This window comes from Virgibacillus sp. (assembly GCF_013393565.1).
Lineage (GTDB): Bacteria > Bacillota > Bacilli > Bacillales > Amphibacillaceae > Virgibacillus > Virgibacillus dokdonensis.
The window spans coordinates 57,672-99,787 of record NZ_JABXHF010000005.1; the positions used below are offsets into that span (position 1 = coordinate 57,672).

The following is a 42,116-nucleotide window of genomic DNA, read 5'->3' on the forward strand; positions in this document are numbered from 1 at the left end:
GTTAGAAATGGGAAAGTCTATGTCAAAGATGGCATTATTACCGATAATTTGATTTCAGGAAATGCAAAAATTGACGGTGCTAAAATAGCTGATGCTTCCATAACAAATGCAAAAATAGGCAATATGTCAGTAGCAAAACTATCAGCAGGGACACTAGATACGAATAGAATAAAAATTCAGGGGGGGGATTCGACAGAATATTCTAAAATAGAAGGAAGTAAAATATTACTCCGTGGTACCTATAAGCGAACTTGGAAAGGGCAAACGTCTATTAGCAATGTAAATACACGTTTTATGAATGGTCATCTACGATTTCGAGATGAGAAAAAAAGTCAATCTATTTATATGTCAAGTTTTGGATTATCAACTTTTGTAGATGGAGAAGGGGAATACAGAGAAGAAAATGGCTCCTCGGGAACAATTGAGTGGTGGGACGGAACATATTCACCAAGTAATGCTAATGGGATTACTATGAGTAGTTATGGTGGGGTTGTAGCATTGAGATCTGATTTTAGTCATGTAGTAATTGATTCACATCGATCTGCAGATATAAAGAGTCAGGACTCTGTCGTCTTCATAACTCCTCGTGCATCTCTCCCAGGTAATAGTGATTTTTGGTTTAATAGAATATATGATACAAACGATGGGTTTTTGATGTTTGGTTCAAGAGAGACTATTCCTAATTCTGGATTGCGGTTTTCAAAGTCTGGAAATACTATATCTGTTGTCGATGAAAATTATAGTCGAGGTGGAAACACAACTTTTGATGTTGGAACTGTTAGGACGAACGCCATTTATAAACGTAATTCTGACAAAACTATTTACTGGAATGGTACAAGTGGAGGGAATACGAGTATTAATGTATCTAATAGTACGCTAAGAGCTTCAGGAATCAGGGCAAATACTGGATCATCAGATATTTTTCTAGCAACTAACGATGGTGCAGTCCGCGTAACGGATGGTAAGGGTTATAACCAGGGAAAAGGAATAAATTATAGACCTATTGCAGCTGAGAGGTTTGCACAGATTTCGAGTATTAAATATAAAAAGAATATTAATCCTTTAGGAGACCTTGGCCTAGAAGTAATAAATAAATTAAAAGTAGTAGAATACGATTTAATTAATAATCCAGATGCCGGGACTCAAACTGGATTACTTGCAGAGCACAGTAAGTTAGTTTCTACGGAGAGCCATACAGCTATTGACTTATATAAATTAGCTGTATACAATACCAAGGCTATACAAGAATTATCATCAAAATTAGAAAAAATAGTAGCTAAAATTGGGTCAGTTAAACTATAGTAAACAGAGGTGAAAAAGTTATGAAAATTAAAATCAATAAGATCAAACTAATTGACAGTATAAATATATTGGATGAGTTACCTTTAAAAGGTTTAAAATCTATCCATCGTAGTAGATTAAGAGAGAAGTTAACTTCTGAGTTAGAAAGAGTAATAAAGGAAGAAAAACAGTTAAAAAAGGACTATAGTAATGTCGATGAAAAAGGTGAGCCTATTATTAATGATGGTTATTACGATATTAGAGATATGGATAATTTTCAAAAAGTGTTGAGTGAATTTTATCAAGAAACAATAATAATTGATGATAATAATGATGAAGTATATCTTGAGTCAGTTAAGGGTGCTTTGGAAGATGCAGACGTACAGTGGTCAGGAAAAAAAGCAATTGATTATGCTTATCTTTATGATGCATTTCAAACAAACAAAGGATAAAATTACTATTAAAACCCATGTTATAGATTGGTTGTTGCACCATCTAAAGTAAGGTGTTTTAGAATGAAAGGAGGTAATTATGTCTCAATGGTACACAAATAAAGAATTATTTGAGCAAATTGCGGCTATTCAAGGTGAGTTTAAAGATTTGCGACATGAGATGCAAGAGACACGAAATATGATTAAGAAATATAATGGTTTACGCGAAGAGCTAGGGGTTGTGAAAGAAAAGGTAGAGAGAATGGAAGCAAAAACAGAAGGAAAATTTACGGTGTTGGAAGCTATCCGCCTTTGGGGTGGGTGGCTTTTTGCTTTTATTACACTGTTAATTTTGATTGGACAATATATTTAAACGAAAGGGAGGTAAACGTATGGATAAAGGTACGGTGGTTAGAACAATAGCGTTAGCGATAGTTTGGGTCAATGCCGTTTTAGTAAATTACAACTTACAGCCTATACCGCTGTTGGAAGAGGAAGTTATTGCATATGGAGTTACATTTATAGTCTCTGTGTGGACATGGTTTAAAAATAATTATATTACGCTTAGGGGAAGGCAACAAAAAGAAGTGCTACAAAGGTCAAACCTTACCAAATAGACAGACGGCTAGTCCAATCGGGCAAGCTGTCTTTTTAATACATTATATTAAAAGGAGGAATTTACAATGACAAAAATCGCTATTGGTGCTGGGCATGGAATGCATACGCCGGGTAAACGAAGCCCTGCTGGAGAAAGGGAGTGGACATTTAATAATAAAGTTGTGTCTGCGGCTATCAAGTATTTAAATAGGTATGCGAATACCACTGTTATACGGATGGACGATCCTACAGGAGATACAGATGTGCCGTTAACGACAAGAACGAATGTAGCAAATAATGCTGATGCAGATATTTTAATATCCTATCATCACAATGCGAATACCGGGCAATGGGGTTCTTGGACAGGAACAGAGACGTATTACTATCCGGGGTCATCTAGTGGATTAGCTTTAGCAAGAGCTATTCATCCAAGTATTGTCGGGGCGATGGGATTACGTGATCGAGGTATAAAATCGGCAAATTTTCATATGCTTCGGGAGTCCATAATGCCCGCTATTCTCATTGAAGGTGGATTTATGGATTCTACCATTGATATTGTCAAAATGCGCAATAATACGACGATGGACCTTACTGGAAAAGCTTTAGCAGATGCTATTGCTGCATATTTGGGATTACAGCCAGAGGGAGGCGGGACTACGTATACGGTTAAAGCAGGAGACTCATTATGGGGGATTGCACAGGCACATAGTATGACTGTTAGCAAGTTACAGGCGTTAAATAACCTTACCGATGACATCATTTATCCTGGACAAGTACTAGTCGTTAGTGGAGTCCCTTCAGGAAGTGCAAGTTTTGTAGAAGTAATTACTGCTAGTTTATGGGTATATAATGCTCCTGACTGGGACGCAAAATACGAAATAGTGCACCAAGGAGAGGTGTTTACGGTAAATGATGAATTATATGTAAATGGAACTAAAATGTATAAGTTAAAGTCTGGGTTATATATTACCGGAAATTCAAACTATGTACGTTATTTTTCTAAGTAGATGGAAGTAGATGGAATAGAGTGGATAGGATATGAAAAGAAGCGGGGAAGAAAACTCCGCTCTTTTCATATTTTTGATTTCCTATTAGCCACCAATAATATGATATCCAGAATCCACATGGAGGACTTCTCCAGTTACGCCGCGTGATAGCTCGCTCATAAAAAATAATGTTGCGTCTCCCACTTGATCTTGGTCTACATTTCTTCGTAGAGGTGCTTTTTCTTCAATAAGCCCTTGTTTTTCATTAAATCCGGAAACCCCTTTGGCGGATAATGTGCGGATAGGACCAGCAGAAACTGCGTTGACACGAATATCATATTTGCCCATGTCTTCAGCAAGATAACGGACGCTTGCTTCAAGGGAAGCTTTGGCGACGCCCATGATATTGTAATTTTGAATGACTTTTTCTGCACCGAGATAGGTTTGTGTGACGATGCTGCCACCTTCTGTCATGAGCTCTTTAGCAGCTTTTGTAACAGCAACTAATGAAAAAGCGCTAATTTCATGTGCTAATAGAAATCCTTCTCTGGACGTATTTGCGTATTCTCCCTTTAACTCATCACGATTGGCAAAAGCTACAGAGTGCACAACACCGTGAATGACTCCTACCTTGTCTTTAATAGTAGCAAATGCATTTGTAATACTTTCATCACTTGCAACATCACATTCGACGATCCATTTAGCTTCAATGTTATGCTTTTCGAGCAATTTTGTTAGCTTACCGTAAGATCTATCTTGACGGTATGTGAAAATTAAATTTGCACCGGCTTTATGTAATGAAGTCGTTACACCCCAAGCGATGCTTCGTTCGCTGGCAACGCCCATGATGACAATATTTTTACCTTCTACTAAGTTACTCATTAACGTACCTCCAATATCCTTTTTAATCGAGCATGAAAGTGCCTCAAGTTTATCATAAGGAATTATTTTCACAAAGAAAATAGTACATGGCACTTAAATGCTTCATTACATGTATTTTAATGCTTTTATTATAACCTAATCCTCGTTTTGAAAGAAACCGTTAGCTATGCGCATTATTTTGACAAGATAAAAGCTGATTTGAAAAGGTTTAAAAAAGAAATTAAAAAAAATTACATTTTCCCTTTACAAATGATATAGAACTAGGTATAATAAAATTCGTCAGTTTCGAAAAGGGAACTGGAAGATGAAAACATCCTGGCCCGTTGGTCAAGCGGTTAAGACACCGCCCTTTCACGGCGGTAACACGGGTTCGAATCCCGTACGGGTCACCATGGAGGATTAGCTCAGCTGGGAGAGCACTTGCCTTACAAGCAAGGGGTCGCAGGTTCGAGCCCTGCATCCTCCACCATTGCCGGCCTAGCTCAATTGGTAGAGCAACTGACTTGTAATCAGTAGGTTGGGGGTTCAAGTCCTCTGGCCGGCACCACTTTAAAAAAATGAATAAAGATTATTGTATGTGTTCATACTATTGGAGGGGTAGCGAAGTGGCTAAACGCGGCGGACTGTAAATCCGCTCCCTCAGGGTTCGGGAGTTCGAATCTCTCCCCCTCCACCATTTAAAATTGTTGGGCCATAGCCAAGCGGTAAGGCATCGGGTTTTGATCCCGTGTACCCCAGGTTCGAATCCTGGTGGCCCAGCCATTTTTTTATTTTAAGGGACTTTTCTAACCTATATGTAATAGAGCAATTGGCTAGAATGGACATTATAACTGGAATGCAATGAATAGGAGCCATTAGCTCAGTTGGTAGAGCATCTGACTTTTAATCAGAGGGTCGGAGGTTCGAATCCTCCATGGCTCACCAATATTTTAAATCTACATATTTCTACATAATTACAAACAAGGTTGCGACATGTTAGTGACCTTGTTTTTTTTAATATAAAAAACCCTTCTATTATTATCTGCTACATATGGTTATGTCAACGATTTAAATCAGGAATGGGAAAAACAAGAACAAATATTGTATATGTGTGGTGATAGGGTGGGTACATACCTTCATAGGATGCGGGATTTTTTGGATATTGATACGTATCGTTTCTCAGATGGTCAATTAGATTCTTTACTAGAAGAAATGCTTGAAAACATCGGACATACTGATCCTGAAATACGAGACGATCTTATTTACAATAGTTTCGTTAAACTGATATTGAAAGATTACGTAACGAAAGAGCAAACAATATATATTTTACAAAAGTGCATGAGTGAACAGTACCTGTTTTTTAATATAGAAGATAAAACGATAGGAGATAGCGTGTTTACTCGCTCATTTTCAGCGCTTGTAATAGCTACAATTTTATATAAGGATGCAACAACTAGAAACTTATCTAGTGAGCTCGTATTGCAGGCCATTCATGTAGGTATAGAATACTTGTTATTAGAACAGGACTATCGTGGTTATGTTAAAGAAAAAGGCTGGGCACATAGCATTGGACATGGTAGTGATCTGCTAGCTACTTGTGTATTACATCCTGAATTTGACGTCAACCAAACAAAAGCATGTCTTCCTGCAATAAGGACATGTGTTTTGGTTGAATATCCTTATATTGATGAAGAAGACGAACGTCTCATTCAAGTTATGGAAGCTTTAATTAAAAAAGGTATGAAAGATATAGAATTACGCAATTGGATTGAAGATTTAGAAGTAGAACTCCATCTCTCTCATAAAAGATACCGTATTGAATGGAATGTGAAACTTTTTTGTTATTCCTTATACATAGCTCTGTTAAAACACAGAGAATTTTCAGCATCTAGGCAAGCCATTTTAGATAAATACCAGCAAAATAATTAAAAATACATAGAATGGATGGGTAAAACCACAGCTACATAGCTAGTAATAAGGCGCTGTTATATTTTTTATATGCTGTTGTTCATAGTTGCTATTATACAACGGTTAGTTTTACTTTAAATTCATAACAATACTGTGGTATTATGTGTTTGTTTAGACTACAACCAATCAAATTTATAATATAATGTACAAAATCATGATATACTTTTTATAGAAATGTATATCTATAAAAACGTGTTCATATGTTTTAGGCTCTACGTACGTTATTCTTTTTACAAAGAACCGTTAAAACTTATATAAATGTTGATCGTGCTAGAAAATAGAGAAGCTAGAGATACTGGTATATACATGCTTCATTGCCCATCCTTTTTTAGCGGATAATTGCATATGGATTTTATATAATAGAGATACTATTTATTATGCGTAGAGCATGATTGGCGAGAGGGCATAAAGATGGTAAAATATTTGAGGGCATGCTAATAGCTTACTTAGCGTCTGACGTAATAACGTAATAACCAATTCTAATTAAAAGCATTGGAGAAATGAAAATTGTAATTTCTTCAAACGTTTGTTTGAATTTATGTACAAGATGGTTGTTAAAAACCTAAGACATATTTCCTTTTTTCTTTTGTTACATTATTAGGAGAATAAAGTATTTACGTTAATCATTGTTTAGTGATAAGCAAGTTTTCCTAACCTGCCCACATTAAAATTAAGATATGATGTTGTGTATATTAATATAAAAGGATGATCGGCGATGCAGACTTCCAGAATTCCTGGTTTTTATAAGCAAACAGTTACAAAGCGAAGAGAATTGCTAAAAAACGTGGAGGCGTTTACGGAAGAAGCTTTTCATGTCCTTTCTTCACCAGAACCTCTTCCGCTTGATACAGCTGATAACATGATCGAAAATGTTATTGGAACTTTTCCCCTTCCTTTAGGAACAGGATTGAACTTTCTTATAAATGGGAAAGAATATATAGTGCCGATGGTTATTGAGGAACCATCTGTTGTAGCATCTGCTAGTCATATTGCTAAAATTGTACGTGAAGCAGGAGGCTTTACTACGGAAGCTACGGAAAGAGTAATGATTGGACAAATTCAAGTAGTTGGATGTACAGATTTTCACAAAGCAAAAGCTGCTCTACTTTACGCGGAAGACGCATTAATTGAACAGGCTAATGCTTCTTATCCAAGCATTGTGAAACGTGGTGGTGGCGCAAAAGAAATCGATGTAAGGATACTTAATGAAGACGCTACGTCGAGCTACCAGCAAATGCTCGTTCTTCACTTATACATTAATACATGTGATGCTATGGGAGCAAATATTATTAATACAATGGTTGAATCGCTTGCTCCAACAGTAGAAGCGTTGACTGGTGGGAAGGTGTATTTGCGCATATTGTCGAATTTAGCCGATCGGTGCTTAGCTCGTGCTACTTGTACAGTCCCGCCTCATTTGTTGAAAACAGGTGACTTCTCTGGCGAAGAAGTAAGAGACGGCGTCATTCACGCATACGAATTTGCTGCGTCTGATCCGTATCGAGCAGTTACGCATAACAAAGGAATTATGAACGGGATTGATCCGGTTGTTATTGCAACAGGAAATGACTGGCGTGCGGTTGAAGCAGGTGCGCATGCATATGCAGCTCGTGATGGACAGTATACCTCAATGACAACGTGGTCTGTTGATGCAGAGGGAAATCTTGTAGGTGAATTGGAGTTGCCGATGTCTGTTGGGATCGTTGGGGGTTCTATCAATGTTCACCCAATGGCAAAGGCTGCGTTAGATATATTACATGTATCGTCTGCCCAAGAGCTATCACAGGTAATTGTTGCAGTCGGTCTCGCACAGAATTTAGGCGCATTAAAAGCGTTAGCTACCGATGGTATACAAAAAGGCCACATGGCTTTACATTCTCGTTCTGTTGCCATAGCAGCAGGAGCTACTGGGGAGTTGATTGATATCGTGTCGAAAAAATTAGTAGAAATAAACGAAATCCGTGTTGGCAAAGCTAAAGAACTGGTGGAAGAGTATATAAAATGAGTGCAGAAAAAGTAACAACCACAGAAAAAACAGCTATCGGTGTAGCTTATAGTAAACTAATTTTAATTGGAGAGCATGCAGTTGTACACGGACAACCGGCTATTGCTATTCCATTTCCATTGGTAGGTGTAGAGACTGCCGTTGAACATTTCCCAGGACCGGTCAAAATTGATACAACTTTCTATCATGGCTCTATTGCTGATGCACCAGAATCATTAGAGGGTATTGTAAAATGCATTGAAGGTACGATGGATTATTTAAATATAGCCTGTGAGGATATGATTATACGCATTACATCAACGATTCCACCTGGTAAAGGGTTAGGTTCCAGTGCTTCTGTGGCGATATCCGTTGTCCGATCCTTATTTGCTTATTTTGATGAGGATTATACAGATGAAGAATTACTGCAACTGGCGAATATAGCGGAGACGTTTGCACACGGGGCTCCGTCAGGGATTGATACATTGACAATCACATCACAGTCCCCTGTCTGGTATGAAAAGGAACACCCGATTGATTTTATTCACTTAAGTGAGGACTTTCATTTTGTTGTAGCGGATTCTGGTCGTGTAGGAGATACGCGTCTAGCAGTGGAGTCCGTAGCAAATTTATTAAAAACCGCGCCAAGACGAATTCAGCGTAAACTAGAACGAATTGGAAAACTGACGCATGATGCAAAACAGGCTTTGGAGAAAAAAGGAAAGCATATCTTGGGGCATATGCTAAATGAAGCGCAAAAAGAATTGGAAGCTTTAGGTGTGAGCGACACTGGGTTAAATCGTTTAATCGATTTTGCCAGACAAGAAGGCGCGCTCGGAGCTAAGTTAACAGGCGGAGGTAATGGTGGCTGTATCATTGCCCTTGCCCAAAATGAAGTTCATTCCAGACAATTAGCGGAGAAACTGAGAACATTTGGCGCACATGCAGTATGGCCATTTGTGTTGAAAGAGAGCCAAGATCATTAATTTCCACTATAGGAAAATAATATCGTATCGGCGTTTTATCAGCATAAAAACTATGGCAGTAGTCAAGTTTTTCTAAGAAGAGCGTAAACAGAAGGGGAATGACCATGAAAGCAACTGCAAAGGCGCATACAAATATTGCCCTTATTAAATATTGGGGAAAGCGAAATGAAGCGATTATTTTACCTACGAATAATAGTTTGTCACTTACTTTAGATGGCTATTATACTACAACGACAGTGGAATTTGATGAGTCGCTTTCCCAAGATCAATTCATATTAGATGAGCAAATCGCATCCGGAGAGCAGTACAATCGGGTAACGGCATTTCTTGATATTATAAGACAAATGGCAGGTAAACAGCTATTTGCTAATGTAACATCGGTGAATGAAGTGCCAACTGCCGCCGGTTTTGCTTCCTCTGCTTCTGGGTTTGCCGCGTTAGCAGCGGCTGGATCGAAAGCCATAGGTTTACATTTATCAGAGAAAGAGCTCTCTAGATTAACTCGTCGAGGCTCCGGGTCAGCTTGTAGATCTATTTATGGTGGTTTTGCAGAGTGGGAAATGGGGATGCGTGAAGACGGAGAAGATTCTTACGCTATACCTATTGCTCCAGCAAATTATTGGGATATTCGTGTGGCGGCTGTGGTGTTATCTGCGACGAAAAAAAGTGTTTCTAGTCGTGCGGGAATGCGTAGAACAGTTGAAACATCGCCATTTTTTCAAGGCTGGCTGGATAGTATTTCCTATGATTTAGCGGAAATAAAACAAGGAATTAAGGCTCGTGATTTTCAACAAGTCGGTGAAATTGCTGAGGCAAACTGTATGAAGATGCATGCGACGACGTTAGGTGCAAAACCCCCATTTACATATTGGCATGACACGACGCTAGTAGTGATGCAAAAAGTTTGGGAAATGCGCTCACAAGGTATACCTGTTTATTTTACGATTGATGCTGGCCCTAATGTAAAGGTGCTTTATTTACCTGAGCATGAAGCATATATTGAGCAAACATTGGGCGAATTACAAGGTGTTACAGATATTCGTTTGAGTAAACCAGGTCAAGGGATTACGTATATATAGGGGCTGAATCTATTGCCACAATCATCTATGATAATTAAAACCCCCGGAAAGTTAATGGTTGCGGGGGAGTTTGCTGTACTACAGCCGTATCAACAATTAGTTGTAATGGCTGTAGATCGTTTTGTTTATGCAACGATAAAAGATAGTGCAACAAACGATTTACATTTAATTGATTTCCAATTACAAAATATAGGTTGGGAATATAATGGGGATAAAGTTGAACTTTATTCTAAAGATAAAAGAACGACATTTGTTCAAACATCTATGACAACGGCATGTAACTATTTAAATGAACAGCATATTGCGATACCCCCTTTTGAATTAACGATCAAAAGCGAACTTGATGATGAATCAGGGGTGAAATATGGCTTAGGTTCAAGCGCTGCTGTCTCTACATCTGTTATTTCCGCCATTTTAAATAAGTTTATGCCTAAGAAACCAGAAGCAAAGCTCATTTATCAATTAGCAGCGATCGCTCATGTTGTAACGCAAGGTAACGGTTCGGGAGCCGATGTCGCTGCTTCTTCTTATGGTGGTTTCCTAAACTATTCCTCATTTCAGGCGGAATGGCTTCGGCAAGCGTACGAGGAATCACAAACATTAACGGAACTCATTCATCGAGATTGGAAGTATGCTTCTTTGGAGCCTATTTCATTGCCGGATTCTGTTCATGTTTGTATCGGTTGGACAGGAAAACCAGCTTCTACCAAAAAACTGGTGGAGCAAATTTTAAAGTTAAAGACAACCAATTCTAAAAGATTTACTAGCTTTATTAGGCATAGTGAGCAGGCAGTTGCGAATGTGTTGGCAGGAATGAAGCAGAACAACCCGCAGTTATTGCTTCAAGGGATAAAAGAAAATCGCCACGCGCTAGCAGCTGTTGGACGGGATGCAAATGTTGCTATTGAAACACCGTTATTAACGACACTCTGTGATATAGCGGAACAATTTGGAGGTTCAGGGAAGCCTTCTGGAGCTGGTGGAGGCGATTGTGGCATTGCTTTTATGCCTTCTAACCAAGCTGCGGAGGCTGTATTAGCAGCCTGGGAAAAAGCAGGGATAAAACCACTCGCGTTACATCCCTATCCGCATGGAGCAGTGGTTAGTGACATCAAATATATAAATGAAATGAAATGATAAAAGCGCATGGATGTTGTACGTGGACAACATCCATGCGCTTTTTGTGTTAGGGTTTTATTCCTATCTGGAATAAAACTTCTTTAGAATCAGTGAGGTTCGCATGAGTTACATGTGTTTTCTTCATGAATCGTCTCTCTTTACTTTCCTACAATAGGGCATACTTTGTCATGTTTACAACCTCATTTTAATATTTACATTCCATTTACATTCAAAGCACAAAAAAGATAGTAATATTAATTTCGAGTAAAAAATTTACATTCATTTAATAGTAAAAATCGCCAATTTAGAATAAAGGCAAAAAATCCAGCAGGCAAGCGCTGCGAAGATCATTCCATTATTTAGGTTAAATAATGGAATGTTAACTTTTATTTACAAAAATGTAGCTGTTATTTAATTTTACCTTTAATCTACCTTCATAATTGTTAACTATACTTAAAGTAGGCATTAAACGAGGGAGGGAATTAGATGAAGACAGAGCTACATATACATTCCACCTTTTCAGATGGTGCTTTAACTCCAAAAGAAATCGTTAAGGAGGCGAGTGCAAAAGGGGTGCGAATTTTGTCGATAACGGATCATGACGCCATCGGAGCGTATCATACTGCTTTGCCTGAAGCCGAGCATGTAGGAATATCATTGGTGCCAGGAATAGAGCTTAATACGGATGGTATCGACGGTGAATTGCATATTTTAGGTTATTGCTTCGATCCGCAACATCCTAAAATGACAGAGCACATCTATTGGAGGACAAAACAGCGTAATAACTGGGCTGCCAAAATCGTTTCTCAATTAAACGATCTAGGATATGCGATCTCCTTAGCAGATGTTAGGCGACATGTACCTGGCGATGTGATTGTACGAACGCATATTGCAGCAGAGCTCGTAAGACAAGGTTATTTTCCTACTGCAGATGATGCTTATCAAGCACTGTTAAAAAAAGGGAAACCCGCATTTGTGGAACGTGTTGCTTTTTCTGCAGAGAAAGCCATTCAATTAGTGCATGAATGTGGAGGGAAAGCATTTTTAGCACATCCAGCTATTTATCGTTCGTCCGTTCCTTTGCAACGATTACTGTCGTATGGATTAGATGGAATTGAGGTTTATCACTCCGAGCACTCTGATGAGGATAGTGTCTATTGGCTAGAAGTTACGAAGCAATATGGGTTACTCGTTTCAGGCGGATCGGACTATCACGGAACAAGCGCTAGAAAGAAGAAGGAGATTGCCATTGGAAGTGTGCAATTAGACACGGATTCAAAAAACTACTGGATAAAGCGAGCTGAAGAATCTTGAGTACATTTTATATTTCTTCATCCTTATGCTGGAGTTTTCATCCACAGGAAGTGATACACATTGCTAAACAATATGGGTGTATTGGAGTAGAAATGTGGGCAGAGCATATGTATTATCATCAAGCTAGTCCGGAGGATATAAGAGAAACTGCTAAAGCGGAGCAAGTGGATATCACATTACATGCTGCTAGTTGGGATTTAAATATTTGTTCGCTTAATCAGGGTATTCAGCAGCAGTCCATCGTAGAGTTGAAAAAATCGATTGATCTGGCTGCGAAATTAGGTGCTTTGCACATGACATTTCACCCTGGAAAATATACCGTTAAAAATTATTTGACCGCATGTCATCAGGAGAATTTAGTAACCAACACGCAATTGCTTTTAGATTACGCAAAAGAGAAGCAGGTTACTTTATCTCAAGAATTAATGGAAGTTATTCCAAAAGAAATGTTGACATATCCAGAACAAATGACACAGTTTCAAGCGAAGTTAAATGGAGAGCTTTGCGTTACCTTAGATATCGCCCATGTCCCTTTACAGGATGATCCCATTAACTATTTTGAACATCTTCAACATGTGAATAGCATTCATTTAAGCGATTCTACGAAAACGCAATATCATGTTCCGCTTGGAAAAGGGAGCGTGGAGCTACATCGGGTTCTAACTTATTTTAGTAAGATAGATAAACCGATTGTGTTAGAAGGAATGGATACAACAAAGGAATTAGCATTTTTAAAACAACATATAGCGTATTTGAATCATCATCACTGGCTTGAAAGGAAGATAGATGCTTGAACATATTAATTACAAATGATGATGGCATTTTTGCACCTGGTGTGAAGGCGTTAGCTGAGTTGCTTTCCCATTTTGGTAAGGTAACCGTAATTTGTCCAGACACGGAAAAGAGTGCCTATAGTCATAAAATCACATTACGTCAACCATTAAATTTAAAAAAAGTAGACTTCTCTTCTACGGCAGAAGCCTATGCAGTCAATGGATCCCCTGCAGATTGTGTAAAGCTTGGGATGGATGTGTTAGAAGGCGAGCCAGATATCGTATTTTCTGGAATTAATATTGGCCCTAACGTTGGAAGAGATTTATATTACTCAGGAACGATTGCTGCTGCACAAGAAGCGATGTTATACCAAGTTCCTTCGATATCTGTATCGTTGGAGACATTTGATAGTAGAAAAATAAAATTCGACGTTGTTAAACAATTATTCTATCAAGTTGTAGAGGTTATTATTCAAAATAAGATCCCGAAAAATTTGATGTTAAATGTAAATCTTCCTTATACATCGAAAGAGTTGTGTAAAGGAGTGCGCGTTGTGCCAATGGATTTAACCGTCTCTCGATATAACTTTACGGGGTTAAATGATCCACATGGTCAAATATACTACTGGTTAAAAGATAATTACCATGAATTAGAGCTTAATGAAGGGACCGATTATGATCTGCTGCGGCAAGGGTTTATTACCATTTCCCCTATTGAGTTAGTACACACAAAGAAAAGGAGAATTGATCAACTTACTCGTTGGTTTCAATATTTTAAGGAGGTAAAGTAAATGAAAAAAGTAATGGTTATTGTTTTTGCATTGGTCTTGCTATTTTTAGCAGCTTGTGGCGATAAAAAAGAAGAAACATCAGACGCAGAGAATACCATTCGTGGAGAAGTGGAATTTTACACTTCTCAACCAGATGTAGACGCAGAAAAATTAGTAGGTGCGTTTAATGAAAAACACCCAGATGTAAAAGTTAACATCTTCCGTTCGGGCACAGAAGAAGTAGTAAGTAAAATCAAAGCGGAAAAAGAAGCAGGAGAAGTACAAGCAGATGTGTTATTAGTTGCAGATGCAGTAACATTTGAAGGTTTGAAGCAAGAAGAGCTGCTTATGTCTTATCAATCAAAAGAAGCAGAAGATATTGCAGATGAATTTGTTGATGCAGATGGTATGTATACAGGAACAAAAATTATGGCTACAGGTTTAGTCGTCCATACAGGTAATGTGAGTGAAATGCCGACTTCATGGGACGCAATGACTTCTGAAGCAGCGAAAGAGCAAGTAGTGATGCCAAGCCCGTTATATTCTGGCGCTGCTGCATATAATTTAAGTGTTTTAACTCGTAATGATGCGTTTGGTTGGGAATTTTATGAGAAAATACAAGCAAATACCCCAATGATTACAGAAGGAAATGGAGCAGTAATGGAAAACGTTTCTTCTGGGCAAAAAACATATGGAATGGTTGTAGATTATTTAGCAGCGCGAGCAGCTAGTGAAGGTTCACCTGTAGAGCTAGTATATCCAGATGAAGGAGTGCCGGTAATTACGGAACCTGTAGGCATTATGGCAGATACGGATCAAGAAGAAGCGGCAAAAGCATTTGTTGATTTTATTTTATCTGAAGATGGACAAAAAATGCAGGCGGAAATTGGTTACACGCCTATTCGTGAAGGCATTGAACCACCAGAAGGCTTAAAATCAATTGAAGAGATTAAAGCTATATCTGCTCCTGTGCAAGAATTGTATGAAAATCGTACAGCCGATAAGGAACAATTCGATCAATTGTTTTCTAACTAAGGTTATCCAATTGTAGGTGATTGTATTGAGAAGATTGCTAGGAAAGTCGCAAACAAATAATAGGGGAACGCAGCACCAAGCGTCCCCTACAAACCTATTTCAACTATCAACGAAAACGATCGGACTAATCGTAGTAGTTATCTTTTTCATCGTTCCTATCGTTCGATTAATATGGAAGAGCTTTTCATCCGATCAAGGAATAACGCTTCAATTTTACAAGGATATATTACGAGAGCCAAGGACATGGGAAGTTTTACAAAATACGATGATTATTGTAGTGCTGTCGACGGCAATTGCTTTTATCTTAGGAACAGCTTTTGCTTGGATTGTGGCGTATACAAATATTCGTTGGAAAAAGCTTGTGCAGCTTTTTGTGTTTTTGCCTTTCATTATACCTTCCTATATTACATCTTTAGCATGGGTGCAATTCTTTGGACCTGGTGGATTAATGGAACGAATGTTAACCTATGTATCTCTTCCCGCAATATCGTGGGATTTATATAGTATGTCAGGCATCATTTTTGTTATGGCGATTAGTCATTTTCCATTAGTGTATTTGTTTTCTGTCCATGTGTTTCGGAAAATACCACGAGAAATGGAATTAGCCGCACAAATTTCAGGCTCATCCCGGTGGAAAGCTTTTAGAAAAATTATTCTTCCCATGGCGTTGCCAGGAATTGTTGGCGGCTCATTTATTGCTTTTTTAGGAAGTTTAGATAATTTTGGTATACCTGCATTTCTTGGAACACCAGCAGATATTCCAGTCTTATCTACATATATTTATCAGCAAGTAATCGGCTTTGGTACTTCCGCATTTCAACGTGCGGCCGTTCTTTCCATGATTTTAGGCGTTGTTGCCGTCGTAGGATTATTTTTTCAATGGCTTGTTTTGCGAAAGTCCAAGCAAGTGGAGACAAGCAGCGTCGATCATTCTCCTAGATATGATTTGGGGAAAAAGCGACCAATCGTAGAGATCGTGATTTGGCTGTTTTTTGCGGTAACGAGTATTTTTCCTCTTATTTCAATGGGGCTGCTATCGTTTTTGCGTGCCTATGGATTGGATTTTGCATGGGAGAATTTTTCTTGGAAAAATTATGCCTATATTTTAACCAGTAATTCCACGTTGGAGGCTATTATAAATAGTATTCAACTAGCAGGTGTTACAGCCGTAGTAGGGATTATCGTTGGCACTGCATTTGCTTACAAGCGCGTCCGTAATTCAGGTGCAACGACAAAAATAATGGAAACAGCTATTACTATTCCATACGCATTACCAGGAATGGTACTAGCCTTAGCGATGATTTTCGCATGGATGGAGCCTTTACCTGGTTGGAACCCAGGGATTTATGGTTCTGCGCTCATCCTTTATATTGCATACATGACGCGGTTTCTTATTTTACAGATTAGAAGTAGTGTTACCGCCTTTCAACAAGTAAATATAGAGGTGGAAGAAGCTGCGCGAATAAGTGGAACGAATGGATTTGGTAAATGGAAAAAGGTGCTTATTCCGTTAATTACTCCAGGTGTTTTAGGGGGAGCGCTGCTTGTATTTCTGAATGCATTAGCAGAATTAACTGTTTCTTCTATATTATACTCGTCTACATCTGAGACGATAGGGGTGTCGATTTTGAGTTTTCAGCAATCTGGATATTCTTTATATGCAACAGCCTTCTCCACAATTATTGTTGGGCTAATTATTATGGGATATTTGTTACTATTTGCTGTTCAGTATAGCTGGAACAGAAAGGTGGATAAGCGAAAATGAGTACCGTAGTCAAAAATCTAAAGAAAAGCTTTGATGGTTTTCAAGCACTTCATCATATTAACTTATCAATAAAAGATGGGGAATTCCTTGCCATTTTAGGACCTTCGGGTTGTGGAAAAACGACGTTGTTGCGATTATTGGCAGGTTTTGACTCACCAACAGATGGCACAATTTCATTAGCGGGTACAGAAGTAGCTAATGCAAAAAAGGTGGTTGCCCCAGAAAAGCGGAATGTGAGTATGGTTTTTCAGTCTTTTGCTTTATGGCCGCACATGAATGTGAAGGAGCATATTGCGTTTCCGCTTGATCATCACAGGTTTGCTGATCAAGCAGTTACATCTGCTAAGGAAAAACGTATTTTAGAGGTGTTAGAAACTGTGAATTTAAAAGAATTTGCCGATCGCATGCCTGGAGAATTATCAGGTGGGCAAAAACAACGTGTCTCACTGGCACGGGCAATTGCCCCCAAACCTAAGTTATTACTAATGGATGAACCGCTGAGCAATTTAGATGCCGAGCTACGTATGGATATGCGTCGTGAAATTCAACGACTTCATGCTTTAACAAAAGCTTCTATTGTTTACGTTACACACGATCAAGGCGAAGCGTTAGCGATGGCGGACCGAATTGTTGTGATGAATAAAGGGAAAATAGAACAAATAGGGACACCAGAAGAAATCTACTATCATCCTGAAACGCCTTTTGTAGCAAAATTTGTTGGAAAAGCAAATATATTTACAGGTGAATGGAAAAAAGATGTATTTCAGCTACAGCAAGGAAAGGTAACTTGGAAAGATTGGGGAATAGCAGAAGCGTTAAAAAGGGAGCAAATGTATATTTTAAGGCCAGAGCAATTGAAGTTATCGCCAAAAATTGCTAACGAATTAACGGGTACGATTAAAACAAAGCAATTTCAAGGCAAAGAATATCATTACTCCATTGAAGTAAATGGACAGGTAATTATTGCTCATGCTCCAATACTAGAACAATATCATGTAGGTGAGGAAGTTGCACTTATACCGATGATTTCAGATGAAAGTTGATATAAAAATAATGTAAGTGGAAAAGAAGTTTCATACACTATAAAATAGCAACGAGCAGCCATGTATAATGTGGTTGCTCGTTGTTTGGTTATAAGATAAGAAAGCATAAAATTGGTGGCTTGTGTATTATAACATAACCGAATAAAGCCTCATCCGGCTCCATCGCCCAGCAATTAGGCGACTTCACGAAATGCTCTACGATAAGTCATCGTTGGTTCGTGCATCACCATGATTACTAAACCTTTAGTTGATTCGTTCCAGTCGCTACGTTGTTAAACGGTCGCTTTCTCCTTTGTTACACTATAGGAAGGTATAAAAGTTTAAGGTTTATAGTATAAGAATTTTGCATATATATGCAATTTTGTGTTGAGTTGAGTCACAACCTTTCGTTTGTCTACAATAAAGGAGAAGGGAGGCATTATTCATGAAATCAACGATATCAATTATTGGGGTTCCGATGGATTTGGGGCAGAGTAGACGTGGGGTAGATATGGGGCCGAGTGCAATGCGTTATGCTGGAGCGGTGGAAAGGTTAGAAGCATTGGGGTATACGTTACATGATTATGGTGACATTGGTATTACTCGACCTGACAAACAAGAAACGGGACGAAGTTACCAACTAAAGAATTTACCTCAAGTAGTTGAAGCAAATGAAAAATTAGCAACGATGGTTGATCAAACAATAAAAAAAGGCCATTTTCCGTTAGTTTTTGGTGGTGACCATAGCATTGCTATCGGAAGTTTAGCAGGGATTGCTAAACATTATGAACAGCTTGGAGTTATTTGGTATGATGCGCATGGGGATTTGAATACGAAGGAGACTTCTCCATCTGGTAACATCCATGGAATGCCACTTGCTGTAAGCTTAGGCTTCGGTCATGAACTGTTAACATCGATTGCAGGGTACTCACCTAAGGTAAAGCCAGAAAACATTGTTATTATTGGAGCTCGTTCCCTCGATCCTGGAGAGAGGGAGTTAATACGTGAGAAGGGAATACAAGTTTATACCATGCATGAAGTAGATCGGTTAGGGATGTCGAACGTCATCGAGAAAGCGGTTGCTTATTTAAGTCCTCGTACTGATGGAGTGCATGTAAGCGTAGACTTAGATGGTCTTGATCCGTCTGAGGCGCCAGGAGTAGGTACACCAGTTATTGGTGGAATGACTTATCGTGAAAGTCATTTAGCTATGGAAATGTTAGCAGAGGCAGGAATCATTACGTCCGCCGAATTTGTGGAAGTCAACCCAATTCTAGATGAGAAAAATAAAACGGCAACGCTTGCTGTCGGTTTAATGGGCTCATTATTTGGCGAAAAATTAAAGTGAAGTTTGTAAAAATATGTTAAAATAAAAAGACATGATTTTTTCATGTCTTTTTTACCCTATAGTCTCTCTTTTTAAATTTAATAATCGTACGAAGAAGTGTCATTTTTTTGTAGTCGTTTTTTAAAATTTTTCCTATTATAGTTCGTTGTTGTTACATATTCCAAGATTAATGCATCTAATTCAACACTTGAGTTAATTACTGCTTCAGAGGTCAATGCATGCGAGTTACTGAGAGAGAGCATTTTTTCTCTTTTCATTTCAATTCTTTCCAATAAATTAGAATTACTCACAAATCTATCCTCCTATCTAGTATAATGGTAGGATAGTAGTGGGAAATTTGCAATCATAAATATTTACATTTTATTAATTTTTTTTGAAACCTATTGATCGGTTAATTCGTAACAATATTACCGCATAGTAAAGCGGAGGTACCAATATGGATGAAATGATTAAAGATAGAATTAAACAAGTGAAAAAAGGAGATCAATCCGCTTTTGAAGATGTGGTCTCATTCTTTCAAAATAGGATCTACCAGCACTGTTTTCGCATGCTTGGTAATGCACACGAGGCGGAAGATATAGCGCAAGAGGCTTTTATTCGTGCATATGTCAATATCCATTCTTTTGATGATCAAAGGAAATTTTCGACGTGGTTATATCGAATTGCAACGAATTTAACGATAGACCGTATTCGTAAACGAAAACCAGATCATTATCTAGATGCAGAGGTAAAAGGAACGGAAGGGTTGAATATGTATTCCCAGATAGCCGATAAGGGAAGACTACCAGAAGAAGAAGTCGAAGGGATTGAGCTTAAGCGCTATATTCATTACGAAATTTCACAGCTTCCTCCGAAGTATCGCAGTATCATAATGTTGCGGTATATTGAAGAATTTTCCCTCCAGGAAATTAGTGAAATCCTGGATATTCCACTTGGGACTGTAAAAACCCGTATTCATCGTGGAAGGGAAACCTTAAGGAAAAAGCTTCGTCACGTGTAAAGGAGTGTGACTCACTTGAATTGTAATAAAGAAGCAGTAGAATTGATGCATTGTTATTTAGATGGAGATATTACAAAAGAGCAGGAGCAGGCGCTCAGCGCGCATTTGGAGAATTGCGAGGCGTGTCAAAAACATTTTCATGACTTAAAACGTACGATTACACTTTTGCAAAGCACAGAACAAATAAAAGCCCCTGCTAATTTCACTGCAAATGTGATGAATAATCTTCCGACTGAGCGGAAGCGATTTAAATATAGAAGATGGTTTAAAGCCCATCCAATTTTAACTGCGGCAGCGATATTTTTTATTTTTATGATTAGCGGTATGTTTTCAGTATGGAATCAAGATAATCAGTTAAGTGTCTCTAAACAGGATAATTTAGTTATTCAAGGGGATACGGTAATTGTACCTGCTGATGTGACGGTTGAAGGGGACTTAGTCGTAAAAAATGGCGACCTCATTATTAACGGGACGATTGATGGAAATGTTACGTTAATTAATGGTGAGCTCATTGAAGAACCGATAGAAGGTGATGGTTTGATGGCTTCTGTTGGTGAAATCAATGGAGAGATAGAACATGTAGATCAAATGTTTGAGTGGGTGTGGTATTCCATTAAGGAATTGTTCGAAAATATCTTCTCATTTTAATAGGATGATGAACCTGAAAACGGAAATTCCGAATTCAGGTTTTTTATCGTACGATAAGTGTAGTAAACGACAGCTATTTTCCGCCATATAGACTTGGCTGGAGATAAGCCATGTTTTTCTTACGATATCCACTCCTTTGAAAAAGGAGTTATCGTTTATAGAAGTGTTCATATCGATAAAATCATACATCATATTGGGTCTTTTATGTTACAATAGGAATGTTATAAGGTCTTATTTTTTACTATAAGAAAGTGTAAAATGTAACGCTCTATAGCAGAAGGAATTTACACCTTTTTTTATCAAAACTTCGGTAATAAAACCAAGTCTTACACTATAAGAAAGTATAAAGGTTTCTAGGGTTTATAGTGGCTTCCATCATAAGACTTGGCGACAAGTCAAGTTTTTCTAACAAAAATAGATTGAATGAAGCATTATATATATGCTTGCATATAACATGCAATAAGAAAATACTGTAGAGGATGTGTACATCATGCTTGATGGGGGATTTGACCTAATACAGCTCCTTAGGATAGGCGTAGATATCGCTCTCGTCTGGTATGTTTTATATAAATTAATCATGCTGATAAGAGGTACGAAGGCTATTCAACTTCTTAAAGGGATTGCAGTGGTACTAGCAGTGTGGTTGTTAAGCATTGTTTTGGATTTACAAACAGTGCGGTGGATTACAAGCCAGGCGATTGACTGGGGGCTTATCGTTATTATTATTCTATTCCAACCAGAGTTGCGTAGGGCATTGGAACAATTAGGGCGTGGCAATATATTTGGACGAAGTGCTCGCTCGGAAGAAGAAATTATTGAAAAGAATATTGATGCCATTATCCAATCCTGTAATTATATGGCTAAACGACGAATTGGTGCGCTGATCACCATTGAACGTGAAACAGGAATAGGAGACTATGCAGAAACAGGTATTCCCATTAATGGAAAACTAACACATCAACTGTTAACAAATATATTTACACCAAACACGCCATTGCATGATGGTGCTGTTATTTTAAAAGGTGACGAAATCATTGCTGCAGCATGCTACTTGCCTTTGTCCGAAAGTCCTTTTATTTCCAAAGAGTTAGGAACAAGGCACCGTGCTGCAATGGGCATTAGTGAGGTTACAGATGCATTAACCATTGTAGTATCCGAAGAAACGGGTGATATATCTTGCACGAAAAATGGCGAGCTACATAGAGAGCTAAGTCAGGAAAGCTTAAGAGATTTATTACACAAGAACCTATCATTAAGTTTGAAAGCCCCTGAAAAAAAGTCAAAAAAAGGGAGGGCAAACAAAAATGGATAGTTGGTTTCGAAGTAAGTGGTTTGTCCGTGTCGTTTCATTAGCTTTTGCCGTTTTCTTTTATATCTTTGTAACGGTTGATCAAAATAGTGTACCAAATAATGGCGATTCCACATTTCCTTCTGGAGATGAGACGCAAAATTTAGAAACACTGGATGAAGTTCCCGTGAATATAGATATTGATAGTGAAAAGTATGTAGTTAGTGGTGTTCCAGAGTATGTTTCTGTCACGTTAGAAGGGTCAGCAGCTGTTTTACAACCAACCCTACGTAATCGGAATTTTGATGTATGGGTAGATTTACAAGAGTTGGAGGCTGGTGAACATACCGTAGAGCTTCAACATGATATTTCTGATAAACTAGATGTATTTATTGAGCCGAAACGAGTAGATGTAATGATTGAAGAGAAATCCACCCAAGAATTTCCAGTAAAAGTTGACTTTATAAATACAGATGACATGGCAGATGGGTATGAGCTTGGTGATTATGAAGTAAGTCCGCAGAAGGTAACAATTACGAGTGCCAAAAGTGTAATTGAAAAAATTGGTATTGTCAAAGCTTATGTCGATGTAAGTGGCTTAGACGAATCGATTGATAATCGAGAAGTTCCTGTAAATGTCTACGATAGCCAAGGCAATGAATTGAGTGTGAATGTAGAGCCAGAAAATGTAGTTATTTCAGCAAACATTACTAATCCAAGTAAAAAAGTACCGGTTAGCGTCCAGACAACTGGCGAGCCTCCTGAGGGGTATGCATTATCCACGATTTCTGCTAATGTAGAGGAAGTGGAAGTGTTTGCGAGAAGCAGTATACTAAAAGATTTAGAAAAAGTTTCTACGGAGGAAATTGATTTAGCGGACATTAAGAAATCGGGTACAATAGAAACAAACTTAGCATTACCTGATGGTGCAACTGTTTCTAATGGAAAGAAGGTTGAAGTTACTGTTGAATTGGAACAGACAAAGGTGTTAGAGGAAGTACCAATTGAAATAGAAGGATTACAAGATGATCTGGAAGTGGCATTTAAAAATCCAGCTGATCCAGAGATGAAATTAACAGTTACAGGAAAACAATCAGATATAGCAGAGTTAAATCGGGAAGACTTTCGAGTGTTTATTGATGTTAAAGATTTAGAACCAGGTACACATGACGTTTCTATTAATGTGGAATCACCAGATGGCTTGTCGGTTGAACCAGAATTTGAGCAAGCATCCATAGAAATTAATGAAACTTCGTGATTAGCTTTTTATTTAAGAATTGGTGGAATTGATAAAAAGGAGAGAAATTACATGGGAAAATATTTTGGAACAGATGGTGTACGAGGAGTGGCAAATAAAGATCTTACACCAGAGTTAGCTTTTAAGCTTGGACGAGCTGGAGGTTACGTGTTAACGAAAGAAACACCACGTGCCAAAATCGTAATAGGACGCGATACCCGTGTATCTGGTCATATGCTTGAAGGAGCACTTGTAGCTGGATTGCTATCTATTGGAGCAGAAGTAATGCGTTTAGGTGTTATTTCCACTCCAGGAGTTGCTTATTTGACAAAAGCAACTAGTTCACAAGCAGGTGTTATGATTTCGGCATCTCATAATCCTGTAGAAGATAATGGGATTAAATTCTTTGGACCAGATGGATTTAAATTGACGGATGATCAGGAATTAGAAATTGAAGCCATTTTGGATGGTGAGGATGAACTCCCTAGACCAATTGGTGCAGAAGTAGGGACGGTTAATGATTATTTTGAAGGTGGACAAAAGTATCTTTCTTATTTGAAAGATACGGTTGATAATGAATTTGATGGATTAAAAATTGCTTTTGACTGTGCACATGGTGCTACTTCAGCCCTTGCTACGCACTTATTCGCTGATCTAGAAGCAGATATCTATTCTATCGGTTCTTCCCCAGATGGACTAAATATTAATGATGGAGTAGGATCGACTCATCCAGAAAAGTTGCAGGGATTTGTCCTTGAAAAAGGCGCAGATGTTGGTTTAGCTTTTGACGGTGACGGTGATCGTTTAATTGCTGTAGATGAACGAGGGAAACTTGTTGACGGCGATCAAATCATGTTTATTTGTGGGAAGTACATGAATGAAAAGGGCGTGCTTCGTCATAGTACCGTTGTGTCTACAGTAATGAGCAATATTGGTTTTTATAAAGCATTAGAGGCAAATGGAATGCGTAGCGACAAAACAAAAGTTGGTGACCGTTACGTGATGGCTGAAATGCGCCAAGGCGGTTACAACCTTGGTGGAGAACAGTCAGGGCATATTATTTTCCTAGACTATAATACAACCGGAGATGGAATGTTATCCGCACTACAATTGGTCAATGTTATGAAAGAGACAGGCAAGCCTTTGTCAGAACTTGCCGATGAAATGAAAATTTATCCACAAGTACTAAAAAATGTTCGTGTAACAGATAAGGATAAAGCAATGCATCATCCAGACATAAAGCAAGCAATTGATGCGGTGGAGCAGGAGCTAGGTACACAAGGTCGCGTGCTCGTTCGTCCTTCAGGTACAGAACCACTTGTTCGTGTCATGGTTGAATCCCCAACTAAAGAAGAATGTGATTTATATGTGAAGCGAATTGTCGATGTGATTGAAAAGCTACTTGGAAGAGATGAATAATAAAAAGGTATAAGAAAAGCTAGGACATAACGCAGAGAACGAATGCAAAACGAAGCCTATTTGGTAGAACACTTTGCGAGTAGCGTTTGTTGAGGAACAGGCACGGAATCGAAGTGATGTGCTATAGCGATGGTTAGCATTTTTTATACAAAAAGCCGAACAATGATCATGCAATTGTTCGGCTTTTTTTTCTGGATTATAGAAAAAGAAAATGTTTATTACCGTGAAATTTAGCGAAAAGCTAAGTTCTTCATCATTGGCTGAGGTCATCGCTTATTTATACTATAATTAAATGGTTCAATTTACTTATAGATGGAGAAGTAGATGCAAAATATATGTTAGTAGGGGTGAAAAACTTGATTACGGTATTAGTTGTAGATGATGATGCGCATATTCGAGAACTATTACGATTGTATTTACAAAAGGAAGGTTATCAAATGGTGGAAGCGGAGGATGGGGAAGAAGCATTATCCATCATGGAACAAACAGATGTACAAGCAGCTATTGTCGACATTATGATGCCTAAGCTGGACGGATTTGATCTATGTAAACATATGCGTACATTTTATAATATTCCAGTACTTATGTTGACGGCAAAGGGAGAGCTTGCAGATAAGGAAAAAGCTTATCGTGCTGGAACAGATGATTATATTGTGAAACCGTTCGAGCCGAAAGAAGTGCTTTTTCGCTTAAAGGCATTGCTCAGGAGATTTCAAATGATCCATGATGATAAGATTCAAATTGGCACGATGTGTATTAATCGTAAAAATTATGAAGTACAAGTAGGTGGGAAAACAATTATTCTGCCTTTAAAAGAGTTTGAGCTGTTAGCACAATTAGCTAGTTATCCTAATCAAATATTTACGAGAGAGCAATTAATTGAGCATGTGTGGGGGTTAGGATATGAAGGAAATGATCGTACAGTAGATGTACATATTAAACGGTTAAGGAAACGGTTTTCCCATTGTCAAAGCGATTTTACGATCCAAACTGTGCGAGGGGTTGGATATAAGCTAGAAACGCTAAAGGCGGGAGGACAGTCTTAATGCGAACATTATATTTTCGTATTATAGTAACCACTTTCGTTATTATGATTGCCAGTTCTATTATTGCTTTTATTGTGAGTAATGGATATTACCAATATGTTTTAAAGCCAAAAAACGATGCCAAAGTTACAGAGATTGCGCATAATATTGTTGATTTATATAAAAGTAGTGAGCAGCCACTGGATGAATATTTGTCTGAAATAACGGATTTAGGTTATTCATTTTATTTAACCGATCCATATGGAAGTGATCGATCCTTTGGGAAGCCATTCGATGAAGAGCAAACCTCTAGGGAAGTGGTAGATCGCGTATTGGCTGGCGAAATCTATCATGGTATAAAAAACTATCCGTGGCGTTTATTTGTAACAGGTTTTTTTGATCATACGCTGGCAAATACAATTGGTATTCCTATTGAAAGCAATGAGGGATCGGAATATGCACTATTTGTGCGCCCTAATTCCGCGCAGCAATTTGGAGAAATGCGGCTTTTCTTTGCTGTGCTTATTGTTTTAATCTTATTGCTTAGTTTTCTATTTATTTTGTTTAGTACACGATGGATAGTGAAACCAATTCAATTACTAAAGGCAGCAACAAGAAAAATAGCCGCCGGAAATTATCATATTAAGCTATCTGTTCATCGAAAAGATGAAATTGGTCGTTTAGCCAAAGACTTTTCCATAATGAGTCAGAGTCTACAGCAAACGGAAGAAAAAAGACAAGCTTTTGTGTCCAGTGTGTCTCATGAGATTCAATCTCCACTTACCTCGATTCAAGGATTTTCTCAAGCGTTGCAAGAAGAAGCATTAACGGAGGATGCGAGACGTTATTACTTATCCATTATAGAGAAAGAAAGTAAACGGCTATCTGCTTTAAGCAGGCAATTACTAACACTATCCCAGCTAGACCAAACGGAGGAAAAGTTCGAATTTACAACGTTTCATGTTAATGAACAATGGAAAGATATTATATCCACATTGGAATGGCAATGGAGACAAAAACATATAACCATACAATTTGATAACCATGATACATTGATGAAAGGTGAGCCAAAGCTTCTTTATCAAGTATGGATGAATGTGATGACGAATGCGATTCGTTACACGCCAGATGGCGGAGATGTTTTCATCCATGTACAAAAGCGAAAAAATGACGTGCAAGTGGTGGTGTCGGATACGGGGATTGGCATTGCTGAGGAAGATCTGCGTCAAATCTTTGACCGTTTTTATAAAGTGGATAAGGCTCGAACGAGGAAAGAAGGAGGTACGGGTCTCGGATTAGCGATTGCGAAGAAGATTGTGGAGTTGCACGAGGGGACAATTATGGTGGATAGCGAACTCGGTCAAGGGACGAAGGTAGTCGTCATCCTACCGCAAGTGTAACGATTCGTTCATCCTCTGTTCATATATAGGAGCTATACTATGGTCAGAACGGGAGGGAACAACATGTTTCTGGCCATTAGAGAACTCTTATTTGCAAAAACAAAATATATTTTAATCGGCTTAATTACAACGTTAACGGTAAGTCTTATTTTTATTGTATCTGGTTTAGCTGAAGGCTTATCTGCAGATAATGCATCTTCTATTCAAGGTTTAACAGCCGACTCCCTTGTCTTAGAAGCGGAAGCAGAAGGCGAGTTAGGCAGCTCATTTATTCCAATGCATCAAGCAAAGGAAATAATAAATGATCAAGAACAGGAGGCTAATACGCTCTCTATCCAAATGATGAATGCAACAGTCGGTGGTGGAGACAAGCAAATTAGTCTAGCGTTATTTGCAACAGAACGTGATGGTATGTTAATTCCGGAAGTAACGGAAGGGAGGTCTCCTAAGCAAGAAAATGAAGTGCTAGCGGATGAAAGTCTAAAGCAGGATGGCATTCAATTAGGTGATAAATTACAGTTGGGTGAGGAAACGACCTATGTCGTAGCTGGGTTTACAACAGAGCAACGTTATAGCCATACACCAGTTGTGTTTGTTAAAAGCGATGATTTGGAACAAGTGAATGCGGTGGCGGTAAAAGGGGAATCAGTAGCAGATGGTGCTTATTCCACTATTCCTAAAATGGATGCTCTTCATGGTATTCCAAGTTATTCACAAGAACAAGCTTCCCTTAACATGATGATTATTTTTTTGTATGTCATTACTGCGTTTGTGCTAGCCGTGTTTTTCTATGTAATGACATTACAAAAACGAGACCAATTCGGTGTTTTAAAAGCGCTTGGTGCGAATAATAAATATTTAATTTCGGGATTAATCACCCAGGTTATTCTTCTTTCTATCGTTAGCGTAGGGATTGCTACAGCGATTAGCTTTGGAATCGGCGCATTATTCCCAGCTGATATGCCATTTATTTTGAACATGGCAACAATTGTACAACCAGCGATTATTATTATCGTGGTATCTGTGTTAGGGGCAGTCGTATCGCTTTATCAAGTGATCCAGATTGATCCACTAGAAGCGATTGAGGGGGTGGCAACATGACGTTAGTATTAGAGCATGTCCATAAAGTATATCAAGATGGACCAAAAGAGTATGTTGCTTTAAATGATGCTTCTTTACAGGTGCAGGCTGGAGAATTTGTAGCAGTCGTTGGTCCTTCAGGATCAGGAAAAAGTACGCTGTTATCTATTGCAGGCGCATTATTATCACCTACTAGCGGCAAAGTTTTACTGGATGGGGAAAATATTGTAACGCTATCTAAGAAAGAAGTAACGAAGCGCAGGTTGGAAAAAATCGGGTTTATTTTTCAAGCCGCTCATTTACTTCCATATTTAAAAGTGAAGGATCAATTAAATGTTATTTCTGTCCTTGCTCATAAATCGAAGCAGCAAAAAACAGACATACTTGCTCATGTTGGTTTAGAGCACCGTATTCATCATTATCCGAATGAGCTTTCTGGTGGGGAAAGGCAGCGAGTAGCTATTGCTAGAGCATTAGTGAATGATCCGAAACTTATATTGGCGGACGAGCCGACAGCAAGCCTCGACTCTAGTCGCGGACAGGAAGTCGTCAAGCTACTCGCTAATGAGGTGAAAGAGGGCAATAAAGCGGGTGTAATGGTAACGCATGATGAGCGCGTTTTAGGCTATGCTGACAGAATCATTACTATTCGCGATGGAAAAGTGGAATTGGGTTAACGACTAGGGAGGTACCCATCCCGTTGCATGATATGCTCCCACTATGGTAGACAGAGAAATAATAAAAACTCTTTACTACGATATTGGGGGCATTTTCTATGTCTAAAAGAAGAAGTAAACATACGTTAGATGAAAGAATCGAGGCGGCATTACGTGTGATTTACTTACAAAGTGTGTTTATTTAAAGTAATTAAAGGTCATACTGCCTATTATTACTAGTACGATCATAAAAGCAGGACTACCAATAAATGCTCTATCAAATAGATCTTTCTCGTTATCATTTCTATTTCTTCCCATAAAATCGTTCCCTTCTAATTAGCACATACAGATTCATTAAATTGTATTATACATTTAAACGTATCGAGTACTATGAATTTATAGTTTATGCCAAACGATGGTGTTTTTCGCTAAAATTGGTGAACATCCGATCTTTTCTTACTTCCTGGATGGTAACATGAAACGTATAAAAACTTGACATAGATTAATTTTGAAACTAGTCTAAAAATAATAGCATTTTCAGCGAATCATAGAGACATATATTAATGAAGGTGGAAATAAAGTGCTTCCACTATGTAATAATTCAAAGTGCAATTTCTTTTCAATTGCTTTTACGTCATGCTCATAAGTCATAAGTTAGGGGAGGCCTTTTGTGGTATAGAAAATTAGAAGATTCTAAGATGCATAGCATAAGCAAAACTACCGTTTTCTCCATAAAGGAAAGGCGTTAAGCCAAGGTTTTCTAACCTTATTCTCATTTGCATTCTACTAAATCTAACTTAAATGAAGGGAAGAAAATAAAATGATACCATTTCCGAAACCTACTGTGGAACAGTTCTTTCGCACGTTTGCCATCACTAATTTTACTGTAACTCCTAATGAAAAAAGGGTCCTATTCAGCACCAATTTAAATGGAAAAATGAACGTGTGGGCAATGGACTTGCCAAATACGTTCCCATATTTATTTGCTCATCGCGAAGAATCGTGTAGCTTTCTAAAATGTGATCCGGAAAATCGTTATGTACTAGCAGGGTTTGATCAGGATGGTGATGAAAATCATCATATTTATGCTATACCACCAGAAGGAGGGCTGCCACAGCCGCTTGTTACTGGAGACCCGGAAGAAAAGTACTTTTTTGCGCACTTGAGTGATGACGGTGAGCGTATTTATTATATGACATCGGAAGGAAATGCATCATTTTTAAATACGCGTGTTCGCCATTTGAAGGAGGAAAAAGATACCTTGCTTCATGTGGGCGAAGTAGGCCCAACTTTTTTAGAAGCTGTTTCTGAAGAAGAAAAGGCCTTTGTTTTTACACAGACGTATGCCAACACATATGTTATAGGATTTGTAAAAGTGGGCACAGAACAGATCCCGTTAACTTCTGACACGGAGAAAGTACATGTTGTCATGGATCCAGTATTTGTAGACGAAACGACGATTTTCTTTTTAACCGATTATGAGGATGAATATACGTATTTAGCCAAGTTCGATGTGAATAGCAGAACATTTTCTAAAGTTATAGCCGTTGAAGAAGAAAGTATTAATTTCCTAAAATGGAACAAGGAAAAACAATGCTTTTATTTCGTAACAGAAAAAGGGGTGACGGATAAGCTATATCAATTTGATCTTATAAAAAAAGAGCTGCTTACGATAGATGCACCAACAGACACGATCGATCAATTGGTAGTTGCGAAGTCAGGCAATCTTTATGTGTTAGGTAGAGCGGCGACATCACCGGCAAATATTTATCGGTACACATACGAGGGTGGAAGTTGGACGATGCTAACGAATAATCGTGTTCTCGGCGTTGCCAGTGAAGAGATGGTTGTGCCTGAGGTTGTGACGTACCCGTCCTATGATGGAATGGAAATCGAAGCATTATTATTTAAAGCTCACGCCCACTATGATAATGGCTATACTATTTTTTGGCCGCATGGTGGACCGCAAGCGGCAGAACGAAAAGAATTCCGTTCCATGTTTCAAGCATTGCTAAATCGTGGTTATTCGATATTTGCCCCTAATTTCCGAGGAAGTACTGGATACGGAGCATCATTTGTAAAGATGGTTGAACAAGACTGGGGAGAGGGACCGCGTCTTGATTGTTTGGAAGGAATAAAGTGGTTATTTGATAACGACATTACTACGAAAGAAAAATTATTTTTAGTTGGTGGAAGCTACGGTGGTTATATGGCGCTACTATTGCATGGTCGCCATCCTGAGTACTTTAAAGCTGTTGTAGATATTTTTGGACCGTCTGACTTATTTACATTTGTAAACTCGGTGCCTCCGCATTGGAAACCAATGATGGACCGTTGGCTTGGCGATCCAGAACGAGATAAAGAACGATTCATTACGGATTCCCCTGTTACGTACTTAGAAGGTATGACAAAGCCAATGCTCGTCATCCAAGGTGCGAAAGATCCTCGAGTTGTAAAAGCAGAATCGGACCAAATTGTCGCTAAATTGAAGGAAAAAGGTCGTGATGTTGACTATCTTGTACTTGAAGATGAAGGACATGGCTTTTCTAAAAAAGAGAACGAAATTAAAGTGTATCAACGTATGCTTGACTTTTTAGATCAGCACAGAGATAGCTAGCATGAAGGGGAGTTTTAATCAGAGTGGGTCTTCGCTTTATGGTTTTATCCCCTGACTGACGTCTTCTAATGATGAAAATGGGCGTCTTACACTACCTTATATTTGGAATACACGAAGAGCGTAGATGGGAATCTGCGCTCTTCGTTATTTTAATGGAAACGTTATGTTTTCATTTAGCAGACTATCTTCTCTATTATGAAAGTATTTAAAGAAAAGTATGCCATGCAAAAAATAATGGATTTTAAAAGCAGCTATGATGCTGTAAGTTAGAATATGAATGATAACCTGGCTAAACAAGCTCCCATTCATGAGTAAATTTGAGTGCTAGATTTTTAATAACTTTATAGCAATAAAAAGATCGAAAATGTTTGTTTTGTTCGAACAATAACCATTCTTTAACGAACATATAAAAATCTGCAATCCTTCTAAGGTTGTAACTAAGTATTAAAGGCAATTTATTTCTTGATTTACATTATAATGGCTGTGAATTCAATTATGAATTATGTTTGAACAAACTAGGAATAAGATTGAATGAAACGCTTTCATATACTATACTAACATTATAGAACAATTCAAACATAAAAGAACAGGAGGCTGGATATGTTGAAAGAAAATCGACAAAAGCAAATATTGAATTTAATAGATGAGAAAGGATTTCTGAAGGTAGCTGAAGCCTCCAATTTATTAAGTGTAGCTGAAATGACCATTCGACGTGATTTAATGGAGCTGGAGGAAATGGGTTTAATAGAAAGAGTGCATGGGGGAGCAAAAAGAAGGGTCCAGAAAAAGACGCATTATACTGAATTGTCCCATTTGCAAAAACAATCGCTTCATATAGATGAGAAAAAGCATATAGCGAAAAAAGCAGCAGAATTAATTGAAGAAAACGATGTTTTGTTCATTGGTGCAGGAACCACAACGGAATACATTTATGATTATATAAACGTTAATGCAGCAAAAATAATTACCAATTCTATCTCGGTGTTTAATCGGTTTAAGGACGATGCAAGGTATGACCTTATTTTAATAGGTGGTAGATTACGTGAACGTACGGGAACTTTTATTGGATATTTCACACGAAAGTGGATACAAGATATAAAAGTCCAAAAAGTCTTTATCGGTACAAATGGGATAAAAAATGACCATATAACTACTGCAGAAGAGGAGGAAGGTGTTGTCCAACAAATAATATTGAAAAATTCTGATGAGAATTATATTTTGGCAGACAGCTCTAAATTTGGTGTAGAAGCTTTTCAGGTATTGTGCCACATTGATGAGATAGACGGGATTGTTACTGATCGTAAATTGTCTCCCCAGTTTAAAAATTATTATCAAAATAAGTGCAACATGATTATGTAAAAACGATAAATGGGAGGTTTTAAAAATGAAAGTAGTAATGGGTAGTGATGTTAAAGGATTTGAGCTTAAAGAATTTATTAAGCAGCGCCTTGTGTATTTAGGGTACGACGTTGAGGATATAACTCCCAAAAAAATGAACGATTTTTATGATGTAACTATTGATTTGACTGAGTTTATTCAAAAACATGATGGTAGCCAAGGAGTGATGTTTGATGAATATGGAGTTGGTCCATTTATGATTGCAAATAAATGTAAAGGTATTATATGTGCAAATGTATTTGACGAACACTCTGCAAAAATGACAAGAGCTCATAATAATACAAATATGATTACAATTGGAGCGGGCATTGTGGGAAATAGGTTGGCCGAAAGAATAGTTGAAACATTTTTAGCTTCAGATTATGAAGGTGGAAGGCATCAAATTCGAGTGGATATGCTAAATAAAATGTGTTAGGGGTGGAATAATGAGAATTTCTATAGGATGCGACCATATTGTTACAGAAGTAAAAGATCATTTTGTGAAGTATTTAGCGGAAAGTGGTCACGAAGTTATTGATAATGGAACCCATGACAAAGAACGTACACATTATCCGATCTATGGTAAAAAGACAGCTGAAAAAGTTGTTCTTGGCGCAGCTGATTTAGGAATTGTTATTTGTGGGACTGGCGTAGGGATTTCAGTCAGTGCCAATAAAGTACAGGGTGCTCGTGCTGCTTTGGTTAGAGATGTAGAGGCTGCCCGATATGCCAAAGAAAACTTACATGCAAATATTATTGCGATGGGAGGGAGAATTACAGGTATAGGGTTAATGGAAGATATAGTAGATGCATTTATTAAAACTAAATACAAAGCAACACCTGAAGAAGAGGAAGTGATAAAAAAAATAGATCGCCTTGTAGGTAATGAGGAACAATTGAATAATGACCATTACTTTGATGAATTTATTGACAAATGGGAGCAGGGAGCGTATCAAGATTAAACAGAAAACAATCTTGTTTATAGATGGTGGTGAGAAAAATGAGTGTATGTTGTTCTCTTTTCGAAAAGGATCTCATTTTATGTAGTGACGCACAAACACAAGATGAAGTTTTTGATGAAATAGGGAATATTTTAATGGAAAAAGGACTTGTTAAAGAAAGTTTTATAGAGGCTATTAAAAGTAGAGAGAAGGAGTATCCAACAGGACTAGACCTTTCTCCTGTTGAAAAAGGATTGTCAAATGTTGCTATCCCCCATACAGAACCAGAATATTGTAGATCGCAATCCATTGTTTTTGTGAAATTAAATAATGAAGTAACCTTTAAAAATATGATTAGTCCAGAAGTAGATGTAAGTGTTACTTATTTGTTTTTTATTATTAATAATAAAAAACAAAATCAAACCAATGTATTATCTAATTTAATGGCTTTTTTGACAAATAAAGAGAATGTTAAGAATCTGGATACATTAAATTCAGCCGAATCCATTTATAACTTTTTAACCAATAAATTTTAAAAGGAGAGGTGTATAATGATTAAAATTTTAGCGGCGTGTGGAGCGGGTATTAACTCAAGTCATCAGATTAAAACAGCAATTGAGGAAGAAATGAAAAAAAGAGGTTATGATGTCAAGGTAGATGCTGTAGTAGTAAAGGATATTAACAAGGAGATGATGGATCAGTATGATATTTTCACTCCAATTTCTAAGATTAAATTTAGCTTTGATATAAATATTCCTACAATAGAGGCCGGGCCTATTCTCTACCGCATACCTGCTATGGCGGAACCGGTTTTCGAAGAATTAGTAAGCGCTATCAAAAAAATAAAGAAATAAACTTATTTCTTGAAAGGTGTGTGAAGAATGGAAGCAATTATTAAATTTGCAAACTCAATATTTCAGCCTATTATTGATTTAGGTGCAGCACCAATGATGTTTATATTACTTACTTTGCTTGCGGTATTAATGAGAGTTAAAGTGAGTAAAGCGCTTGAAGGCGGTCTTAAATTAGCAATCGCATTAACGGGTATTGGGGCAGTTATTGATTTATTGACTAGTAATTTTGCACCTGCCTTGCAGGATTTTGTAAAGTCTACCGGCATCGAATTAACTATCACTGATGTAGGCTGGGCTCCGCTTGCTACCATTACTTGGGGATCGGCATATACGTTATTTTTCTTAATGATTTTAGTTATTGTCAATCTTGTATTATTAGTTTTGAATAAAACGGACACACTTGATGTAGATATTTTTAACTTTTGGCATTTATCGATAACGGGTCTGCTAGTTATGTTTTATTCTAATAATCTTTTTATTGCTACTCTATTAGTTATCATGTTAGGAGTTATGAAATTTATCAACGCTGATTTAATGAAGCCAACATTTAATGATTTACTGGACATGCCTGAATCAAATCCAACGACAACGACACATTTAAACTTTTTGCTAAACCCTTTAATTATGCTATTTGATAAATTCTTTGAAAAGGTAATGCCATTTCTTGATAAATACGATTTTGACGCAGCGTGGTTGAATGAAAAGATAGGTTTCTGGGGAAGTAAATTTGCTATTGGTATTTACTTAGGGGCTTTTGTTGGTTTGTTAGGGCAACAATCCGTCACAACTATCTTCGCATTAGCTTTTATTGGTGGTACAGCTCTTGAATTATTTTCTATAGTCGGCACATGGTTTATAGCTGCGATGGAGCCAATTTCTCAAGGAATTACAACCTTTATGAGTAAGCGCTTACAAGGTCGGACTTTTAATATTGGTATTGATTGGCCGTTCCTAGCAGCTCGTCCTGAAATGTGGGCAGCAGCTAATGTCTTAGCTCCAATTATGCTATTTATTGCTCTCATTTTACCTGGTAATGGTATTCTTCCTTTAGGAGGTATTATTGCAATTGGTTTAACTCCGGCTTTGTTAGTTGTTTGTCGAGGGAAAATTATCCGAATGATTTTAATAGGTACCATTATGATTCCCGTCTTTCTTTGGTCAGGGACAGTAATAGCGCCATTTGTAACAGACGTTGCAACATCTGTTGGAGCCATGCCTTCTGGAATTGAAAGTGGAGCACTCATTACACATTCTACACTGGAGGGGCCAGTTGAAAAATTTATTGCTATATTAATAGGGAAAGCTGCTAATGGTTTCGAATTAATACCAGTGTTAACAGCGTTGGGAACAATTGCAGCATATTTGAGCTTATTTGTTTGGTATGTAAAACAGATGAAGAAACGTAATAAAGAATATAAAGATGAAAAAAAAGCAGCCTAATAATAGTCTTATAATAAAAAGGATTCGACTTTTAAAAGGCTGTGTATAGGTGCTAACTATTAAGTTAGATAAGTTATTCTAAACAAGGAAGAGAGAGTTGTCAAATTTTTTACACTGTAAACTTAATAAGCTTATTCAATATGTGTTGTTAAAACACCAAAGAAATGCTTGTTAGTGTCATGCATGAATATGTAGGAGATAATTATGGAGTTAGGCTCTTAATTATCTCCTTATTTTTATTTGCAACTGTATTACGATGAAGGTCATAAATTAAAACACGCAAGAAGAGTTACAATGACACATTTAGCATTTTTAATACCCGCTATTTTAGTATATGTCTATATATTTAGGGATTTCGCTTTATATAATGGGGATACATTTAAATTACTAGTTTTTGGAATTATCATTATTCAGTTTACTGCTTTTTTTATACAGTCTAGCTTGTATTACAAACGAATGAAGAAAAAAGTGGAAAGATATTAAAAGTTTAGATAGAAACAAAGATGTGTTCCTTTAGATGGTGAAATATCAGTCAGGAAATTGGCTGATATTTTTTGCATTTTAAAAGCAGTATGGATGGTATTTTACTAGCCGCGGTTAATTGGGGAAATGCATCTTATCTACAAGGGTAATTTTTGACACAAAACGTGTATCACGTAAATAAGTTGTTGGAAGATACAAGCTGGCAAGTTTAAGAGGAGATAACAGTACTTAAATCGCCACTTAAATTTAACTGATTTAAGATTCACTTTAAAGGATAAGAAAATGGTAGATCTAGCATAAGGGTTTAGCACTATTTTTCCTTCTGTTTTTACAATGAAAACCGTGTTTGTGAAGTGAAAGTAACATCATATTTCTAAGATGAAAACATATGATTAAACGAAGGTAGTTAATTGCCGTACAATATGCAAGGAGGTCATGGAGAGTGAAAACAGTGTGGAAGCCATTTTGGAGTTATAATGTAAAAAAGACAGAAAAATGGCTTCAGGCAAAAGCTTTGCAAGGAGAGCAATTGGTGGACATAAAGCCTCTTTACCGTTTGTTTATCTTCGAAGCAGGCAACCAACCTCAGGCGATTCAATATCATATTGCTTATCAAAAAAAGCAACACCATAAGCTGCCTCTATTATTACACCAAAGCGGATGGGGAGAATGTTGTCAAAGAGGACGTTGGTACATTTTTGCCAATCAAACAAAAGACATCCAGAATTATCCTGTCCGTCAAGAAATTATTAAGCGCAATCGCAATTTATTCTATTTTTTTGCTGCATTAACCATGTACGTGCTTCTTACCTTGCTACTGTTTGTTATTATGAGTGGAATTATTGTATTTTATCATGGGAACACCCTTACTTTTTCCCCTGTTTTTGTATGGCACACACTCCTTGTAATTAGTATTGGTTTAACTATTATTGGCATGTTTTCCACTATACGCCTCTACCAATCCAATAAACATTTTTGGTAAGCCAACATTATATTGCACATTATGATGGATGCAATACTGATAACGATGACAAAATAATGTTTGTCTCGTTTTTTCAATCCACTGCTGGTTTTTCACGTTTGAATATTTTTTTCATAATATATTTATAATCAAATCATTGTTTTATCTATTGTCAGGGATCAGGCTCCTCTATACAGCTTTAATAAAAAAATGATTGACTAAAAATACAAATCAAGGTTAAAATGTGGTGAACCCTTTTTTGTACTATAAAAGTATAAAAGTTTAAAGGTTTATAGTATAAGGAAAGTAGCTTGTAGTATAACAATGGGAGCTTTCGCTTAAAGATTTAGTTTTTACATTGATTCAAATATAGAAAGGAGCATTAAAGTAAAACCGTTTTTCTAAAGCGCCAGGACTATGCAATCGAACGGGAGAAAGCATAGTTGACGAGGTTGGAGGTTATCGAATGTTCGGCGGGTGCCTCCCGATTGTACATCTCAATTGTCACGCTCTTCCTTAAAACAACGAGGCAACTTGTTGGCCAAAGGGAAACGGCAAGATGTTACAAAAACAATCACGAGAAAGGGGCAGTACAACGCCCCTATAAAGTATATTTTATTTGGATCGTTTGTCCTGCCCCTTTTTTACAAGGAGGACTACAACGATGTGTGGAATTGTAGGATATATCGGCCAGGATGATACGAAAGAAGTTTTACTAAATGGTCTTGAAAAGCTTGAATACAGAGGTTATGATTCAGCAGGTATTGCAACTTTAAATGACACAGGTGTTCAAGTTGTGAAAGTAAAAGGTCGAATTGCAAAATTAAGAGAAAGCATAGATAGCTCATTACGTGCAACGATGGGAATCGGTCATACGCGCTGGGCGACTCATGGTGTGCCAAGCGAAGAGAATGCACATCCGCATCAAAGCGTGTCTGGCAGATTTACCCTTGTTCATAATGGCGTTATCGAAAATTACCAAGAATTAAAAGAGAACTATCTTGGGAACGTGCGTTTTGTTAGTGAAACAGATACAGAAGTCATTGTGCAACTGATTGAAAAGCTGTTCGCAGAAACAAACAATACAGCAGCAGCTTTTCGTAAAGCAATGCGTCTATTAAAGGGGTCCTATGCGATCGGTATGATTGATCATGAGAACAAAGATACGCTGTATGTTGCTAAAAATAAGAGTCCTTTGTTAGTTGGATTAGGTAACGGATTTAATGTTGTTGCAAGTGACGCCATGGCAACATTAAAAGCAACGGATCAGTATGTCGAAATTCATGATCAGGAAGTAGTGCTCGTTCATCGTGAATATATTGAAATTCATGATCTTGATGGAAATTCCATTATGCGTGAACCATATACAGCTCAAATCGATGCCAATGATATTGAAAAAGGGACGTACCCTCACTTCATGTTAAAGGAAATCGATGAGCAGCCGTTTGTTATGCGTAAAATTATTCGCGAATATCAAACAGAAAATAATGAACTTAAACTAGATCAGAACATTCGTCAGGCTATGAACAGCTGTGATCGTATTTATATTATTGCAGCAGGAACAAGTTATCATGCTGGGTTAGTTGGAAAGGAATTTATCGAAAAACTTGCCAACGTTCCAGTCGAAGTTCATATTGCCAGTGAATTTTCATATAACATGCCATTATTGTCAGAAAAACCGTTGTTTATTTTTATCTCCCAAAGTGGAGAAACAGCAGACAGTCGTGCTGTATTAGTAAAAATTAAAGAAATGGGACATCCAGCATTAACGATTACGAATGTGCCTGGATCCACCCTTTCTCGTGAAGCAGATTATACGTTAAACTTATATGCAGGTCCAGAAATTGCGGTAGCTTCTACCAAAGCTTATACAGCGCAAATTGCCGTATTGGCTATATTAGCAGTCGACACTGCAAAAACAAAGGGATTACCGTTGGATTTTGATCCAATGCAGGAGCTAGCGATCGTTGCTAATGCAATGGAAGTGCTAACCGATCAAAAAGAAGCGATAGAAGATTTGGCACGGAAGTATTTGCATACAGCTCGCAACGCATTTTTTATCGGTCGAAGCGTAGATTACCACGTGTGCTTAGAAGCAGCTCTTAAGCTAAAAGAAATCTCCTATATCCAGGCTGAAGGCTTTGCTGGTGGAGAATTAAAGCATGGAACGATTGCTTTAATTGAAGAAGGAACTCCAGTTATTGCATTGGCCACTCAGGAAAATGTGAATTACTCCATTCGTGGCAATGTGCAGGAAGTAGTAGCACGTGGAGCGAATGATATGGTTATTAGTATGAAGGGGCTAGAGCGAGATACGGATGCATTTGTCATCCCGCATGTTCATGAATTGCTCACACCACTTGCTAGTGTTGTGCCATTACAACTATTTTCTTACTACGCTGCATTACATCGTGATTGCGATGTTGATAAACCTCGTAACTTGGCAAAAAGTGTGACTGTGGAGTAGGGCGAAGTTGGGATTTGAAGTGATGTATCGCCCTGCTAAAATCCACTTCCCTCTGCTAAAAAGTCGGTACCTACTGCTAAAAAGTTGGTATCCGGAGCGGAAGGAAGAGAGAAGAAAAAGAGCAGGCGAACAATATGTACTCAATCGCTTTTTCTACAAAAAACAATATAAAATTAGGGCTGGGTCCAATACGGATTCAGTCTTTTTGTTTTGTTCAGTATCTCTTCAATTCCTTGTCCAATAGGGATTCAGGTGGTTTTCATATCGCTTTCTATACATTTCGAAAGAACACGGGAAAGAAGAAAGAGAGTGATGAAATAAGAGGCATTTCAGTTCTCTTTTCTCATGTTTTTTTCTTATTTCTGTTCTCGTTCAGGGAAGATCTATTTAACATTATCCGAATATTCGATACAACCCATAGTGGAAAAAAGAAGGCGAAAATGGGGCTTTTGGGGAAGAAATTAATAACATAATGGAGGGAAGAAAAAATCGAGATAAGAGGGTGGAAGCCTTGGGGAATAAGGGGTTGGGGGGGAGTGGCTTTGGATACCGACATTTTAGCAGGGATATATAGTAGGAGAAAGTAATGATGGGAAGTAAGACGAAATAAGACAATAGTGGTATTCTTGAATTAATAAATTGTTATCAAGATACATGGAGAGAAAAATGAAGAACACAAGAGGTTTCATTGCAGAAGAACGACCTGATTTAATTGAAGAATGGCATCCATAAGAAAATAATGAGAACACCTTAGTCAATGTAAGATCTGGTTCAGATAAGATCATTGTTTAGGAGGTGCAAAGAATGTGAGCATGTTTGGGAAACACAAGCAAAAAGTAGGGCAATAAAGAATACTGGATGTCCAAAATGCCATGAAAGATATAATGTTAGCTTTCCAGAACTGGCAATATATTTTTATATTAAACAACCTTTTACTGATGCAGAATTAAATGCTCAAATAGAGGGAATTGGAACGTATAAATCCGTAGATGTTTTCATCCCTTCACTGAACCTTATTATTGAATATGATGGGGGACATACCCATAGGGAAAGAATAGTGATTGATAAGGAAAAGAGTCGATTATTAGTAGAAAAAGGTTATTGTCAATATCCCTATACTTGCTCAAATTCCACCTATTATAGAAAAAAGTAATCTATTGGAAAAGTGTCCAGAAATAGAAACCATATGGGACTATGAGGAAAACTATCCGTTAAGACCCGAACATTTCAGGCAATATTCAAATTTCAAGGCATGGTTTATCTGTGAACAAAAGCAAGTAACTTTAGCTCAAATTGGCAGTAAAGCCCAAGGTTATGGAGGTTTGTCATGGAAAGTAGCAACAGAAGAGTATAACTTGGAATTATTGTTTCCTGAAATCTCAAAAGAATGGAACTATGAGAAGAACGACTCTAACTCTCCCGTTACATATTTACCTTTTTCTAATCAACTTGTGTATTGGGATTGTCAAACGTGTGGATCAACATACGATAAGATGATTAATGAGAGAACTGGTGGCGGTGAGGGATGTCCTTATTGTGCAGGTAAAAGGGTCAATTTTACTAACTGTCTTTCTACTACACATCCGCATCTTGCAAGTGAATGGGACTACAATCAGAATGGAGACCTAACACCTGCCGATGTGACAAAAGGATCTCATGATAAAGTATTTTGGAAATGTAAGAAAAGCCATAGTTATCTTGCTTATGTTTATAGTCGGGTAGAGGGGCGAGGTTTGATTCAAACTAAATGGTTTGATTTTACTATGCTGAATACCGTCCTATTTAATAATCACAAACCTCTTCTTTGCACTCTTCTTTTACTTTAGGAAATCCTTCTTTTTCCCCCATGCTATTTACTTTAAATTCTTTTGGGTCAACACTAGCAGAAAAATCAGCTTTTCCAT

39 protein-coding genes and 6 tRNA genes (1 of these 45 only partly in view) are annotated in these 42,116 nt (G+C 37.7%); 43 read left to right on the forward strand and 2 right to left on the reverse strand.

Annotation, left to right across the window (positions count from 1 at the left end; all coding sequences use genetic code 11):
- From HLX49_RS02065 to HLX49_RS02085, 5 genes are all read left to right on the forward strand, one after another.
- A protein-coding gene (locus HLX49_RS02065; RefSeq protein WP_296360675.1) for a phage tail spike protein crosses the window boundary here: on the forward strand, positions 1 to 1,302 show its end. The gene continues 2,940 nt to the left of window position 1, outside the view; only the last 1,302 of its 4,242 coding nucleotides appear in the window; its start codon lies beyond the left edge, outside the window; it ends in the stop codon at positions 1,300 to 1,302.
- Between the two features lie 20 nt (positions 1,303 to 1,322).
- Positions 1,323 to 1,733, forward strand: coding sequence for a hypothetical protein (locus HLX49_RS02070; protein ID WP_296360676.1), 411 nt, complete (start codon positions 1,323 to 1,325; stop codon positions 1,731 to 1,733).
- A gap of 79 nt (positions 1,734 to 1,812) precedes the next feature.
- A complete protein-coding gene (locus tag HLX49_RS02075) occupies positions 1,813 to 2,085 on the forward strand; it encodes a hypothetical protein (RefSeq protein WP_073012430.1) in 273 nt (90 codons plus the stop codon).
- A 19-nt stretch (positions 2,086 to 2,104) separates the two neighbouring features.
- Positions 2,105 to 2,329: a phage holin gene (locus HLX49_RS02080; RefSeq protein ID WP_101932948.1), complete on the forward strand. Its 225-nt coding sequence runs from the start codon at positions 2,105 to 2,107 to the stop codon at positions 2,327 to 2,329.
- 66 nt (positions 2,330 to 2,395) lie between these two features.
- Positions 2,396 to 3,316 (forward strand): N-acetylmuramoyl-L-alanine amidase, encoded by a 921-nt coding sequence (locus HLX49_RS02085; RefSeq protein WP_296360677.1) that lies wholly within the window; start codon positions 2,396 to 2,398, stop codon positions 3,314 to 3,316.
- A gap of 84 nt (positions 3,317 to 3,400) precedes the next feature.
- Here HLX49_RS02085 and fabI read toward each other — a convergent pair whose 3' ends face one another.
- A complete protein-coding gene (fabI, locus tag HLX49_RS02090; protein WP_296360678.1) occupies positions 3,401 to 4,177 on the reverse strand; it encodes an enoyl-ACP reductase FabI in 777 nt (258 codons plus the stop codon).
- Positions 4,178 to 4,494: 317 nt separating this feature from the next.
- Between fabI and HLX49_RS02095 the strand changes: the two genes are divergently transcribed.
- The 18 genes from HLX49_RS02095 to rocF all read left to right on the forward strand — a co-directional run bounded on the left by HLX49_RS02095 (position 4,495) and on the right by rocF (position 19,319).
- Positions 4,495 to 4,569 (forward strand) — tRNA-Glu (locus tag HLX49_RS02095).
- A gap of 1 nt (position 4,570) precedes the next feature.
- A tRNA-Val gene (locus HLX49_RS02100) sits at positions 4,571 to 4,646 on the forward strand.
- A gap of 2 nt (positions 4,647 to 4,648) precedes the next feature.
- Positions 4,649 to 4,724 (forward strand) — tRNA-Thr (locus HLX49_RS02105).
- A gap of 44 nt (positions 4,725 to 4,768) precedes the next feature.
- Positions 4,769 to 4,853 (forward strand) — tRNA-Tyr (locus tag HLX49_RS02110).
- Positions 4,854 to 4,864: 11 nt separating this feature from the next.
- A tRNA-Gln gene (locus HLX49_RS02115) sits at positions 4,865 to 4,939 on the forward strand.
- Between the two features lie 86 nt (positions 4,940 to 5,025).
- A tRNA-Lys gene (locus HLX49_RS02120) sits at positions 5,026 to 5,101 on the forward strand.
- A gap of 210 nt (positions 5,102 to 5,311) precedes the next feature.
- The gene (locus HLX49_RS02125) at positions 5,312 to 6,085 is read left to right on the forward strand and encodes a DUF2785 domain-containing protein (RefSeq protein WP_296360679.1); all 774 of its coding nucleotides are present in this window, start codon (positions 5,312 to 5,314) and stop codon (positions 6,083 to 6,085) included.
- Positions 6,086 to 6,839: 754 nt separating this feature from the next.
- Positions 6,840 to 8,129 (forward strand): hydroxymethylglutaryl-CoA reductase, degradative, encoded by a 1,290-nt coding sequence (locus HLX49_RS02130; RefSeq protein ID WP_296360680.1) that lies wholly within the window; start codon positions 6,840 to 6,842, stop codon positions 8,127 to 8,129.
- Positions 8,126 to 9,094 (forward strand): mevalonate kinase, encoded by a 969-nt coding sequence (gene mvk / locus HLX49_RS02135; protein WP_077706583.1) that lies wholly within the window; start codon positions 8,126 to 8,128, stop codon positions 9,092 to 9,094. Before HLX49_RS02130 ends, mvk begins: the two co-directional genes overlap by 4 nt.
- A 104-nt stretch (positions 9,095 to 9,198) precedes the next feature.
- Positions 9,199 to 10,173, forward strand: a complete 975-nt coding sequence (mvaD, locus tag HLX49_RS02140) for a diphosphomevalonate decarboxylase (protein ID WP_077706582.1) — start codon at positions 9,199 to 9,201, stop codon at positions 10,171 to 10,173.
- A gap of 27 nt (positions 10,174 to 10,200) precedes the next feature.
- Positions 10,201 to 11,310, forward strand: coding sequence for a phosphomevalonate kinase (locus HLX49_RS02145; RefSeq protein ID WP_296360681.1), 1,110 nt, complete (start codon positions 10,201 to 10,203; stop codon positions 11,308 to 11,310).
- A gap of 468 nt (positions 11,311 to 11,778) precedes the next feature.
- On the forward strand, positions 11,779 to 12,606 hold the full coding sequence (locus HLX49_RS02150; protein WP_101932941.1) for a PHP domain-containing protein: 828 nt from the start codon (positions 11,779 to 11,781) through the stop codon (positions 12,604 to 12,606).
- The gene (locus tag HLX49_RS02155; RefSeq protein ID WP_147301641.1) at positions 12,603 to 13,400 is read left to right on the forward strand and encodes a sugar phosphate isomerase/epimerase family protein; all 798 of its coding nucleotides are present in this window, start codon (positions 12,603 to 12,605) and stop codon (positions 13,398 to 13,400) included. The genes HLX49_RS02150 and HLX49_RS02155 overlap by 4 nt, the downstream gene beginning before the upstream one ends.
- Entirely contained in the window at positions 13,397 to 14,170 is a 774-nt protein-coding gene (gene surE, locus HLX49_RS02160) for a 5'/3'-nucleotidase SurE (RefSeq protein WP_101932939.1), read from the forward strand. The genes HLX49_RS02155 and surE overlap by 4 nt, the downstream gene beginning before the upstream one ends.
- Entirely contained in the window at positions 14,171 to 15,184 is a 1,014-nt protein-coding gene (locus HLX49_RS02165) for an ABC transporter substrate-binding protein (protein ID WP_101932938.1), read from the forward strand. It abuts the gene before it with no gap.
- Between the two features lie 25 nt (positions 15,185 to 15,209).
- The gene (locus HLX49_RS02170; RefSeq protein ID WP_296360682.1) at positions 15,210 to 16,949 is read left to right on the forward strand and encodes an ABC transporter permease; all 1,740 of its coding nucleotides are present in this window, start codon (positions 15,210 to 15,212) and stop codon (positions 16,947 to 16,949) included.
- Positions 16,946 to 17,992 (forward strand): ABC transporter ATP-binding protein, encoded by a 1,047-nt coding sequence (locus HLX49_RS02175; RefSeq protein WP_077706578.1) that lies wholly within the window; start codon positions 16,946 to 16,948, stop codon positions 17,990 to 17,992. The genes HLX49_RS02170 and HLX49_RS02175 overlap by 4 nt, the downstream gene beginning before the upstream one ends.
- A 424-nt stretch (positions 17,993 to 18,416) precedes the next feature.
- Entirely contained in the window at positions 18,417 to 19,319 is a 903-nt protein-coding gene (rocF, locus tag HLX49_RS02180; RefSeq protein ID WP_101932937.1) for an arginase, read from the forward strand.
- A 77-nt stretch (positions 19,320 to 19,396) separates the two neighbouring features.
- Here rocF and HLX49_RS02185 read toward each other — a convergent pair whose 3' ends face one another.
- Complete coding sequence (locus tag HLX49_RS02185; RefSeq protein ID WP_237342804.1) at positions 19,397 to 19,609, reverse strand: aspartyl-phosphate phosphatase Spo0E family protein; 213 nt, start codon at positions 19,607 to 19,609, stop codon at positions 19,397 to 19,399.
- A 146-nt stretch (positions 19,610 to 19,755) separates the two neighbouring features.
- On the opposite strand from HLX49_RS02185, the gene sigW reads away from it, so the two are divergent.
- From sigW to HLX49_RS02280, 20 genes are all read left to right on the forward strand, one after another.
- On the forward strand, positions 19,756 to 20,319 hold the full coding sequence (gene sigW / locus HLX49_RS02190; protein ID WP_073012397.1) for an RNA polymerase sigma factor SigW: 564 nt from the start codon (positions 19,756 to 19,758) through the stop codon (positions 20,317 to 20,319).
- Positions 20,320 to 20,334: 15 nt separating this feature from the next.
- Positions 20,335 to 20,967, forward strand: a complete 633-nt coding sequence (locus HLX49_RS02195) for an anti-sigma factor family protein (RefSeq protein ID WP_101932936.1) — start codon at positions 20,335 to 20,337, stop codon at positions 20,965 to 20,967.
- 490 nt (positions 20,968 to 21,457) lie between these two features.
- Complete coding sequence (gene cdaA, locus HLX49_RS02200) at positions 21,458 to 22,279, forward strand: diadenylate cyclase CdaA (RefSeq protein WP_077706574.1); 822 nt, start codon at positions 21,458 to 21,460, stop codon at positions 22,277 to 22,279.
- Positions 22,272 to 23,513: a CdaR family protein gene (locus tag HLX49_RS02205; RefSeq protein WP_077706573.1), complete on the forward strand. Its 1,242-nt coding sequence runs from the start codon at positions 22,272 to 22,274 to the stop codon at positions 23,511 to 23,513. The genes cdaA and HLX49_RS02205 overlap by 8 nt, the downstream gene beginning before the upstream one ends.
- Positions 23,514 to 23,564: 51 nt before the next feature.
- Positions 23,565 to 24,911, forward strand: a complete 1,347-nt coding sequence (gene glmM / locus HLX49_RS02210) for a phosphoglucosamine mutase (protein WP_077706572.1) — start codon at positions 23,565 to 23,567, stop codon at positions 24,909 to 24,911.
- A 356-nt stretch (positions 24,912 to 25,267) separates the two neighbouring features.
- A complete protein-coding gene (locus HLX49_RS02215) occupies positions 25,268 to 25,957 on the forward strand; it encodes a response regulator transcription factor (RefSeq protein ID WP_176087408.1) in 690 nt (229 codons plus the stop codon).
- Positions 25,957 to 27,336, forward strand: coding sequence for a sensor histidine kinase (locus HLX49_RS02220; protein ID WP_296360683.1), 1,380 nt, complete (start codon positions 25,957 to 25,959; stop codon positions 27,334 to 27,336). Before HLX49_RS02215 ends, HLX49_RS02220 begins: the two co-directional genes overlap by 1 nt.
- 63 nt (positions 27,337 to 27,399) lie before the next feature.
- Complete coding sequence (locus HLX49_RS02225) at positions 27,400 to 28,437, forward strand: ABC transporter permease (protein ID WP_296360684.1); 1,038 nt, start codon at positions 27,400 to 27,402, stop codon at positions 28,435 to 28,437.
- Positions 28,434 to 29,093 carry an ABC transporter ATP-binding protein gene (locus HLX49_RS02230; RefSeq protein WP_101932933.1) on the forward strand — a complete coding sequence of 220 codons (660 nt, stop codon included), beginning with the start codon at positions 28,434 to 28,436 and terminating at the stop codon, positions 29,091 to 29,093. The genes HLX49_RS02225 and HLX49_RS02230 overlap by 4 nt, the downstream gene beginning before the upstream one ends.
- A 799-nt stretch (positions 29,094 to 29,892) precedes the next feature.
- Positions 29,893 to 31,689, forward strand: a complete 1,797-nt coding sequence (locus HLX49_RS02235; RefSeq protein ID WP_296360685.1) for a S9 family peptidase — start codon at positions 29,893 to 29,895, stop codon at positions 31,687 to 31,689.
- Between the two features lie 600 nt (positions 31,690 to 32,289).
- Positions 32,290 to 33,048 (forward strand): DeoR/GlpR family DNA-binding transcription regulator, encoded by a 759-nt coding sequence (locus HLX49_RS02240; protein ID WP_101932931.1) that lies wholly within the window; start codon positions 32,290 to 32,292, stop codon positions 33,046 to 33,048.
- Between the two features lie 25 nt (positions 33,049 to 33,073).
- Positions 33,074 to 33,502 (forward strand): galactose-6-phosphate isomerase subunit LacA, encoded by a 429-nt coding sequence (gene lacA / locus HLX49_RS02245; RefSeq protein ID WP_077706565.1) that lies wholly within the window; start codon positions 33,074 to 33,076, stop codon positions 33,500 to 33,502.
- A gap of 10 nt (positions 33,503 to 33,512) precedes the next feature.
- Complete coding sequence (gene lacB / locus HLX49_RS02250) at positions 33,513 to 34,028, forward strand: galactose-6-phosphate isomerase subunit LacB (protein WP_077706564.1); 516 nt, start codon at positions 33,513 to 33,515, stop codon at positions 34,026 to 34,028.
- Between the two features lie 23 nt (positions 34,029 to 34,051).
- Positions 34,052 to 34,543, forward strand: coding sequence for a PTS sugar transporter subunit IIA (locus HLX49_RS02255; RefSeq protein ID WP_296360686.1), 492 nt, complete (start codon positions 34,052 to 34,054; stop codon positions 34,541 to 34,543).
- A 15-nt stretch (positions 34,544 to 34,558) separates the two neighbouring features.
- On the forward strand, positions 34,559 to 34,861 hold the full coding sequence (locus HLX49_RS02260) for a PTS fructose transporter subunit IIB (protein WP_077706563.1): 303 nt from the start codon (positions 34,559 to 34,561) through the stop codon (positions 34,859 to 34,861).
- 27 nt (positions 34,862 to 34,888) lie between these two features.
- Positions 34,889 to 36,301 carry a PTS galactitol transporter subunit IIC gene (locus HLX49_RS02265; protein WP_077706562.1) on the forward strand — a complete coding sequence of 471 codons (1,413 nt, stop codon included), beginning with the start codon at positions 34,889 to 34,891 and terminating at the stop codon, positions 36,299 to 36,301.
- Positions 36,302 to 37,226: 925 nt separating this feature from the next.
- On the forward strand, positions 37,227 to 37,766 hold the full coding sequence (locus HLX49_RS02270) for a DUF2812 domain-containing protein (RefSeq protein ID WP_296360687.1): 540 nt from the start codon (positions 37,227 to 37,229) through the stop codon (positions 37,764 to 37,766).
- 643 nt (positions 37,767 to 38,409) lie between these two features.
- Entirely contained in the window at positions 38,410 to 40,212 is a 1,803-nt protein-coding gene (gene glmS / locus HLX49_RS02275; protein ID WP_296360688.1) for a glutamine--fructose-6-phosphate transaminase (isomerizing), read from the forward strand.
- A gap of 784 nt (positions 40,213 to 40,996) precedes the next feature.
- The gene (locus HLX49_RS17195; RefSeq protein WP_438272971.1) at positions 40,997 to 41,365 is read left to right on the forward strand and encodes a zinc-ribbon domain-containing protein; all 369 of its coding nucleotides are present in this window, start codon (positions 40,997 to 40,999) and stop codon (positions 41,363 to 41,365) included.
- A gap of 4 nt (positions 41,366 to 41,369) precedes the next feature.
- On the forward strand, positions 41,370 to 42,038 hold the full coding sequence (locus HLX49_RS02280; protein ID WP_296360689.1) for a zinc-ribbon domain-containing protein: 669 nt from the start codon (positions 41,370 to 41,372) through the stop codon (positions 42,036 to 42,038).
- Positions 42,039 to 42,116 lie beyond the last annotated feature (78 nt).

Excerpts from the sequence above, each read along its gene's own strand:
- HLX49_RS02205 (WP_077706573.1), top strand. The coding sequence starts at position 22,272 with ATGGATAGTTGGTTTCGAAGTAAGTGGTTTGTCCGTGTCGTTTCATTA.
- sigW (WP_073012397.1), top strand. The coding sequence starts at position 19,756 with ATGGATGAAATGATTAAAGATAGAATTAAACAAGTGAAAAAAGGAGAT.
- HLX49_RS02230 (WP_101932933.1), top strand. The coding sequence starts at position 28,434 with ATGACGTTAGTATTAGAGCATGTCCATAAAGTATATCAAGATGGACCA.
- HLX49_RS02085 (WP_296360677.1), top strand. The coding sequence starts at position 2,396 with ATGACAAAAATCGCTATTGGTGCTGGGCATGGAATGCATACGCCGGGT.
- rocF (WP_101932937.1), top strand. The coding sequence starts at position 18,417 with ATGAAATCAACGATATCAATTATTGGGGTTCCGATGGATTTGGGGCAG.
- lacA (WP_077706565.1), top strand. The coding sequence starts at position 33,074 with ATGAAAGTAGTAATGGGTAGTGATGTTAAAGGATTTGAGCTTAAAGAA.
- glmS (WP_296360688.1), top strand. The coding sequence starts at position 38,410 with ATGTGTGGAATTGTAGGATATATCGGCCAGGATGATACGAAAGAAGTT.
- fabI (WP_296360678.1), bottom strand. The coding sequence starts at position 4,177 with ATGAGTAACTTAGTAGAAGGTAAAAATATTGTCATCATGGGCGTTGCC.
- HLX49_RS02080 (WP_101932948.1), top strand. The coding sequence starts at position 2,105 with ATGGATAAAGGTACGGTGGTTAGAACAATAGCGTTAGCGATAGTTTGG.
- mvaD (WP_077706582.1), top strand. The coding sequence starts at position 9,199 with ATGAAAGCAACTGCAAAGGCGCATACAAATATTGCCCTTATTAAATAT.
- glmM (WP_077706572.1), top strand. The coding sequence starts at position 23,565 with ATGGGAAAATATTTTGGAACAGATGGTGTACGAGGAGTGGCAAATAAA.
- HLX49_RS02260 (WP_077706563.1), top strand. The coding sequence starts at position 34,559 with ATGATTAAAATTTTAGCGGCGTGTGGAGCGGGTATTAACTCAAGTCAT.
- HLX49_RS02240 (WP_101932931.1), top strand. The coding sequence starts at position 32,290 with ATGTTGAAAGAAAATCGACAAAAGCAAATATTGAATTTAATAGATGAG.
- cdaA (WP_077706574.1), top strand. The coding sequence starts at position 21,458 with ATGCTTGATGGGGGATTTGACCTAATACAGCTCCTTAGGATAGGCGTA.
- HLX49_RS02175 (WP_077706578.1), top strand. The coding sequence starts at position 16,946 with ATGAGTACCGTAGTCAAAAATCTAAAGAAAAGCTTTGATGGTTTTCAA.
- HLX49_RS02150 (WP_101932941.1), top strand. The coding sequence starts at position 11,779 with ATGAAGACAGAGCTACATATACATTCCACCTTTTCAGATGGTGCTTTA.
- HLX49_RS02225 (WP_296360684.1), top strand. The coding sequence starts at position 27,400 with ATGTTTCTGGCCATTAGAGAACTCTTATTTGCAAAAACAAAATATATT.
- HLX49_RS02235 (WP_296360685.1), top strand. The coding sequence starts at position 29,893 with ATGATACCATTTCCGAAACCTACTGTGGAACAGTTCTTTCGCACGTTT.
- lacB (WP_077706564.1), top strand. The coding sequence starts at position 33,513 with ATGAGAATTTCTATAGGATGCGACCATATTGTTACAGAAGTAAAAGAT.
- HLX49_RS02220 (WP_296360683.1), top strand. The coding sequence starts at position 25,957 with ATGCGAACATTATATTTTCGTATTATAGTAACCACTTTCGTTATTATG.
- HLX49_RS02165 (WP_101932938.1), top strand. The coding sequence starts at position 14,171 with ATGAAAAAAGTAATGGTTATTGTTTTTGCATTGGTCTTGCTATTTTTA.
- HLX49_RS02255 (WP_296360686.1), top strand. The coding sequence starts at position 34,052 with ATGGTGGTGAGAAAAATGAGTGTATGTTGTTCTCTTTTCGAAAAGGAT.
- HLX49_RS02075 (WP_073012430.1), top strand. The coding sequence starts at position 1,813 with ATGTCTCAATGGTACACAAATAAAGAATTATTTGAGCAAATTGCGGCT.
- HLX49_RS02130 (WP_296360680.1), top strand. The coding sequence starts at position 6,840 with ATGCAGACTTCCAGAATTCCTGGTTTTTATAAGCAAACAGTTACAAAG.
- mvk (WP_077706583.1), top strand. The coding sequence starts at position 8,126 with ATGAGTGCAGAAAAAGTAACAACCACAGAAAAAACAGCTATCGGTGTA.
- HLX49_RS02070 (WP_296360676.1), top strand. The coding sequence starts at position 1,323 with ATGAAAATTAAAATCAATAAGATCAAACTAATTGACAGTATAAATATA.
- HLX49_RS02145 (WP_296360681.1), top strand. The coding sequence starts at position 10,201 with ATGATAATTAAAACCCCCGGAAAGTTAATGGTTGCGGGGGAGTTTGCT.
- HLX49_RS02265 (WP_077706562.1), top strand. The coding sequence starts at position 34,889 with ATGGAAGCAATTATTAAATTTGCAAACTCAATATTTCAGCCTATTATT.